60 protein-coding genes (1 of these 60 running past the window's edge) are annotated in these 54,593 nt (G+C 70.2%); 26 read left to right on the top strand and 34 right to left on the bottom strand.

All coding sequences use genetic code 11. From position 1 onward, the window contains the following. Nucleotides 1-714, bottom strand: partial view of a sigma-70 family RNA polymerase sigma factor gene (locus tag K8U61_RS10220; protein ID WP_224122909.1) — the 5' portion only. 132 nt of this gene lie to the left of the window's left edge; only the first 714 of its 846 coding nucleotides appear in the window; its start codon is at nt 712-714; its stop codon lies off the left edge, out of view. Between the two features lie 164 nt (nt 715-878). On the opposite strand from K8U61_RS10220, the gene K8U61_RS10215 reads away from it, so the two are divergent. Next, nucleotides 879-1,766 carry a DICT sensory domain-containing protein gene (locus tag K8U61_RS10215; RefSeq protein ID WP_224122908.1) on the top strand — a complete coding sequence of 296 codons (888 nt, stop codon included), beginning with the start codon at nt 879-881 and terminating at the stop codon, nt 1,764-1,766. 17 nt (nt 1,767-1,783) lie between these two features. Here K8U61_RS10215 and K8U61_RS10210 read toward each other — a convergent pair whose 3' ends face one another. Genes K8U61_RS10210 through K8U61_RS10195 form a run of 4 tightly spaced genes read right to left on the bottom strand, consistent with a single transcriptional unit; the run spans nt 1,784 to nt 4,525 of the window. Further along, nucleotides 1,784-2,368 carry a dihydrofolate reductase family protein gene (locus K8U61_RS10210; protein ID WP_224122907.1) on the bottom strand — a complete coding sequence of 195 codons (585 nt, stop codon included), beginning with the start codon at nt 2,366-2,368 and terminating at the stop codon, nt 1,784-1,786. Further along, nucleotides 2,365-2,838, bottom strand: coding sequence for a class III extradiol ring-cleavage dioxygenase family protein (locus K8U61_RS10205; protein WP_224122906.1), 474 nt, complete (start codon nt 2,836-2,838; stop codon nt 2,365-2,367). Before K8U61_RS10205 ends, K8U61_RS10210 begins: the two co-directional genes overlap by 4 nt. Then, the gene (folP, locus tag K8U61_RS10200; RefSeq protein WP_224122905.1) at nt 2,835-3,698 is read right to left on the bottom strand and encodes a dihydropteroate synthase; all 864 of its coding nucleotides are present in this window, start codon (nt 3,696-3,698) and stop codon (nt 2,835-2,837) included. Before folP ends, K8U61_RS10205 begins: the two co-directional genes overlap by 4 nt. Further along, the gene (locus K8U61_RS10195) at nt 3,695-4,525 is read right to left on the bottom strand and encodes a glucosyl-3-phosphoglycerate synthase (RefSeq protein WP_224122904.1); all 831 of its coding nucleotides are present in this window, start codon (nt 4,523-4,525) and stop codon (nt 3,695-3,697) included. Before K8U61_RS10195 ends, folP begins: the two co-directional genes overlap by 4 nt. 130 nt (nt 4,526-4,655) lie before the next feature. Between K8U61_RS10195 and K8U61_RS10190 the strand changes: the two genes are divergently transcribed. After that, nucleotides 4,656-5,216: a TetR/AcrR family transcriptional regulator gene (locus tag K8U61_RS10190; protein WP_224122903.1), complete on the top strand. Its 561-nt coding sequence runs from the start codon at nt 4,656-4,658 to the stop codon at nt 5,214-5,216. A 126-nt stretch (nt 5,217-5,342) separates the two neighbouring features. Here the strand turns inward: K8U61_RS10190 and K8U61_RS10185 are convergent, their stop codons facing one another. Both K8U61_RS10185 and K8U61_RS10180 read right to left on the bottom strand, forming a co-directional pair. After that, on the bottom strand, nt 5,343-5,786 hold the full coding sequence (locus K8U61_RS10185; RefSeq protein WP_224122902.1) for a hypothetical protein: 444 nt from the start codon (nt 5,784-5,786) through the stop codon (nt 5,343-5,345). 204 nt (nt 5,787-5,990) lie between these two features. After that, nucleotides 5,991-6,767 (bottom strand): N-acetylmuramoyl-L-alanine amidase family protein, encoded by a 777-nt coding sequence (locus tag K8U61_RS10180; RefSeq protein ID WP_224122901.1) that lies wholly within the window; start codon nt 6,765-6,767, stop codon nt 5,991-5,993. A gap of 84 nt (nt 6,768-6,851) precedes the next feature. On the opposite strand from K8U61_RS10180, the gene galE reads away from it, so the two are divergent. Further along, nucleotides 6,852-7,817, top strand: a complete 966-nt coding sequence (gene galE / locus K8U61_RS10175) for a UDP-glucose 4-epimerase GalE (protein WP_224122900.1) — start codon at nt 6,852-6,854, stop codon at nt 7,815-7,817. Between the two features lie 53 nt (nt 7,818-7,870). Continuing rightward, nucleotides 7,871-8,008 carry a hypothetical protein gene (locus tag K8U61_RS10170; RefSeq protein ID WP_224122899.1) on the top strand — a complete coding sequence of 46 codons (138 nt, stop codon included), beginning with the start codon at nt 7,871-7,873 and terminating at the stop codon, nt 8,006-8,008. 12 nt (nt 8,009-8,020) lie between these two features. Here the strand turns inward: K8U61_RS10170 and K8U61_RS10165 are convergent, their stop codons facing one another. Genes K8U61_RS10165 through K8U61_RS10155 form a run of 3 tightly spaced genes read right to left on the bottom strand, consistent with a single transcriptional unit; the run spans nt 8,021 to nt 9,410 of the window. Further along, on the bottom strand, nt 8,021-8,581 hold the full coding sequence (locus K8U61_RS10165; protein WP_224122898.1) for a maleylpyruvate isomerase N-terminal domain-containing protein: 561 nt from the start codon (nt 8,579-8,581) through the stop codon (nt 8,021-8,023). After that, nucleotides 8,578-9,066 carry an SRPBCC family protein gene (locus tag K8U61_RS10160; RefSeq protein WP_224122897.1) on the bottom strand — a complete coding sequence of 163 codons (489 nt, stop codon included), beginning with the start codon at nt 9,064-9,066 and terminating at the stop codon, nt 8,578-8,580. Before K8U61_RS10160 ends, K8U61_RS10165 begins: the two co-directional genes overlap by 4 nt. Beyond that, on the bottom strand, nt 9,063-9,410 hold the full coding sequence (locus K8U61_RS10155) for an ArsR/SmtB family transcription factor (RefSeq protein ID WP_224122896.1): 348 nt from the start codon (nt 9,408-9,410) through the stop codon (nt 9,063-9,065). Before K8U61_RS10155 ends, K8U61_RS10160 begins: the two co-directional genes overlap by 4 nt. A 160-nt stretch (nt 9,411-9,570) precedes the next feature. Here K8U61_RS10155 and K8U61_RS10150 point away from each other — a divergent pair, with 160 nt between their 5' ends. Further along, on the top strand, nt 9,571-9,711 hold the full coding sequence (locus tag K8U61_RS10150; protein WP_224122895.1) for a hypothetical protein: 141 nt from the start codon (nt 9,571-9,573) through the stop codon (nt 9,709-9,711). On the opposite strand, the gene K8U61_RS10145 is transcribed toward K8U61_RS10150, so the two are convergent. Further along, nucleotides 9,675-9,827: a hypothetical protein gene (locus K8U61_RS10145; protein ID WP_224122894.1), complete on the bottom strand. Its 153-nt coding sequence runs from the start codon at nt 9,825-9,827 to the stop codon at nt 9,675-9,677. The two genes, K8U61_RS10150 and K8U61_RS10145, sit on opposite strands and share 37 nt — an antisense overlap. Nucleotides 9,828-10,091: 264 nt before the next feature. Here K8U61_RS10145 and K8U61_RS10140 point away from each other — a divergent pair, with 264 nt between their 5' ends. The 3 genes from K8U61_RS10140 to K8U61_RS10130 are packed head-to-tail and all read left to right on the top strand — an operon-like array spanning nt 10,092 to nt 13,462. Next, a complete protein-coding gene (locus tag K8U61_RS10140) occupies nt 10,092-11,492 on the top strand; it encodes a sugar transferase (RefSeq protein ID WP_224122893.1) in 1,401 nt (466 codons plus the stop codon). Nucleotides 11,493-11,516: 24 nt separating this feature from the next. Beyond that, entirely contained in the window at nt 11,517-12,497 is a 981-nt protein-coding gene (gmd, locus tag K8U61_RS10135) for a GDP-mannose 4,6-dehydratase (protein WP_224122892.1), read from the top strand. After that, nucleotides 12,494-13,462 carry a GDP-mannose 4,6-dehydratase gene (locus K8U61_RS10130; protein ID WP_224122891.1) on the top strand — a complete coding sequence of 323 codons (969 nt, stop codon included), beginning with the start codon at nt 12,494-12,496 and terminating at the stop codon, nt 13,460-13,462. Before gmd (K8U61_RS10135) ends, K8U61_RS10130 begins: the two co-directional genes overlap by 4 nt. Here K8U61_RS10130 and K8U61_RS10125 read toward each other — a convergent pair. The 3 genes from K8U61_RS10125 to K8U61_RS10115 form a co-directional block, all read right to left on the bottom strand. Continuing rightward, a complete protein-coding gene (locus K8U61_RS10125; protein ID WP_224122890.1) occupies nt 13,446-13,736 on the bottom strand; it encodes a DUF2516 family protein in 291 nt (96 codons plus the stop codon). The genes K8U61_RS10130 and K8U61_RS10125 overlap by 17 nt on opposite strands. A gap of 104 nt (nt 13,737-13,840) precedes the next feature. Further along, on the bottom strand, nt 13,841-14,497 hold the full coding sequence (locus tag K8U61_RS10120; RefSeq protein ID WP_224122889.1) for a hypothetical protein: 657 nt from the start codon (nt 14,495-14,497) through the stop codon (nt 13,841-13,843). An 8-nt stretch (nt 14,498-14,505) separates the two neighbouring features. After that, a complete protein-coding gene (locus K8U61_RS10115; RefSeq protein ID WP_224122888.1) occupies nt 14,506-14,880 on the bottom strand; it encodes a helix-turn-helix domain-containing protein in 375 nt (124 codons plus the stop codon). Nucleotides 14,881-15,060: 180 nt separating this feature from the next. Between K8U61_RS10115 and manA the strand changes: the two genes are divergently transcribed. Beyond that, nucleotides 15,061-16,296 carry a mannose-6-phosphate isomerase, class I gene (gene manA, locus K8U61_RS10110; protein WP_224122887.1) on the top strand — a complete coding sequence of 412 codons (1,236 nt, stop codon included), beginning with the start codon at nt 15,061-15,063 and terminating at the stop codon, nt 16,294-16,296. Nucleotides 16,297-16,303: 7 nt separating this feature from the next. On the opposite strand, the gene gmd (K8U61_RS10105) is transcribed toward manA, so the two are convergent. Both gmd (K8U61_RS10105) and K8U61_RS10100 read right to left on the bottom strand, forming a co-directional pair. Further along, nucleotides 16,304-17,329, bottom strand: coding sequence for a GDP-mannose 4,6-dehydratase (gene gmd, locus K8U61_RS10105; protein ID WP_224122886.1), 1,026 nt, complete (start codon nt 17,327-17,329; stop codon nt 16,304-16,306). 13 nt (nt 17,330-17,342) lie between these two features. Further along, nucleotides 17,343-18,284 carry an asparaginase gene (locus tag K8U61_RS10100; protein ID WP_224122885.1) on the bottom strand — a complete coding sequence of 314 codons (942 nt, stop codon included), beginning with the start codon at nt 18,282-18,284 and terminating at the stop codon, nt 17,343-17,345. Nucleotides 18,285-18,323: 39 nt separating this feature from the next. On the opposite strand from K8U61_RS10100, the gene cysC reads away from it, so the two are divergent. The 4 genes from cysC (at nt 18,324) to K8U61_RS10080 (ending at nt 24,330) form a co-directional block, all read left to right on the top strand. After that, a complete protein-coding gene (gene cysC, locus K8U61_RS10095; protein ID WP_224122884.1) occupies nt 18,324-20,315 on the top strand; it encodes an adenylyl-sulfate kinase in 1,992 nt (663 codons plus the stop codon). Beyond that, complete coding sequence (locus tag K8U61_RS10090) at nt 20,312-21,313, top strand: sulfite exporter TauE/SafE family protein (RefSeq protein WP_224122883.1); 1,002 nt, start codon at nt 20,312-20,314, stop codon at nt 21,311-21,313. The genes cysC and K8U61_RS10090 overlap by 4 nt, the downstream gene beginning before the upstream one ends. Before the next feature lie 118 nt (nt 21,314-21,431). Continuing rightward, on the top strand, nt 21,432-23,018 hold the full coding sequence (locus tag K8U61_RS10085; protein WP_224122882.1) for a DUF1800 domain-containing protein: 1,587 nt from the start codon (nt 21,432-21,434) through the stop codon (nt 23,016-23,018). Between the two features lie 127 nt (nt 23,019-23,145). Next, entirely contained in the window at nt 23,146-24,330 is a 1,185-nt protein-coding gene (locus K8U61_RS10080) for a DUF1501 domain-containing protein (protein WP_224122881.1), read from the top strand. 7 nt (nt 24,331-24,337) lie between these two features. On the opposite strand, the gene K8U61_RS10075 is transcribed toward K8U61_RS10080, so the two are convergent. After that, nucleotides 24,338-25,504, bottom strand: a complete 1,167-nt coding sequence (locus tag K8U61_RS10075) for a nucleotide sugar dehydrogenase (protein WP_224122880.1) — start codon at nt 25,502-25,504, stop codon at nt 24,338-24,340. Between the two features lie 179 nt (nt 25,505-25,683). Here K8U61_RS10075 and cysD point away from each other — a divergent pair, with 179 nt between their 5' ends. Then, the gene (gene cysD, locus K8U61_RS10070) at nt 25,684-26,598 is read left to right on the top strand and encodes a sulfate adenylyltransferase subunit CysD (RefSeq protein ID WP_224122879.1); all 915 of its coding nucleotides are present in this window, start codon (nt 25,684-25,686) and stop codon (nt 26,596-26,598) included. After that, the gene (gene cysN, locus K8U61_RS10065; protein WP_224122878.1) at nt 26,598-27,887 is read left to right on the top strand and encodes a sulfate adenylyltransferase subunit CysN; all 1,290 of its coding nucleotides are present in this window, start codon (nt 26,598-26,600) and stop codon (nt 27,885-27,887) included. Before cysD ends, cysN begins: the two co-directional genes overlap by 1 nt. Before the next feature lie 240 nt (nt 27,888-28,127). Here the strand turns inward: cysN and K8U61_RS10060 are convergent, their stop codons facing one another. The 9 genes from K8U61_RS10060 to K8U61_RS10020 all read right to left on the bottom strand — a co-directional run bounded on the left by K8U61_RS10060 (nt 28,128) and on the right by K8U61_RS10020 (nt 36,805). Further along, a complete protein-coding gene (locus K8U61_RS10060) occupies nt 28,128-29,210 on the bottom strand; it encodes a polysaccharide pyruvyl transferase family protein (RefSeq protein ID WP_224122877.1) in 1,083 nt (360 codons plus the stop codon). After that, a complete protein-coding gene (locus tag K8U61_RS10055) occupies nt 29,207-30,211 on the bottom strand; it encodes an MATE family efflux transporter (RefSeq protein WP_224122876.1) in 1,005 nt (334 codons plus the stop codon). Before K8U61_RS10055 ends, K8U61_RS10060 begins: the two co-directional genes overlap by 4 nt. Before the next feature lie 199 nt (nt 30,212-30,410). Then, nucleotides 30,411-31,307 carry a sulfotransferase family protein gene (locus K8U61_RS10050; RefSeq protein WP_224122875.1) on the bottom strand — a complete coding sequence of 299 codons (897 nt, stop codon included), beginning with the start codon at nt 31,305-31,307 and terminating at the stop codon, nt 30,411-30,413. Further along, nucleotides 31,304-32,485 (bottom strand): O-antigen ligase family protein, encoded by a 1,182-nt coding sequence (locus K8U61_RS10045; protein WP_224122874.1) that lies wholly within the window; start codon nt 32,483-32,485, stop codon nt 31,304-31,306. Before K8U61_RS10045 ends, K8U61_RS10050 begins: the two co-directional genes overlap by 4 nt. After that, entirely contained in the window at nt 32,482-33,567 is a 1,086-nt protein-coding gene (locus K8U61_RS10040) for a glycosyltransferase (protein WP_224122873.1), read from the bottom strand. The genes K8U61_RS10045 and K8U61_RS10040 overlap by 4 nt, the downstream gene beginning before the upstream one ends. Before the next feature lie 524 nt (nt 33,568-34,091). Next, entirely contained in the window at nt 34,092-34,388 is a 297-nt protein-coding gene (locus tag K8U61_RS10035; RefSeq protein WP_224122872.1) for a DUF1416 domain-containing protein, read from the bottom strand. A gap of 310 nt (nt 34,389-34,698) precedes the next feature. Then, a complete protein-coding gene (locus K8U61_RS10030) occupies nt 34,699-35,547 on the bottom strand; it encodes a sulfurtransferase (protein WP_224122871.1) in 849 nt (282 codons plus the stop codon). 48 nt (nt 35,548-35,595) lie between these two features. Continuing rightward, the gene (locus tag K8U61_RS10025; protein ID WP_224122870.1) at nt 35,596-36,057 is read right to left on the bottom strand and encodes a DUF4395 domain-containing protein; all 462 of its coding nucleotides are present in this window, start codon (nt 36,055-36,057) and stop codon (nt 35,596-35,598) included. Between the two features lie 274 nt (nt 36,058-36,331). Next, nucleotides 36,332-36,805 (bottom strand): thioredoxin family protein, encoded by a 474-nt coding sequence (locus K8U61_RS10020; RefSeq protein WP_224122869.1) that lies wholly within the window; start codon nt 36,803-36,805, stop codon nt 36,332-36,334. Nucleotides 36,806-36,866: 61 nt separating this feature from the next. Here K8U61_RS10020 and K8U61_RS25625 point away from each other — a divergent pair, with 61 nt between their 5' ends. Further along, nucleotides 36,867-37,292, top strand: a complete 426-nt coding sequence (locus K8U61_RS25625; protein ID WP_372454228.1) for a VanZ family protein — start codon at nt 36,867-36,869, stop codon at nt 37,290-37,292. On the opposite strand, the gene K8U61_RS10010 is transcribed toward K8U61_RS25625, so the two are convergent. The 4 genes from K8U61_RS10010 to K8U61_RS09995 all read right to left on the bottom strand — a co-directional run bounded on the left by K8U61_RS10010 (nt 37,252) and on the right by K8U61_RS09995 (nt 39,547). Further along, complete coding sequence (locus tag K8U61_RS10010) at nt 37,252-38,028, bottom strand: hypothetical protein (protein ID WP_224122868.1); 777 nt, start codon at nt 38,026-38,028, stop codon at nt 37,252-37,254. The genes K8U61_RS25625 and K8U61_RS10010 overlap by 41 nt on opposite strands. After that, nucleotides 38,021-38,593: a signal peptidase I gene (locus tag K8U61_RS10005; protein WP_224122867.1), complete on the bottom strand. Its 573-nt coding sequence runs from the start codon at nt 38,591-38,593 to the stop codon at nt 38,021-38,023. Before K8U61_RS10005 ends, K8U61_RS10010 begins: the two co-directional genes overlap by 8 nt. A 16-nt stretch (nt 38,594-38,609) precedes the next feature. Then, a complete protein-coding gene (locus K8U61_RS10000) occupies nt 38,610-39,113 on the bottom strand; it encodes an alternate-type signal peptide domain-containing protein (protein WP_224122866.1) in 504 nt (167 codons plus the stop codon). 131 nt (nt 39,114-39,244) lie between these two features. Then, the gene (locus tag K8U61_RS09995) at nt 39,245-39,547 is read right to left on the bottom strand and encodes a MoaD/ThiS family protein (protein WP_224122865.1); all 303 of its coding nucleotides are present in this window, start codon (nt 39,545-39,547) and stop codon (nt 39,245-39,247) included. An 87-nt stretch (nt 39,548-39,634) separates the two neighbouring features. On the opposite strand from K8U61_RS09995, the gene K8U61_RS09990 reads away from it, so the two are divergent. From K8U61_RS09990 to K8U61_RS09980, 3 genes are all read left to right on the top strand, one after another. After that, on the top strand, nt 39,635-40,369 hold the full coding sequence (locus K8U61_RS09990) for a response regulator transcription factor (protein WP_224122864.1): 735 nt from the start codon (nt 39,635-39,637) through the stop codon (nt 40,367-40,369). Nucleotides 40,370-40,459: 90 nt separating this feature from the next. Further along, entirely contained in the window at nt 40,460-41,875 is a 1,416-nt protein-coding gene (locus tag K8U61_RS09985) for a tyrosine-protein kinase domain-containing protein (protein WP_224122863.1), read from the top strand. A 52-nt stretch (nt 41,876-41,927) separates the two neighbouring features. Beyond that, a complete protein-coding gene (locus tag K8U61_RS09980) occupies nt 41,928-42,155 on the top strand; it encodes a hypothetical protein (RefSeq protein WP_224122862.1) in 228 nt (75 codons plus the stop codon). Here the strand turns inward: K8U61_RS09980 and K8U61_RS09975 are convergent. Further along, on the bottom strand, nt 42,136-43,884 hold the full coding sequence (locus tag K8U61_RS09975) for a DUF4012 domain-containing protein (protein WP_224122861.1): 1,749 nt from the start codon (nt 43,882-43,884) through the stop codon (nt 42,136-42,138). The genes K8U61_RS09980 and K8U61_RS09975 overlap by 20 nt on opposite strands. A gap of 41 nt (nt 43,885-43,925) precedes the next feature. Here K8U61_RS09975 and mshD point away from each other — a divergent pair, with 41 nt between their 5' ends. Further along, nucleotides 43,926-44,735: a mycothiol synthase gene (gene mshD / locus K8U61_RS09970; RefSeq protein WP_308043132.1), complete on the top strand. Its 810-nt coding sequence runs from the start codon at nt 43,926-43,928 to the stop codon at nt 44,733-44,735. Between the two features lie 9 nt (nt 44,736-44,744). On the opposite strand, the gene ygfZ is transcribed toward mshD, so the two are convergent. From ygfZ to K8U61_RS09955, 3 genes are read right to left on the bottom strand one after another with little or no spacing between them, the layout of a single operon-like run. Beyond that, complete coding sequence (ygfZ, locus tag K8U61_RS09965; RefSeq protein WP_224122859.1) at nt 44,745-45,695, bottom strand: CAF17-like 4Fe-4S cluster assembly/insertion protein YgfZ; 951 nt, start codon at nt 45,693-45,695, stop codon at nt 44,745-44,747. Between the two features lie 54 nt (nt 45,696-45,749). Next, entirely contained in the window at nt 45,750-46,172 is a 423-nt protein-coding gene (locus tag K8U61_RS09960) for a Fur family transcriptional regulator (protein WP_224122858.1), read from the bottom strand. Nucleotides 46,173-46,181: 9 nt separating this feature from the next. Then, nucleotides 46,182-46,676: a heme-binding beta-barrel domain-containing protein gene (locus tag K8U61_RS09955; RefSeq protein ID WP_224122857.1), complete on the bottom strand. Its 495-nt coding sequence runs from the start codon at nt 46,674-46,676 to the stop codon at nt 46,182-46,184. Nucleotides 46,677-46,822: 146 nt separating this feature from the next. Between K8U61_RS09955 and K8U61_RS09950 the strand changes: the two genes are divergently transcribed. The 6 genes from K8U61_RS09950 (at nt 46,823) to K8U61_RS09925 (ending at nt 54,513) form a co-directional block, all read left to right on the top strand. Then, on the top strand, nt 46,823-47,215 hold the full coding sequence (locus K8U61_RS09950; RefSeq protein WP_224122856.1) for a hypothetical protein: 393 nt from the start codon (nt 46,823-46,825) through the stop codon (nt 47,213-47,215). Between the two features lie 78 nt (nt 47,216-47,293). Next, the gene (locus K8U61_RS09945) at nt 47,294-47,653 is read left to right on the top strand and encodes a DsrE family protein (RefSeq protein ID WP_224122855.1); all 360 of its coding nucleotides are present in this window, start codon (nt 47,294-47,296) and stop codon (nt 47,651-47,653) included. Between the two features lie 45 nt (nt 47,654-47,698). After that, a complete protein-coding gene (locus K8U61_RS09940; protein WP_224122854.1) occupies nt 47,699-50,296 on the top strand; it encodes a coiled-coil domain-containing protein in 2,598 nt (865 codons plus the stop codon). Between the two features lie 320 nt (nt 50,297-50,616). After that, nucleotides 50,617-52,779, top strand: a complete 2,163-nt coding sequence (locus K8U61_RS09935) for an RNA degradosome polyphosphate kinase (protein ID WP_224122853.1) — start codon at nt 50,617-50,619, stop codon at nt 52,777-52,779. Between the two features lie 96 nt (nt 52,780-52,875). Beyond that, nucleotides 52,876-53,493, top strand: coding sequence for a DUF47 domain-containing protein (locus K8U61_RS09930; RefSeq protein WP_224122852.1), 618 nt, complete (start codon nt 52,876-52,878; stop codon nt 53,491-53,493). A gap of 6 nt (nt 53,494-53,499) precedes the next feature. Then, nucleotides 53,500-54,513 carry an inorganic phosphate transporter gene (locus K8U61_RS09925; RefSeq protein ID WP_224122851.1) on the top strand — a complete coding sequence of 338 codons (1,014 nt, stop codon included), beginning with the start codon at nt 53,500-53,502 and terminating at the stop codon, nt 54,511-54,513. Nucleotides 54,514-54,593 lie beyond the last annotated feature (80 nt).

Below are 54,593 nucleotides of genomic sequence, written 5' to 3'. Positions count from 1 at the left end.
GTCGTGGAGCCGGTTGAGCACGGTGCGCAGCAGCACCAGGGCCTCGGCCCGGAGCTGGGAGACGCGTGACTCGGTCACGCCGAGCTCGGCCGCGAGCGCCGACATCGGCTGCTCCTCGAGGAAGTAGCCGCGTACGACGATCCGGAGCCGCGGCGGGAGCATCTCGATGGCGTCGGCCACCAGCTCGACCTGCTCGTGCCGGACCTGGGCCCCCTCCGGGCCGTCACCGCGGCTGATGATCTGCCCGGCTGCCGCGCCGTGCTCCTCGTCGAGCGAGGCGACGGCCGCCCGGGCGAGGTCGCGGTCCGACTGGTGGACGACGTCGACGTCCACGCCCAGCGCCTGGGCGACCTCACCGGCCGAGGGCAGCCCACCGAGCACGGCAGCCATCCGGTTGCGCACGCTCTCGATGTCCCGGGCGGTACGGCGCACGCTCCGCGTGGCCCAGTCGTAGGAGCGCAGCTCGTCGAGCAGCGCGCCGCGGATGCGCGTGCGCGCATAGGCCGCGAACGGCACTCCCCGGTCCGGGTCGAACGAGCGCGCGGCGGCCACCAGGGCCTCGAGACCGGCCGAGGTGAGATCGGCTCGATCGACGCTGGCCGGCACCCGCGCGGCGACGTCGCGCACCGCGGCGTGGACGAGCACGACGTGCTCCAGCACCAGACCCTCCCGAGTGTGGTCGACGAGCGACTCGTCGGCGCGTGCCTGGTCCATGGGTGCGGCTCCTCGGTGGGTGTCGTGTCGGCGATGCGGCGGGACGGCCGGCTCGTGCACACCGCCCAGACCAGGATGAACGAGATCTGAACACGATGTCTAGATTTTGAGTACTGCTCTAGACCTTCTGTTCAGATATGCGCGTGATCGGGTAGAACGGCCCCATGTCCGGACCCCTGCTCTCGATCGGCGACCTGGCCCATGAGACAGGTGTGTCGGTGGCGTCGCTGCGCGCGTGGGAGTCGCGGCACGGGTTCCCCACCGCCATCCGCCTCCCGAGCGGCCACCGGCGCTACGACCGGGGTGACGTCGCGCGGGTGGCGGAGGTCCTGAGACTCCGCGACGCCGGGCTCAGCCTGACGGCCGCGATCCGCGGCGCGAGCTCCTCGGAGACGGGGCCGCTCGACGCCTCCGGGCCGACCTCGGTGGCCGGCACGGGCTCGGTCTTCGCGACGCTGCGCGAGCGGCATCCACACCTGGCGGTCGAGGTGCTCCGGAAGTCGACGCTGACGGCGCTGTCGTGGGCCATCGAGGACGAGTTCTGCGCGAGGGCGGACCGGGCGCGCATCTTCGGTGCGTTCCAGCACGCTCGGCACTTCCAGCCGTCCCTGCGTCGGTGGACCGAGCTCTCCCGGGTCGCGGCGTCGGCCTTCGTCTTCGCCGACTTCGGTGCGCCCCCGGCCGACCGGGAGGCCGCACCGCTGGTCCGCGTGACGCTGCCGGGTGACTCTCCGCTGCTGCGCGAGTGGGCCGTCGTCTGCGACAGCGACGAGCTGCCGGTCGTCCTCACGGCGTGGGAGGTGCCCGGCCAGGAGCTCGTGGACGACGCCGACCGGTCGTTCGAGGCGATGTGGTCGGTCGACCCGCTCGCCGTCCGCGACGCGGCCCGGGTGCTGGCCGCCTGTGCCGCGCGGGTCGACCCCGCCGCGGCTGCCCCGACCATGTTCCACCTCGCCGACCGACCGGTGAGCTCCACCCCCGATCTCACGGCCCTCAGCACGATGTTCACCCGCGTGCTCCGCTACGTCGACCGCCACCGGCCGCACGCCTGACGGCGTCCTCGGTCGCGTCAGCCGACCAGCCAGCGGGCGAGCAGGGTCCCGTCCGACTCCAGCAGCGTGTGCAGCCGCAGGGGTACGTCGAGCGCGGGTCCGCCCACGATCCGCGGAGCGTCGCCGCCGACGAGGCGGGGGACGGTGGTCGTGCACAGCTCGTCGACCACGCCGGCGGCGAGCAGGTCGCCCAGGAGCGACGGCCCGCCCTCGCAGAGGATCCGGCTCCAGCCCCGGTCGACGAGCCACTGCTTGAAGTCCGCCGGGTCGTCGAGCGGCCGCACCAGCACGCTGCCCTCCGGGCCGCCACGCAGCCGCTCCGGGACCTCGTCGCTGCGGCTGACCACGACGATCGGGCGGTCGGCCGGCCGGTAGCCCTCGATCCGGGCGGTGCCGGCGCCGACCACGATCACGTCCGTGGTTGCGCGGAGGTGGTCGAAGACGACCTTGTCCGCGGCGTTGTTGATCGAGCCGCTCGTCCCGGACGAGCCGGACGCACCGCCGTCGGCGGTGGTCACCATGTTGGCGCGCAGCCACGGCGTCCCGAGCGGGGCGTAGAGCTCCGTCAGGTTGTCGGTCTCGGGGCCGAGGAGGATCTTCACGCCTGCCACCGCATCACCCAGTACTGCACGCCGAAGGGCGCGTCGTCGTAGTCGACCGTGGCCGGCCCCAGCTCCCCTGAACGGCGCAGCTGCGCGATCCCGTCGACGCTGGCCCACAGCTCCCGGGCCAGCTCGGCGTCGACCTCGGGCCGCCCGGCCCGCAGCGAGGCGCCGAGGGCCTCGTCGAACGCCGACGACCGCTCGTCGAGGTGGCCGGGGGCCCTCTCGGTGCGCATCGCCGAGCCGTTGCCGACGACCAGGTACGACGCCTCCGCTCCCCCGCGCTCGGTCGCCGCCAGCAGGTACGCCGCGACCCGCTCCCCTTGGCGGTCGGCCAGCACCGTCACGTCGGTGCCCAGCCAGCCGACCGCGCCCAGGCAGGCCGCGCGGAGCTCGGCGACCGGGTCCTCGAGGCCGGCGTACTCCCGGAGCAGCGCGAGCGCGCCCGGCACCAGCACGACGCGGGTCACTGGAGCCCCCGAATGGCGCGGCGGGGCGGGCGGCGGCCCGCGATCGACCAGACCATGTCGACGGTCTGGCGGGTCTCGACGACCTCGTGGACGCGGTAGATCCGGGCCCCGGCGAGGGCGCAGACCGAGGTCGCCGCGAGGGTGCCGACCAGCCGCTCCCCGACCGGGCGGTCGAGGGTCTCGCCGACGAAGTCCTTGTTGGAGAGCGAGACGAGCACCGGGTAGCCGGTCGCGACCATCTCGCCGAGCCGCCGGGTGACCTCGAGGGAGTGGAAGGTGTTCTTGCCGAAGTCGTGGGCGGGGTCGATGACCACGGACTCGCGGGGCACGCCGGCGGCGATCGCGCGCTCGGCGTAGGCGACGGTGTCGGCGATCGCGGCGGCGACCACGTCGTCGTACTCGATCCGGTAGGGGCGGGTGCGGGGCGTGACGCCGCCGGTGTGGGTGCAGACGATCGCGGCGCCGCCCGCGGCGGCGGCGTCCACCAGCTCGGGGTCGGCGCCGCCCCAGGCGTCGTTGAGGACGTCGGCGCCGGCGGCGCAGGCGGCGGCGCCGACGGACGCGCGCCAGGTGTCGACGGAGATCACCAGGTCGGGGAAGGACTCGCGGACGCGGGCGACGAAGTCGATCACCCGGGCCTTCTCCTCGGCCTCGGAGATCTCGACGCCGGGGGCGGCCTTGATGCCGCCGATGTCGACCATCTCGGCGCCCTGCGCGGCGACCAGCGCCACCCGCTCGAAGGCCTTGTCCTCGGCCCAGGTCGCGCCTCGGTCGTAGAAGGAGTCGGGCGTGCGGTTGACGATCGCCATCATCAGCGTGGCGTCGTCGGCGAACTCGTGACGGCCGAGCCTCAGCGTCATCGCACCTCCTCCACCGGTGGGCGCTCGTCGACGGCCGGGCCGGCGCCGGTGCGGGCGAGGGCGACCGCCATGATCTCGGTCGCCATGCCGGTCAGGTCGCGCAGCGACTGGTGCCGGTGCGCGCGTACGCCGAGGTCGACCTGCGCGATCGCGTCGATCCCGCGGCTGCGCTCGGTGTCGACCAGCGCGGCCAGCTCCACGGCGTACCCGTGCGGCACCCGCAGCCCCTCGAAGAGGGTGCGGCGTACCGCCCACTCCCCCGCGAGCGGCTGGTGCAGCTCGTTCAGATGGGGGAAAAGCAGGTGGATGAGCGGGCGTGCGACGAGCTCGGTCACCCGCCCGCCCTCGAAGGGGACGGCGCCGTCGCCGGAGCCCATCGGCCGCTCGTAGAAGCCCTTGACCAGCTCGACCTCCGGACGGGTCAGCAGCGGCCCGAGGAGCCCCGGGACGAAGTGGGTGTCCCAGTCGAGCAGGTCGGCGTCCATGAAGACGACGAGCTCCCCGGAGGTCACGAACATCGACTTCCACATCGCCTCGCCCTTGCCCGGGCGGGTGCCGAGGTCGGGGCGGATCTCCGCGGAGCGGTGGACGATCGCGCCGGCGTCGGCGGCGACGGCGTACGTGTCGTCGGTGGAGTCGGAGTCGATCACCACGATCTCGTCGACCAGCGCGACGGTGTCCACGAGGGCCGCGCGGACCTTCGCCACGACGTCGCCGACCGTGGCCGCCTCGTTGCGGGCCGGGACCACCAGGCTGACCCGGTGGGCGCCCTTGGCCGCGACGAGGTCCGTCAGCGACCAGTCGCTCCAGTGGAAGGTCGCCGGCACGAGACCCGAGGCTACCTCCCCTGTTCGGGCTATTCCGACGGCGTGTGTCTGCTGTTCTAATGCGAGCATGACGGGGGACGGGGAAGTAGAGCCGGTACGCCGCGCGCGGGGACGCCCGCGATCACCGGGGGTGGAGGACAAGATCCTGCACGCGGCGCTGGAGGAGTACACCGAGCACGGCTGGGCCGGCTTCACCATGGACGCCGTGGCGCGCCGCGCGGGCGTGGGGAAGTCGACGGTCTACCTTCGCTGGCACGACAAGGACTCGCTGCTGACCGACGCCGTACGCCTGCGCAGCCAGCAGGTCGCGGTCGTCGACACCGGCACCCTGGTCGGGGACCTGACGGCGCTCGCGTCGAACATCTTCCACAACCTGACCAGCTCCGAGGGCTGGGCCAACTTCCGGGTCGTGATGGACTCCGCGAGCACCACCGAGAAGCTCGGGCAGTTCACCCAGGAGGTCGGCACCGTCCACCGCCACGTGATCACCACGATCTTCGACCGGGCGGCCGCCCGCGGCGAGCGGACCAAGGAGCTCACCCCGACCGCGGTCACCGACCTGATCTACGGCGCCGGCCTCTTCTTCGCCCTCGGCCGCCGCCTGGAGCAGCACGAGCCCACGGAGGAGGAGATCGAGGACCGCGTCCGGGACGTCATCGGCGTGATCCTCGAGGGGATCCTCGTCGACTGACGCTCCCGGTGGTTGAGGTGCGAGGAGCGCCAGCGACGAGCCTCGAAAACCCCGCACAGCCGGCGGTTGAGGTGCGAAGGCGCTCTGGCGCCTGAGCCTCGAAACCCCGTACGCCGAGAGTCGGCCTCAGGGCAGCTTGATCGTGTACGAGAGCGACGTCTGGTCTTCCTTGGCGGAGTTGGTGATGATGGCCAACCCCTTGCCGTCGCGCAGCACCTGGGCGGCCTCTGCCGGGTCAGATGTACCCGTCTGCACGGTCCACCCGGCCCCGGTCAGCAGATCGACGGCCTTCGGCACGACCTCGGCCGGGGCGCCGTCCACGAGCATCGTCACGTCGTAGCTCTTGGCGCCGTGCGCCTCCACGCTCGTGACCTCGCCACCGGTCACCAACGGCGCCTGGTCGCGCGGGTAGTCCGCCGGCAGACCATCCGCGTTCATGGTCGCAACCGGCGCCCCTGGATCGCCGCTCGCCGTGCCCCCGTCGCTCGACTCGTCGCTCCCGGTGCACGCCGTCACGGCCCCGAGCCCGAGCACCACGCCGGCCACCGCCGCCACGAACCGCCGCTTCATGTGTCCATTCAACCGCACAGGGGTGAAGTGTCAGCAAGCCGACAGTGCGAGGGTCCAGTCACACGTAGCGTCCTGGCCGTGGACTCAGCCGAGACTTCTTCCCGCATGTCCGACACGAGCATCTGGGTCCTGGTCGGCACCGGCCTGGCCGTCTGGGCCGCCGGCGCAGTCGGCGTCGTGCTGCTCCTCACCCGCTGAGGACCATCACTCCAGAAAGCGGCGTACGCCGCCGACCAGCCCGCGGGCGTAGCGCGCCCGGCCGTCGCGGGACGTCATCCGGCGCGCGTCGGTCGGGTTGCGCATGTTGCCGAGCTCGACCATCACGGTCGGGATGTTCGAGAGGTTGAGGGTGCCGAGGTCGGAGCGGAAGTCGAGGCCGTCGCCGCCGGCGATGTAGTTGGCGACCCGCAGTCCGCGGTGGCGCAGGGCGGCCCGGGTGTCCACGGCGAGCCGCTTCGACGAGCGGTAGATGTCGTGGGTCCAGGGGCGCCGGTCGGTCGGCGCGATCACGTGGAAGCCCCGGGCGCCGGCGGTGTACGACCCGTCGCCGTGGATGCTGATCTTGAGGTCGGCCTTCCGCTTGTTGCCGTCGCGGCCGCGGACGTCGACGCAGGGACCCCACCGGTCCTGGCGATTGCTGTGCCGGGTCATCATCACCTTCGCGCCGAGCGCGACCAGCCGGGCACGGACCAGTCGGGCCACCTGCCAGGTGAGCGTCGCCTCCGGGTAGCCGCCGTTGGTCGCCGTACCCGTGGTGTTGCAGGGCTTCGTAAAGCCGCCGGCGGGTACCTGGCGGTTGATCTGCCGCGGGTAGTTGTGATTGCCGAGCTGGTGGCCCGGGTCGAGCACGACGAGCCGGCCCGCGAGCGGCTTCGCCTGCCGGGCGGCCACGCCGTCCGGGTGCTCGGCGTACGCCGCCGCCGGAGCGAGCGTGAGGCCGATCAGGACGGCGAGCAGGCAGCCGAGGGTCCGAGCAGGCATACGAGCCACCCTAGGCGCCCCCAGCACCGGGGCCACCTCTGACTATCCTCGACGGCACCGACAGGCGGACAGAGAGGGACAGGCATGAGCTGGCTGGTCACCGGAGGAGCGGGCTACATCGGGTCACACGTCGTCAAGGCGCTGCACGAGGCCGACATGAAGCCTGTCGTGCTGGACAGCCTGGCCTCAGGTCACGCCGACTACGTCCCCGACGACGTCCCCTTCGTCCGCGCCACCACGACCGACGGCGAGGCCGTGCTGGCCGCGCTGCGCGAGCACGCCGTCGAGGGCGTCATCCACCTCGCGGGCTTCAAGTACGCCGGCGTCTCGGTGTCCAAGCCGATCACGACCTACCAGCAGAACCTCACCGGCACCATCGAGCTGCTGTGGGCGATGAACGAGGCGGGCGTGAAGCCGCTCGTCTTCTCCTCGAGCGCCGCCACGTTCGGCACGCCCGACGTCGACGTGGTCACCGAGGCCACGCCGACCAACCCGGAGTCGCCGTACGGCGTGAGCAAGCTCGTCGACGAGTGGATCATCCGCGACACCGGTCGGGCTCACGGGCTGCGGCACACCTCGCTGCGCTACTTCAACGTCGTCGGCTCGGGCACCCCGGAGCTGGCCGACACCAGCCCGCACAACCTCTTCCCGCTCGTCTTCGACGCGCTCGCGGACGGCCGGACGCCGAGCATCAACGGCACCGACTACCCGACGCCGGACGGCACCTGCGTCCGTGACTACGTCCACGTCTCCGACCTCGCGCTCGCGCACGTGGTCGCGGCCCGCCGGCTGCTCGCGGGCGACACCCTCGAGCCGGTCTACAACCTCGGCAGCGGCGAGGGTGTGTCGGTGCGGCAGATCATGGACACCGTCCGCGAGGTCACCGGCATCGACTTCGAGCCGGAGCTCAAGGACCGCCGCCCCGGCGACCCCGCCCGCATCGTCGCCAGCGGCGAGCTCGCCGCCCGGGACCTCGAGTGGCAGATGCGCCACGACCTCCGCTCGATGGTTGCGAGCGCCTGGGAGGCCCGACAGGCGCGATCTTCTTGACTTTGTCTATCTAATTGCTAGTCTTTTCGCATCGCCCGCGAAAGGACTCCGCCGTGCACCTCTCGGACTACGACGACACCCCGCTCGCCACCCCGTTCGAGCTCTGGTGCGAGCGCGTGCACCTCAGCCCGGAGGACCCGGACGCCTGGCCACTCTTCGAGCTCGCGCAGTCGCTCCGCGGCGCCGCCTGAGCGCCCGGCAGGTCAGCGAGGCGGTCGCCATTCCGGGTCGCGCCCGATGAACGCGATCATCCGGGTCTGCGCGTCGGCGCCGGCCGAGACCTCGACCCGCGCGCCGAACTGGCCGCTCGCCCGGATCGCGTCCTCCATCTGCTCCATCCCGGCGAGCAGTGCCGCGCAGGTCTCGTCGTCCAGCGTAGCGTCCTGACCGGTGGCCCGGGCCAGGTCCCAGGTGTGCATGAAGACGTCGGCGGTGTAGATCTGGTCGACCATCTCGCCCAGCGTCCGGCCGCCGAGGTGGGGATCGACGACGTCGACGGCCGCGTCGGGGCTCTCCAGCAGCGCCTGCACGGCCGCCGCGTGGGCCTGCCATACCGCGACCGGATCTCCGTCAGGCACCGGAGCCGACGCCAGTCGAGGCAGCGACCGGGACACGAGCAGCTCCGGCAGCCAGGTGACGAGGTGGTCGACGACGTCGCGCGCCACCCAGCCGTCGACCGGCGTCGGGGCGTCCCAGTCCGTCGTGCCGAGCACCCGATCCGTGAAGTCGGCGGCGACGCTGCGGTGGTGCACGGCCGGGGTCATCGTCCCTCCAGCAGCCCGTCGAGCTTCTCGAAGCCCTCCTTGACGCCGACATCCATCCCGCTCGCCAGGATGGCGTCGCGTCCCTCGATCGTCTCCACGACGGAGGTGGCGACGATCCGGCACCGGCCGCCCGGGAGCTCGGCGAAGGTCACCGTCTCGAGGCTCACGCCGTCGGGAGCACCCTCCCACGTGAACGTCTGCACGATCCGCTCCGGCTCACGGACCTCGTGGAAGGAGCCGTAGAAGCCGGTGTCGAGGCCATCGGTGGGGCGCGTGTTGCGGTAGGCGTAGCGGCCACCGGTCCGGGCGTCCCAGTCGGTGACCGTGGTGCCGACGCTGCGCGGGCCGATCCACTGGATGAACAGCTCCCGGTCGACATGAGCGAGGAAGACGCGCTCGCGTGGCGCGTCGAACTCGCGGGTGATGCGGATGACCGGAAGGTCCGGCACCGCCTCGATCTGCGTCATGTTCCTCGTGGTGCTCATGATGCTCCCCTCCCCAGGGTCTCCTCCTCGGTGGCGGCGAGCAGGGCGTCGAGGCGGGCGTACCGCTCCTCGGCCTGCTGCCGGTAGCGCTCGATCCAGCCCGTCATCAGGTCGAGGACCCCGGCCTCCAGGTGCACCGGCCGCCGCTGCGCGTCGCGGCTGCGGGTGACCAGCCCGGCGTCCTCGAGCACCTTGAGGTGCTTCGAGACCGCCTGCAGGCTCACGTCGTACGGCGCCGCGATCTCGCCGACCGTGGCATCGCCGCTCACGGCGAGCCGGGCGACGATGTCGCGCCGGGTCGGGTCGGCCATCGCCTGGAACGCGCGGGACAGCTGATCGGACATCCGCCCTCCTCAACCAATTGGTTGACAACGCTAGGCCGCTCGCGCCTCAAGGTCAACCGACCGGCGGCCGATGCATGAGGTGGAGAAAGTTCGGGAAAACACCTCAGGTCGGCGGTCGACCCACCGATCGGGGGCCTACATCCACGGAGGGAGACACGTCGTGATCATCGACTTCACCGCTGAGCCGGAGCGCCTGACCACCCCGTTCGAGAGCTGGTGCGCAGCGATGGGCATCCACCCCGAGGCGCTCGGTGCGTGGGACCTCTACGAGAGCAGCGCCCCGACCGCCGCCGCCTCCTGATCCGGCCCCGCTTCGCGGGAGCCGTCCCGGAACGCCCGGCCGACCGCAACCGCGAGCGGCAGCGTGACGGCGCACCACGCGAGCGCCACCCCGAGCGCCACCGGCAGGATCGTCATGCCTGCAGTGTGACCTGGGCCACCCCAGTCGAAACGCCGAGCGGCTGAAATCTGCCCGATGCCGCCCGATTCGCTTCCCGTAACAATCTCTTGCGATTCTCTTTACCAATAGCCCGGACGGGCTCTCGACGGACAAGGGATGATCAGGGACGGTTGTTGACGGGGAGCGAGGCGCCAGCCTCGCGACGACGGCTGTTGGGTAGGCGGATGACACTTCTCTCGGTACGGCAGACGGGGACCACGATCGGCCCCCCCAGCAGGGCGTTGCGCTACCTGCCTGCCTCCGCACTGATCCTGGACGCAGCCGTCGTGGCGGGTGCCGAGCTGGTCGGCATCTCGGGGCGGCAGCACCTCGGCATCTTCGACGACCCCGCCGACGTGTCCTCGTCGGTCATGGTCGCAGGTCCCCTGATCGGCATCGGCTGGCTGCTCCTCATCGCCGCGTTCGGCGGCTACCGGGAGGACGCCTTCGGCGCGGGCACTGACGAGTACAAGCGGGTCTTCAACGCCAGCCTCGTGACCGCTGGACTCGTCGGAGTCGCGTGCTACCTCGCCAAGTTCTCGATGTCCCGCGGCTTCTTCGTGCTGCTCTTCGTCTTCGGCATTCCGGTTCTGCTGCTGGGCCGCTTCCTGCTGCGCCGAGCGATCCACCAGGCTCGTCGCCAGGGCTACCTCCAGCACCAGGTCCTGATCGCCGGGTCTCGGCGCCACGTCGACGAGGTGGCCGCCGTACTGTCCCGTGAGACCTGGCTCGGCTACCACGTGGTCGGCGCGGCCATCCCGGCAGACACCCCTGGCAGTGAGACCCATGCGGGTGTTCCGGTCCTCGGCACAGCCGAGAACGTGACCGACGTCGTGCGCCGGACCGGTGTCGACGTCGTGTTCTTCGCCGGCGGCGCGCTCTCGTCGGCCGGTCAGCTCCGACGGATCGTCTGGGACCTGGAGAAGGCCGATGTCAAGGTCGTCGTCGCCCCCAGCGTCACGGACGTCTCTGGTGAGCGCATCCAGGTCCGACCTGTCGGCGGACTTCCACTCATGCACATCGACCCACCGCGCTCGACGGACGCCGTCCGGTGGGGCAAGCGGCTCTTCGACATCGTCGGCTCGATCGCCCTGATCATGGCGTTCAGCCCGCTGCTGGTCTTCGCGGCCCTGCGCATCAAGATGTTCGACCGAGGCTCCGTGTTCTTCAGCCACACGCGGATCGGGCGCGACGGCGCCGAGTTCCAGTGCCTGAAGTTCCGCAGCATGGTTCTCAACGCGGAGGCTCTCGTGGCCAAGCTGCAGGAGGACACCGGTCAGACGGCGCTGCTCTTCAAGATGAAGGAAGACCCGCGGATCACCAAGCCCGGCAGGTGGCTGCGCCGCTACTCCGTGGACGAGCTGCCGCAGCTCTTCAACGTGCTGCGGGGTGACATGAGCCTGGTCGGCCCGCGTCCCCAGGTCGCTCGAGAGGTCGCCCTCTACGAAGGTCCGATGATCCGGCGGCTCCGGGTCCGCCCCGGCATGACCGGTCTGTGGCAGGTCTCCGGGCGCAGTGAGCTGAGCCTCGAGGAGGCCATCCGCCTCGACCTCTACTACGTCGACAACTGGTCGATGCTCCAGGACCTCTCGATCCTCGGCCGCACGGTCGGCGCCGTCTTCGGCTCTCGCGGCGCGTACTGACCCTCCTTCTGCGAGGATCGGCCCATGCCGACCGCGCTCATCACCGGGATCACCGGCCAGGACGGGCTCTACCTGGCCGAGCTCCTGCTCACGAAGGGGTACGACGTCCACGGGCTGATCCGCGGGCAGAACAACCCCAAGCGCGACCTGGTCGAGCACCTGCTCCCCGACGTACGCCTCCACCACGGCGACCTGACGGACATGTCCAGCCTCATCCGCGCCCTGCGTGACTCGGACCCGGACGAGGTCTACAACTTGGGCGCCGTCTCGTTCGTCGCCTACTCCTGGGAGAACGCCGCCCTCACCACCGACGTCACCGCCAAAGGCGTGCTCAACATGCTTGAAGCGGTCCGCTTGCACGCGGGCGGCCACCCGGAGGACGTGCGGTTCTACCAGGCGTCGAGCTCGGAGATGTTCGGCAAGGTCCAGGAGGTGCCGCAGCACGAGCGCACCCTGCTCTGGCCGCGCTCGCCGTACGGCGTGAGCAAGGTCTTCGGCCACTACATGACGATCAACTACCGCGAGTCCTACGGCATGCACGCCTCGTCCGGGATCCTCTTCAACCACGAGTCGCCGCGCCGCGGCCCCGAGTTCGTGACCCGCAAGATCAGCGAGGCCGTCGCCCGGATCAAGCTGGGACTCCAGGACCACGTGGTGCTCGGCAACCTCGATGCCGAGCGCGACTGGGGCTTCGCGGGCGACTACGTCGAGGCGATGTGGCTGATGCTCCAGCAGCCCCGGGGCGACGACTACGTCGTGGCGACCGGCGAGACGCACTCGATCCGCGACTTCCTCGACGCCGCCTTCGCCCACGTCGGCATCGACGACTGGACGCCGTACGTCCGCCAGGACGAGCGCTTCATGCGCCCCGCCGAGGTCGACCACCTCATCGGTGACGCGAGCAAGGCGCGCGAGGTCCTCGGCTGGAAGCCCAAGGTCTCCTTCCGCGAGCTGGTCGCGATGATGGTCGACGCCGACCTCGCCGCGACGCGTCAGGGCTGGTGAGCTCGGTGACCACGGGGGCGCGCGCGTTCATCACCGGGATCAGTGGCCAGGACGGCTCCTACCTCGGCGAGCGCCTCGTGGCCGAGGGGGTCGAGGTCCACGCGCTCGCCCACGACCTCGAGCCGCTGCCGTCGGCGCCGGGGGTCGAGCTCCACCGAGGCGACCTGACCTCGGTCGAGGACGTCCGTTCACTGCTGCTCGACCTGGCCCCGGACGAGGTCTACAACCTGGCGGCCCTGAGCTCGGTGGCCCGTTCGTGGGACGAGCCCGACCTGACCGCTCGCGTCAACGGCCTGGCCGCGGCGGCGCTGCTCGAGTCGGCATTGCTGGTGCAGGAGAAGCAGGGCAAGCCGGTGCGCTTCGTCCAAGCCTCCAGCGCGGAGATCTTCGGCCAGCCCGAACGCTCCCCACAGGACGAGACCACGCCCGTGCGCCCCCTGAACCCGTACGGCGCGGCGAAGGCCTACGCCCACCTGATGGTCGACGTCTACCGGCACCGCGACCTGCACGCGGTCAGTGCGATCCTCTACAACCACGAGTCCCCTCGCCGCCCGGAGCAGTTCGTGACCCGCAAGATCACCGCGACGGTCGCCGCCATCGCGGCTGGGCGGGCAACTCACCTCTCGCTGGGGAACCTCGACGCCCGGCGCGACTGGGGCTGGGCCCCGGACTACGTCGACGCGATGGTCCGGGCCGCCCGGGCCGACGTGGCCCGCGACTACGTCGTGGCCACCGGGGTCGGCCACTCGGTGCGGGAGTTCGTCGCGGCGGCGTTCCGTCACGCCGGCATCGACGACTGGGAGCCGCTGGTCGTCATCGACCCGGCCTTCGTCCGGCCGACCGATCCCACCGAGCTGATCGGCGACGCGACGCGCGCACGCGAGCTGCTGGGCTGGTCACCGACGGTCGACTTCGCCGACGTGGTCGGCCGGATGGTCGACGCCGACCTCAGCGCCGTCGGGTGAGGGAGCGCAGGGCGGGTCGCACGTCCGCGAGGTAGACCAGCGCCGCGATGGTGAACGCCAGGCTGATGATGCCGCCCAGGCCGCCGAGCACGAGCTGGGCGGCGACGCCGATGCCCAGGATGATCGTCCAGGCGGGCTTGTTGAGCTTGTTCGCGGCGTCGTAGGCCTCGTTGGAGTAGGTCAGGCTGCTGATGAAGGCGAAGACCTTCACCGCGAGCATCAGCAGGGCCAGGAGCGACATCAGGCCCCACTCGAGCGCGAACACGTTGGACACATCACCAGCCTACGAGACGAGCACGAGGCCCCGGGAAGATTCCCGGGGCCTCGTGGAGCGATCGGAGACGATCAGAACAGCGTGAGCTGCTCCTCGTCTGCTCTTCAGTCGCCGACCTTCTCGGCGGCCTCGGTGGCCGCGGTGGTGGCGCTCGCCGCGGTCTTCTTGGCCGCGGTGGCGGTCGCCTTGGCGCTGCTCGCCGGGGTGGCGGCCGACTTCTTGGCGGTGGCCGTGGTCTTCTTGGCGGTCTTCTTCGCCGTCTTCTTGGCGGTCGACGCGGTCGACTTCGTGGCCTTGGTGGCCTGGGTCTTCGTGGTCTTCGCCTTGGCCGTGGTGGTCTTCGCGGCCGTGGCCGTCGTCTTGGTCGACTCCTGGTTGCGGATCCGGCCCACGAGGACCTCGCCGCGGCTGGCCAGGTCGGCGTACGCCGCGGTCACGCTGGCGGGGATGCCGGCGGCGTCCGACTGGAGCTCGGCGACGCGCTTCTCGATGGCCTCGCGGCGGACCTTGGCCTCCTTGGAGAGGGCGTCGATCTGGGTGGTCACGACGACGAGGGCCTGGTCGCGCAGAGCCTTGGGCTCGAGCTCGATGGCGGAGATGCGGGTCTGGACGTCCTTCTGGACACCGGTGACGCGCTTCTGCAGGTCCGCGACGGCGTCGCGCACGTAGCCGACGACGACGTCGGTGGCGCCGACACCGGCGTACAGCGGACGCGTGGCCTCGGTCGGGAGCTCGATCGTGGGGATCTCGAACTTGGGCATGGTGGTGGTCACTCCTTGGGTGTGGTGGTCCCGTTGAGGGCGAGGAACGAGGCGTAGACGTCCAGCAGGGACTGCTTCTGCCGCTCGGTGAGCTGCGGGTCGCCGAGGATCGCCAGCTCGACCGACCCACCTGAGCCCGGGTCGGGGCTGACGATGCCCGCGCGCACGTAGAGCTGCTCGGCCGAGATGCGCAGCGCCTTCGCGATCTGCTGGAGCACCTGCGCCGACGGACGTCGCAGGCCGCGCTCGATCTGGCTCAGGTACGGGTTGGAGACGCCGGTCTGCTCGGCCAGCTGCCGCAGGGAGAGGTGGGCCGCGACCCGCTGCTCCTTGAGGTAGTCACCGAGGGACTCGACGGTCTTGCCGACCTTGCCCTTCGCCATGCCCCCACTGTGCTAGCAAGAGCAAGCAACTTGCAAGCACGGACTCTGTGAGACTGTCCACACGACCCACGACAGCCGGGAGTTACGCGCGATCAACAGCAAGCACACGCGCCTCCACAGGTCGGCAACAGGAGATCAACAACGGTCCCGGACGATGCGGCACCGACCTACCATCGAACGGTGGAGCAGCTGACGTGCGTGACGCGGGACTACGCATGGGGGTCGACGACCCTCATCCCGCGCTTCCTCGGCACGCCCAGCGACGGCCGACCACAGGCCGAGCTGTGGGTCGGCGCCCACCCTGCCGACCCGGCGGTCCTGACTGACGGCACCCGCCTCGACGACCACATCCGCGAGCACGCGGACAAAGCCCTCGGCGCCCATGCGCTCGAGACGTTCGGGCCCCGCCTGCCCTACCTGGTGAAGGCACTCGCCGCCGCGGAGCCCCTGTCGCTCCAGGTGCACCCCACGAGCCAGCGCGCTCGCATCGGCTACGAGCTGGAGGACCAGGCCGGCATCCCTGTCGGCGCCCCGGACCGCAGCTACCAGGACCACTTCCACAAGCCCGAGATGATCGTCGCGATCACGCGCTTCGAGGGCATGGCGGGCTTCCGCGACGTCGAGAAGACGGTGCGGATCCTGCGGCTGCTCGAGCACCCGTGGGCGGATCGCACCGCCAAGGAGCTCGAGGCCGCACCGCCGTTCCAGGCCCTGCACTCGGTGGTGAGCCAGATCCTCGCCGAGTCCGGTGCCGGGTTGCGCGACCTGATCGGCGAGATCGCGGTCGCGGCGACGGCCGCCGAGGCCCGCGGACACCGCTCGAGCCGCACCGCCGGCCGCCACTACCTCGACCGCGCCAGCGTGGAGCGGGAGAGCACCCGCCTCTTCGCCCAGACCGCGTCGCTGGCAGAGAAGTACCCGACGGACCCGGGTGTGCTCGTCACCCTCCTGCTCAACCACGTGGTGCTCTCTCCCGGTGAGGCGATGTTCCTCGACGCCGGCGTCGTGCACGCCTACACGTCCGGCTTCGGGGTCGAGATCATGGCCTCCTCCGACAACGTCGTGCGCGCCGGCCTGACGCCCAAGCACGTCGACGTCCCCGAGCTGCTCAACATCGCCAACTTCACGCCGATCCCGGCGCCGCTCTGGGAGCCCGCCACGGTCAGCCCGAACACGCTGTCCTACCGCCCGCCGGTGGCGGAGTTCGCGCTCACCATCGCTCGGGAGCCCGGCGACCAGCTCCCGGCCGAGGGACCCCGCACCCTGCTGTGCCTCGACGGACGGGTCGACGTGGTGAGCGCGCTCCAGCGCCAGACCCTGGGCCGCGGCGAGTCGCTCTTCGTCGCGCACGCCGAGGGCGCGATCGCCCTCGAGGGCGACGGAACGGTCGCGATCGCCAGCGTGCCCGGCGCCTAGCAGCCGCTCAGGCGCTCGGCCAGCTCCGCGGCAGGTCCACCCACGGCTCGCCCTCGTGGCGGACCGCCTCGACGTCCGCGTCGACCATGATCCGCACGAGTTCCTCCGTGTGCACCGTGGGGCGCCAGCCGAGCTCCTGCTCGGCGCGGCTCGCATCGCCGATCAGGGCGCCGGACTCCGTCGGCCGCAGGTAGCGCTCGTCGACCCGCACGTGCTTCTCCCAGTCGAGGCCAGCATGCTCGAAGGCCGCGACCACGAAGTCCCGCACGGTGAAGCTCCGGCCGGTGGCGAGCACGTAGTCGGACGGCTCGTCGGCCTGGAGCATCCGCCACATGCCCTCGACGTACTCCGGCGCGTAGCCCCAGTCGCGCACCGCGTCGAGGTTGCCCATGTAGAGGTAGTCGGCCAGCCCCGCCTGGATGCGCGCGACCGCCCGGCTCACCTTGCGGGTCACGAACGTCTCGCCCCGGCGCGGCGACTCGTGGTTGAAGAGGATCCCGCTGACCGCGAACATGCCGTAGCCCTCGCGATACGTCGCGGTCGTCCAGTGCGCGTAGAGCTTGGCGGCGGCGTACGGCGAGGCCGGCCGGAAGGGCGTCCCCTCGTGCTGCGGCGCGGGCGCGGTGCCGAACATCGCCGAGCTCGACGCCTGGTAGAAGCGGCAGTCGAGGTCGGCTGTCCGGATCGCCTCGAGGAGGCGGACCGCGCCGAGGCCGACGGTGTCGCCGGTGTACTCGGGCTCGTCGAAGCTGACGCCGACGTGGGACTGGCCGGCGAGGTTGTAGACCTCGTCGGGCTGGATGCGGCGCAACAGCCGGATCAGCCGGGACTCGTCGGTGAGGTCGGCGTAGTGCAGGAAGAGCCGGGCGTCCGGGTCGCGCGGGTCCTGGTAGAGGTGCTCGATGCGGAGGCTGTTGAACGTCGACGACCGACGCCGCAGCCCGTGGACCTCGTAGCCCTTCGCCAGCAGCAGCTCAGCGAGGTAGGAGCCGTCCTGGCCGGTGATCCCGGTGATCAGCGCCCGCCTGGTCATGGGGGAAATCCTGTCACAGCGTGGCGCGGATCTCCCCCACTTCGACGGCTCCGCCCAGGAGCGGCGACCTGCCCACCCCGGCGACGGCCGGGTCGGAGATCCCCGCCCGCTGCAGCGCAGCGACGAGCACGACGGGCCAGGCCCGCATCGCGCCGTCGTCGACCTTGAGGGCGAAGGCCCGCCCGTCCGCGAGCGCCAGGGCGAAGCAGGACTCCGCGCCCATCTTGCCGACGGAGCCTGGGAGCGCGGTCAGCAGCGTGCGCTCGTCGCGCCGGGTGCCGGACACCCACTCCGGATGCCTCCGGATCGCGTCGGCGACCCGACGCTCCGCGCCCGCGGACGCCCGCGCCAGGGAGCGGAAGCCGGTGGCCAACCCGACGAGGGAGGCCGACAGGAGCGGCGCCCCGCAGCCGTCGACCGCTGTGACCGCCACCGGGTCCCCGGTCAGGCGCGCGAACGTGGCGGCGATCGCGACCTGGAGCGGATGACCCGGTGCCAGGTAGTCGGCGGTGTCCCACCCGTTCACCACGCAGGTGGCGAGCATCGCTGCGTGCTTGCCCGAGCAGTTCATCAAGATGCGGGACTTCTCCCCGCCCGCCCTCAGCACGGCGTCCCGCTCGGCATCCTCGAGCGGGAAGTCCTCCGGGGTCTGCAGGGCGTCCTCGGCCAGCCCGACCGACGCCAGGATCCGGCGTACCCCCTCGACGTGGAAGGCCTCCCCCGAGTGAGACGCACACGCGAGCGCGAGCAGCTCGGGCGGCAGGTCGAGCCCGGCCTCGACCATCGCCACCGCCTGCAAGGGCTTGTTGCACGAGCGAGGCAGTACGGGGCCGGTGACGTCGCCGAGGGACCAGTCGACCGCGCCGTGGACGTCCAGGGCGACCACGGAGCCGTGGTGGTGGCCCTCCACGAAACCGGACCGGACCACCTCGGCGACGACAACGGGCTTCGGCATAGCGGCAGAGTAACTACAGCGACATGGCACGATTACGCCGTGCCCCTGCCCGCGCTCCCGCAGTACTGCCCCACTCCCCGCGAGCTCGACGACCTCGAGCTCCTGGTCAGCGGCGCCCTCGCCCCCACCGTCGCCTTCAACGAGCCGGACGGCCCGATCACGCTGCACCTCCCCGACGACGTCGCCGCCCGTGCGGCCGGCGCCGGGGCCGTGGAGCTGGTCGACCCCGAGGGGCTGCCGCTCGCCCAGGTCTCGCTCCCGGACGGCACGATCGAGCCGCTGACGCACGCCCAGTACGGCCCGTTCCGACGGCTCTACCTCACCCCGGCGGAGACCCGTCGGCGGTACGCCGGGCGCACCTTCGTCCCCCTGACCGACGCGCTGACCGGGCCGCAGCTGGCCGCGCTCGCGACGGTCGGTCCGGTCGTCCTCATGCCCCTCGTCGGCCACGGCACGCCCGATCTGTCCGCCGTCGCGCTGATCCGGGCCACGCTCTCCGCAGCCGCCCACCTGCGGAACGCCGACGTGGTCGCCGTCCCCCTCGCCAGTCACGGCGACGCCGACGTCGATCACGAGCTCGGGATCCAGGTGGTCGGCAACTACGCGCACGACGACCCGATGGTCGGCGTCACCGAGGATCCCCGTGGCACCTACCCGCCGGAGATCGACGCGATCGTCAGGCAGGACCGGCCCGCCCGCTCCCAGCAGGGCCTCGTCCTCTTCTTCACCGGCCTGTCCGGGAGCGGGAAGTCCACGCTGGCGCGCGCCCTCATGGACCGGATGCACGAGGTCGGGACGCGGTCGCTGACGAGCCTCGACGGCGACGTCGTCCGTCGCAACCTCTCGGCCGGGCTCACGTTCTCCAAGGAGGACCGCGAGACCAACATCCGCCGGATCGGCTGGGTGGCGGCCGAGATCTCCCGGCACGGCGGCGTCGCGGTGTGCAGCCCGATCGCGCCGTTCGACGCGACCCGCCAGCAGGTGCGGCAGATGGTCCGCGACGCGGGCGGCGCCTTCTTCCTCGTGCACGTCGCGACCCCGCTCGAGGAGTGCGAGCGGCGCGACCGCAAGGGGATGTACGCCAAGGCCCGGCGCGGGGAGATCCCCGAGTTCACCGGCATCTCCTCGCCGTACGAGGAGCCGCAGGATGCCGACGTCCGGGTCGACACGACCGGACGCTCGATCGAGGACGCCCTCGACGACGTCATCAACGCCCTGCGCGAGTCCGGCTACCTCGACCTCGCCGCACCGCCGACCGTCGACCCGTTCCACCTCCCGGCCCCGAGCACCGTCTCGCTCGTCGAGGCCCTCCCGCCGGCCCCGGCGGTCGAGGTTCGAGGAGCGCCAGAACCCCCGCCGGTGGTTGAGGTGCGAGGAGCGTCAGAGCCCCCGCCGGTGGTTGAGGTGCGAGGAGCGCCAGCGACGAGCCTCGAAACCCCGGCACCCGACCAGCCGCCCGCGACCACCCAGCCCCGCCACCACGAGCAGCCCCTGCGGGTGCTCTACGTCTGCACGGCCAACATCTGCCGCTCGCCCTTCATGGAGCTCCTCTCCCGCCACCTCGTCGGGTCGGACACCTCGGTGACCTTCGCGTCAGCAGGCACCCGTGGCTTCGACGGCAAGCCCATGGACCTCGTCATGTCGGCAACACTGGCCGCACGCGGCGTCACCGGCGCGGGGGCCTTCCGCAGCCGCCCGTTCCAGACCGAGCACCTGACCTATGCCGACCTCGTGCTGACCGCCGAGTCGAGCCACCGCCAGTTCATCCTCGACGACCACGCGGGCGCGTTCCGGAAGATCTTCACGCTCGGGCAGTTCGCCGAGTCGGTCGGCCATGTCGACGAGGCGCTGGCCGGTCGCGAGCTCGTCGCGGCGGTCGCCCAGCAGCGCGCTGCCACGGAGACCGCGCTGGAGGTCCCCGACCCCTACGGTCAGGGCCCAGATGCGGCCGAAGCGTGTGCCGCCACCGTCGAGCAGCTGCTCCACGTCGTACTCCCCGCACTCACCGGACAGAGGACTGCGCGCGCATGAACGACCTGATCACCACGACGTTCTTCTCGATCCTGGCGGCGGGCTTCTTCGTCGGTGTGATCGTCGGTCTCACCGGCATGGGCGGCGGGGCGCTGATGACGCCGGCCCTGATCTTCCTCGGCGTCGGCGACGCGGCCACCGTGGTCACTGCCGACCTGACCGCCGCGGCGATCTACAAGTCCGGCGGTGCCGTGGTCCACGCGCGGGAGGGCTCGCCCAACTTCACCCTCGCGAAGTGGCTGATCATCGGCTCGGTGCCGATGGCGCTCCTCGGCCCGTGGATCATCCACCGGATCGCCGGGCAGGAGCCCGACTCCCTCGACACACTGCTCAAGGAGTGCATCGGCTTCGCGCTGCTGTTCGCGGCCGCGACGTACGCGCTGCGCCTCTACATCAACCTGCACCGCGTGCGCGGCGGCGCACCCGACGCCGACCCCAACCCGCACATCCGGCCGATCGCCACGCTGCTCGTCGGCGCTCTCGGTGGACTGCTCGTGGGTGTCACCAGTGTCGGCTCCGGCTCGGTCATCATGATCGCGCTGCTGATGCTCTACCCCGGGCTCTCGGCCGTGAAGCTGGTCGGCACCGACCTGGTCCAGGCGGTCCCGCTCGTGCTCGCCGCGGCGATCTCCAACATCGCCATCAACGGCCTCGACTGGACGATCCTGATCCCGCTCGTCATCGGCTCGACGCCGGGCACGATCCTCGGCAGCCGGATCGCACCGCGGGTCCCGCAGTCGGTGATCCGACGCGGGATCGTGATCGTGCTGACCATGTCGGGCGTCGCCCTGCTCGACAAGGCCGGCTGGGCGCCGCTCGGTAAGGAGGAGACCCACCCGGGACTCATCGCCGGGATCGGCATCGCGATGGTCGTGCTCGTCCCGCTGGTGTGGGGTCTGATCCGCAAGGCCCACGGCCTGCCGATGTTCGGCGCACCGACCGTCGCCGAGCTCGAGAAGATCGACGACGCACGCGAACGCACCCCTCGTTCGCCATAGTCGGCACAGGCAGCGCCCGTCACTGAATGCCTCAAGGGGGCAGTGACGCGGTCGATGGGACAGGTGCTCGAGATGGATCTCGAGCTCAGTCGACCATCGATCGATCCCGAGGACACGGATGTCCACCACTGCTCCCTTGCCTTCTCGTCGCACCCTGCTGCGCGGTGCGGGCGGCGCGTCGATCGCCGCAGCCTCCGGTGCCGTCCTCGCTGATCCCGCCGACGCGTCCGAGAAGCGGAGGAAGAAAAAGAAGTACTACCGGCCGGGACGCTTTGCGGCCACGCCCCTGCTTTCGGTCCAGGAACGACACCTGGCCAACCGCTTCAGCTACGGGATCACGGCCGAGCTCGCGGACGAGATCCGCTCCGCCGGTGGCCATCTCGCGTGGTTCGAGCAGCAGCTCGCGACCGCGTACGACGGCAGCGCGGACAACCTGTGCGACTGGTGGCCCGACCTCCATCGGGACGCTCTCGACCTCTACCAGCGCAACGCGTCCAGGACGCGAGCCGGATGGGAGGTCATGGCCGACTACGGCCGACGATCGCTGATTCGTCGAGTCACCTCACCTCGACAGGTCCTCGAGGTGATGACCGAGTTCTGGGAGAACCACTTTCACGTTCCGGCCAACGCCGACAATGTGTACACCTTTCGCGCGGAGTACGGCGAGCTCATCCGGCAGCACGCACTCGGACGGGTCGAAGACCTCCTGCGAGCGGCGGTCCTGCACCCGGCCATGACCTTCTACCTGGGCGCCTACGCCTCGACGAAGCTCCACCCCAATGAGAACCTCGGTCGCGAGCTCCTCGAGCTGCACACTGTCGGCCTCGGCAACTACACCGAGGACGACGTCAAGAACTCGGCGCGGATCCTGACCGGATACCGGATCGACGCCTACAAGACCTGGGCCGTCTCCTACCAGCCGAGCGTGCACTGGACCGGGCCCGTGCAGGTGATGGGATTCAGCGACCCGAACACCGACGCCGACGGCCAGGCAGTGACGGGTCGTTACCTCTCATACCTCGCGCACCACCCCGCGATGGCTCGCCGGATCGCGACCAAGCTGGGACGCTACTTCGTGAGCGACGACCCGCCCGAGTCGCTGATCACCCGTTTGGCAGCGATCTATCTCGACCACGACACCGCCATCGTCCCCGTGCTGCAGGCGCTGGTCCGGTCCGCGGAGTTCGGCGCCGCTGTCGACCTCAAAGTCCGAGATGCCGACGAGGACATCATCGCGGCGTACCGGCTGCTCGGCGTCGAGATCGCGGAACCGATCTCTGCGAGCTCAGCCGCCAACCTGATCAACTGGCAGGTATCTGCGCTGGGCCTGGCGCCGTTCAGCTGGCCGCGGCCGGACGGTCAGCCGGTCGACAACGCGTCCTGGGCAACACCGAGTCGCGCCTTGGCCTCGATGGCACAGCATTGGGGACTCGTCGGGGGCTGGTGGCCCAAGGAGGCGGTGTCCTACCCGACTCCGTCGTCGTGGATGCCACGGCGCGGAAACTTGCTCTTTCGAGACCTTGTCGACCACTTGTCCCGCCTGCTCCTGCACCGAGAGTCGACGGAGGACCTTCTGCGCGCCTGCTGCCTGGCGGTCGAGCTCGAGCCCACGACGCTGGTGAGCCCTTCGAGCGACCTGTTCAGGTGGAGATGGCCGCGCCTTGCCGCCGCCATCGTCGACAGTCCCGACTTCTACGTGCGTTGAACCTGCGGATCTGGAGAAGACCATGAAAATCGTTCCTCGTCCCCAGACACCCGCGTGCGGGTGCGCTGAGGCTAGATCAGCCCCGGGCGCACCGACTCGACGTGGACTCCTTCGGGGTGCCGCGCTCGTGGGTGCGACCACGATGTTCGGGTCCGCCGTGGTGACCATGGATGGACTCACCAACCCGGCCCTCGCTGCGACGACCTCGCGCACGAAGCCCGCCACCTCGGTCATCGTGCTGATCTCGTTGCGCGGTGCGGCCGACGGTCTCTCCCTCGTCGTGCCGCATGCAGAGGCCGCCTACTACGCCGGGCGGCCCGGGATCGCGGTACCCGCGACCTCGCTGCTCGCCGCCGATGCGACCTTCGGCCTGCACCCGGGCCTGGCGCCGCTCCTGCCACTCTGGACCGCCGGCAAGCTGGCCGCGGTCCACGCGACGGGACTGCCTGTGGCTAACCGTTCCCACTTCTCGGCGATGGAGGAGATCGAGGATGCCGATCCGGGCTCGAGCGCCAGGGTCGGGTGGCTGAACCGGATGATCGGCGCCGTCGGGTCCAGCTCCAACCTCAAGGGACTCGCGGTGGGCAGCGGCATGCCGTCCTCGTTTCTGGGCCCCGAGCCGGTGATGAGCTTCCGGACGCTCGAGACTGCCAACGTCGCGGGCGACGACGCGAGCCACGAGCGGATACGGGCGCTCCGCGCGGTGTGGACGGGCTCGAAGTCCCCCGTCGCCGACGCGTTCAGGACCGCGCTGGACTCAGTCGTCGACCTCACACCGGCGACGGAGCAGCCCAACCACGCCGCGGCGTACCCGACCAGCGACCTGGGCAAGGCGCTCTCCGCCGTGGCACGCACCCTCCGCGCAGACCTCGGGGTCTCGGCGGTGACCGTCGACAGCGGCAACTGGGACATGCACGTCGGGCTCGGCAAGCCTGACGCCGGCTGGATGCTGCGCAACGCGACCGACTTGGCCTCCTCGATCGCCGCCTTCTTCGACGACCTCGGCCCGGTCGCCGACAAGGTCACGCTGGTGACGCTCAGCGAGTTCGGTCGCCGCGTGCAGCAGAACGGCACCAGCGGGCTCGACCACGGCTGGGGCAACGTCATGTTCCTGGCCGGCGCCGGTGTGAAGGGCGGGAAGTACTACGGCACCTGGCCCGGCCTGCAGAACACCCTCGACGCGGACGTCCAGGTCACCACCGACTACCGCAGCGTCCTGGCCGAGGTCGTGGCCGCCCGCACCACCGCCAGCACCGCGACTGTCTTCCCGGGCTTCTCCCCGGAGACCGTGGGTGTCATGACCTCCCTGTGACGGCCGGTCAGTCGCGGCCGTAGAGGTCGCGCGTGTAGATCTTGTGGTCGACGTCGGCCAGCACGTCGGTGCGCCGGTTGGCGACGATCACGTCGGCGACCTGCTTGAACTCCTCGAGGTCCTTGACCACCCGTGAGTGGAAGAACGTGTCGCCCTCGAGCGACGGCTCGTAGACCACGACATCGACGCCACGGGCCTTGATCCGCTTCATCACGCCCTGCACCGACGACATCCGGAAGTTGTCGGAGCCGTGCTTCATGATCAGTCGGTAGATACCGACGGTCTTCGGCCGGCGACGCAGGATGTCGTTGGCGATGAAGTCCTTGCGCGTGGTGTTGGCCTCGACGATCGCGCTGATCAGGTTCTGCGGGACGTAGCGGTAGTTCGCCTGCAGCTGCTTGGTGTCCTTCGGCAGGCAGTAGCCGCCGTACCCGAAGCTCGGGTTGTTGTAGTGCGTGCCGATCCGCGGGTCCAGGCCGACGCCCTCGATGATCTGCGCCGGGTCGAGGCCGTACGTCGCGGCGTAGGTGTCGAGCTCGTTGAAGTAGGCCACCCGCAGCGCGAGGTAGGTGTTGGCGAAGAGCTTGATCGCCTCCGCCTCCGTCGAGTCGGTGAGGAGGACCGGCACGTCCTTCGCCTCCGCGCCCTCGACCAGCAGGTCGGCGAACATCTTGCCCACGGCGCTCCGGTCGCCGACCACGATCCGCGACGGGTGGAGGTTGTCGTAGAGCGCGCGGCCCTCGCGGAGGAACTCAGGGCTGAAGAAGATGACGGCATCCGGGTGGGCTGCACGCATACGAGCAGTGAACCCGACCGGCACGGTCGACTTGATGACCATCGTCGCGGCCGGCGACGCGGCCAGCACGTCGCGGATGACCGCTTCCACCGAGGACGTGTCGAAGTTGTTGGTCTGCGGGTCGTAGTCGGTCGGGGTAGCGATTACCACCAGATCGACCCCGGCGTACGCGTCCGCCTTGTCGAGCGTCGCGGTGAGGCTCAGCTCGCGCGTCGCGAGGTAGTCCTCGAGCTCGGCGTCCTCGATGGGGCATCGACGCTCGTTGACGGCGGCGACTCGAGATGGATCCAGGTCGATGGCTCGGACCTCGTGATGCTGCGCGAGGATGACGGCGTTGGACAGTCCGACGTAACCGATGCCGGCGACTGCGATCTTCACGACTGGAGCCTAGAGCTCGAGCCGGTACTGAGCAGTGCTCGTCACGCGTGTTTCACGCAGCCGTCATCTGCGCGCACTAAAGTGAACCCGATCACTGCAGTTCTGGCACGCTTCGCCCGTTCGGACTCCCGACGGCTACGATGACGGCTGCTGTCCCGACGAGAGGCCCCCTGTCAGTCATGACCGAAACCCACGCCGACTACCGGCTGAGTCAGCTCGACCAGCTGGAGGCGGAGTCGATCCACATCTTCCGCGAGGTCGCTGCCGAGTTCGAGAAGCCCGTCCTGATGTTCTCGGGCGGCAAGGACTCGATCGTGATGATGCGCCTCGCCGAGAAGGCGTTCTACCCCGCGAAGATCCCGTTCCCGGTGCTCCAGGTCGACACCGGCTACGACTTCCCCGAGGTCCTCGCCTGCCGTGACAACTGGGTCAACCGTCTCGGTGCCCGGCTGATCGTCGCGAGCGTCGAGGAGGCGATCAAGGACGGAATCGTCGTCGACGATGGCAAGACCAGCCGCAACCGCCTCCAGATCGGCACCCTGCTCAACGCCCTCGAGGAAGGCGCGTTCACCGCCGCCTTCGGCGGTGGCCGCCGCGACGAGGAGAAGGCCCGCGCCAAGGAGCGCGTCTACTCCCACCGCGACGAGTTCGGCCAGTGGGACCCGAAGAACCAGCGTCCCGAGCTGTGGAGCCTCTACAACGGCCGCCTCCACGAGGGCGAGCACATGCGGATCTTCCCTATCTCCAACTGGACCGAGCTGGACATCTGGCACTACATCGGTCGCGAGGGCATCGAGATCCCCTCCATCTACTTCTCCCACCAGCGCCGCGTCTTCGAGCGCGACGGCATGCTGCTGTCGGAGTCCGAGCACAACCCGGTCCGCTCGGGTGAGACCGTCGAGGAGCGGACCGTCCGATTCCGCACCGTCGGCGACCTCACCCTCACGGGCTGTGTCGAGTCCGAGGCCGACACCATCGACAAGATCATCGACGAGATCGCCATCGCCCGCGTGACCGAGCGCGGCGCGACCCGTGGCGACGACCGCTTCTCCGAGGCTGCCATGGAGGACCGGAAGAAGGAAGGCTACTTCTGATGAGCGAGGACCTCACCAAGGCCGAGGTGGCCGAGCAGACCCGCGACATGGACCTGCTGCGCTTCGCGACCGCAGGCTCCGTGGACGACGGCAAGTCGACGCTGATCGGGCGTCTGCTGCTCGACTCGAAGTCGATCTTCGAGGACCAGCTCGAGGCCGTCGAGGCGACGTCGCAGTCCAAGGGCTACGACTACACCGACCTCGCGCTGCTGACCGACGGTCTCCGCTCCGAGCGCGAGCAGGGCATCACCATCGACGTGGCCTACCGCTATTTCGCGACACCCAACCGCAAGTTCATCATCGCGGACACCCCGGGCCACGTGCAGTACACCCGCAACATGGTCACCGGCGCCTCGACCGCCGACCTCGGCCTGGTGCTCGTCGACGCCCGCCAGGGCCTCACCGAGCAGTCCCGCCGCCACGCGGTGCTGCTCTCGCTGCTCCGCGTCCCGCACCTCGTGCTCGCGGTCAACAAGATGGACCTCGTCGACTTCTCCCAGGAGGTCTACGAGAAGATCCACGCGGAGTTCACGCAGTTCGCGACCAAGCTGAACATCCCCGACCTCGAGGTCATCCCGATCTCTGCCCTGGCCGGCGACAACGTGGTCAACCGCTCGGAGAACATGCCGTGGTACTCCGGTCCCACGCTCATGCACCACCTCGAGCACGTCCACGTGGCCTCCGACCGCGACCTGATGGACGTCCGCTTCCCGGTGCAGTACGTCGTCCGCCCCAAGTCCGACGAGCACCACGACTACCGCGGCTACGGCGGCATGGTGGCCGGCGGCGTCCTCAAGCCCGGCGACGAGGTCATCGTGCTGCCCTCGGGCATGACGTCGAAGATCGCGGGTATCGACCTCTTCGACCGCGAGGTGAGCGAGGCCTACCCGCCGATGTCGGTGACGGTCCGTCTCGAGGACGACGTCGATGTCTCCCGCGGCGACATGATCGCGCGGATCAACAACGCGCCGAAGCCGTCCCAGGACATCGACGCGATGATCTGCTGGATGACCAATGAGCCGCTGCGCCCGCGCCAGAAGCTCGCCATCAAGCACACCACCCGCAGCGCGCGCGCCCTCGTCAAGGACATCCAGTACCGCCTGGACGTCAACACCTTGCACCGCGACCAGGACACGAAGGAGCTCGGCCTCAACGAGATCGGGCGCGTCCAGCTGCGCACCACGGTGCCGCTGCTGTGCGACTCCTACTCGAAGAACCGGACCACCGGTTCCTTCATCCTGATCGACGAGGCGAGTGGCGTCACGGTCGGCGCGGGCATGATCCTGTAGCCGCTTCACTCGCCTGAGTACGCGTCGCCTCCGCCCGGATCGGTCGGAGGCGACGCGTTCTGCTTTCTGAGGCACCCGCGCTCGATCGGCGGCCTCACACCATCCCGCGAACTCCCCGCAGGGTCAGGCCACGTGCGTCGGAAGAGGCTATGCCACCTCAGTCGACGCACTGGTCGGGGTCCTGGCCCGCGTCGGACCAGGACCCCCTCGACATCCCCAGCGCTCGAGCCAGCGCTCGGCTCAAACCTTGGGCGTCTCGCTGCCGACGATCACGCCTCGCAGGAACTCCTCCTGCTGGCTTCGCAGCCCATCGAGCTTGCCGGGCGGCAGCTGGACCAGGTCCGACCGAATCTCTGGGCCCGCCACCCGCTCCAGGAGACTCCCTCGAGGAGAAGAGTTGAAGAGCATCGCGGGCCTGCCGAACGCGAGAGCAGCGACGCAGGCATGGACCCGGTCGGAGAGGGTCGCCGCCGCGGAACGATAGAGCGCGAGGTAGCTCCACGGCTCATCGGACATGTAGCCGTTCGGGCTGTTGAAGACCTTCCAGTGCATCGGCGGATTGCTCCGATGCTCCGGCCGGACAACTGAATAGCCAGCCAGTTGCGGCTCGCCCTTGTGGAAACGATCGATTGCCGCCGACACATAGGCGACCGCCTTTCCGCGCGACGCGATCGAATTCAGCCGATCGTTGACGTTCCACGTGATGTGCTCACCATTCGGCAGCGTCACGAAAGCGTCCCGCGTTGGATCGGCGATGCGCCATCGAGGTTCGACGTAGCGATCGAAGGTCACGCACAGATACGGCTCGGCGTCGATGTCTGGGACCGTCTCGAACGGCGTCCAGAACCCAGAGTCGATGCCATCGAAGATGATGCTGTTGTCCAACCCCATCGAGCAGAGCAACTCATAGGACCGCGAGTCACGGGTCGAGATGCACACGGGATCGGCATCCGAGAGGAACCGCCTCGCTGCGGCCACCTCGTCGTCGTCGAAGCGGTAGAAGGCGACGCCCGTCAGGAGAACGCGAGTGCCACGCTTGCGGAGGGACCGAAGGGTCTCGCGCCAGAACTCGTCGACATGCCAACTGAGGGACGGGCCCTGGATGACCAGGTAGTCCAAGCCTGCAACGCGACCGGTCACGTCGAACGACATCTTCGGGTTTCCGGTCGCCTTGTTCCTCAGGGTCCAGTTGCCCAGCGCGTCGGGCACCGTGATGATCTCGACGTCCCCGAGCGCCCTACGCAGCATGTGCGCACCACCCAGTTGAAAGAATGCGTTCCCAATGTTCTGGCTCCAGTACCCACTGGCAATGCCAATCTTCATACTCTCATCAAACCCTTCGAAGTGACCATATTCCAGGTGAATACGACGAACTGCAGTGAACCGAGAAAAGCGATAGCCGAAACGACCACCACGAGAGCGACCCCCGGGCTGGCCAGGAAAAATACCGCCAAGCTCGGGAAGAATCCCAAACCTGCGGCAATGAGGCGACTTACGCGGACCTCGCGTGCGAGCCCGGCACCCCGCGCAACACTGGAGGCAGCCTGGACGTACAACATGGCGGCGTAGGACAGACTCACGGGGAGCACGAACTCCTTTGCGGAGTCCCAGGTCGGGCCGGCCACCGCGACCATGACATCCCGCGGAGCCAGCTGGATCCCCAGGCAGACCAGCGCCACCCCGCCAGAGATGACCACGACGTTTTGCACGATCAGACGTCCTCGAGCAGCGGCCTCTGCGTCCCGGCTCGCCGGAAACGCCAAGTTGAAGACCGCGATGGCGATGGGGTTCAGCGGCGCCAGTAGATTGCGGGCAGCGGTGAAGCCGGCCGACATGGTTGCCGGCAGCCCCGTCGCCAGGATCAGCGTCGCAACCTGGCTTCCCCCGCGGTCGGCCATCGCCTCCATGGCGAGCCCCAGGCGCTGCCGGACGGAGGGTCCGGACGGCGGCGGGCGATGACCGAGCGCACGACTGAAGACCAGCAGCGCGACGATCGAGCTTCCCGCCCAGATGAGGAGCACACCCTCAGGCGAGTGCGGACGGAGGCCGATCATCAAGCCCACCATCGCAACGGTCCAGATGACGTCGTACCAAAGTGCCGGAACCATGCGTCGGCAGAGGATCGAAGTCGCGCGCGCCGCTTCTCCCACGCTCATCGCGATACCGCCGATCACGACGAACAGGCCAGTCCCCCAGGAGAGTGCTCCGGACGCAGCGAGGACCGCAAGCGAGGCGAGAGCCAGGACCAGGGAGCCGACGGCGGCGGTTCGGGCGGAGCGGCCCACCTCAGCGGGAACGTTCGAGAGGTCGACCGAGTAGGTCACGGAGGCCTCGCATGACCAGCTGCGAGAGACGCCGATCGTCAGGCGGACGAGGATAAGTGCGATTCCCGCATTCGCGAACTCAGCACCGTCTGCTGCGCGGACGGCGAGAACGCTCGCCGCGAAGTTGGACCCGCTGGAGATTCCCTGATCCAGCAGCAGTAGAGGCGTGTTCCACCTGTTCCTGACGCCAGGCACCCTCTCAACGGGCATGTCGCCACCGTCGAAGACGCCGCCGAGGCGCCTTGACCCCCAACTGGACGACACCGTCGATCATCGGATCGACGACCCGGGACACCTGGCCCGGCGACTCTTGGGGTGGGTGCACCAGCTCGTACCCGAAAGCATCGAGCATCGGCCCGGCGACCCGCTCGAATCGCCTGACCCAGGCGTCCGAGACCTCCGACTGCCAACCGGAGCCCCGCTCCGGGCGAATCTCGCCGTCGACGAGACTGTGGTGGCGCCTCGTGTACGAACCGACTGGCGAGACCGGGTTAGCCACCGTGTGCGAAGAAGTGTCCAGCCCGAACGCGTCCGCAAGGCCGCCAACGACGCCCTCGGAATCGGCCAGAAAGTCCTCAAACCGCACGAGGCGGACGCGATCCGGGAAAAGTCGCTCGGCCGCAAGACCCATGGCGACCGACTCGATCCACCAACGGGCAACCGCCGTCGAGACGTGCGGGCCGAAGTCGGTGCGCCGCAGCGATGCTCCGACGGCACGTCCATCTCGAACCAGGTGGACGAAGTGCGCATCCGGGAATGCCCGAAGGAGGGTGGCGCAATACCGCATGTTGTGGGGGCTGTGCTCGATCCATGAGCCAAGGGGGTCGACGCCCTTGGCGCGGAGCGCCCTCGACCAGGCCTCCACGACATCGGGCGCCGCTTGGACCGAGTTGAAGTCGGCGTCGCTCAGCTCCCATGTGCGGAGCCTCCACGCCGGGTCGAATCCTGCGAAGGGAGCGCCCGTGGCGACCGAGAGCAGGGTGGGGCCGAGGAAGTATGCCTCTGGAAGCACCGAGCTCGCGAGGTACCCGCCTAGTCGGGTGGCGAAGACGGTCGTCCCAGATCTGGCGGCCCCGCCGACGAAGATCTGGCTCATTCTCGCCCTCGTTTCGACTGGTCCAACACGGCTAGGCCGAAGCCCAACAGGATCCACCAATGACGCTGATACATCGACTCGCAGCTGAACGAGGCAACCAGTTCGGCGATGAGCGCCCCTGCGATGCCCAGTTGCAGACGACTGATCGTCAGCCTCATCGCGGTCATGATGTTGACCACCGCGAAACCCGCGAACCCTAAGGCCCCGACAATGCCGACGTCGCCCAGAAGCCAGAAGAACGAGAAATGCACCACGGCGCCATTGCGGTGAGTGGCTGATCCCAGACCGGTTCCGAAGAACGGGTCGTGATAGAAGGCACGGAGCGCGTCCTCGACGTAGAAGAACCTGTTGTCGAGCGAGCTGGACGGTCGCTCCGACAGGTTCTGGCTGACAGTGGCGATGACACCGGCAGCATCGAAGAGCGCGAAGACCGCAACACCCAGGAATGCAGCACCCAGGATGATGCTCGGACGGCGCCTGAGGGAGATCAACGCGATGAAGAGGACCGCCGCACCGACGTCCACCAGAGCGCCGCGGGAAAAGGTCTCGAGCAGGCAATACGCGAGCACGATGGACAGGACTCCGCGGACGAGAACGCGTCGGGAGACCAGCGATCCGCCGAAGACGACCAGCAGGAAGCAGCATGCCAGTGCCGCCCCGTTGGCGTTCGGGTCGTAGAGCCCACCGGAGAGTCGCGACTGAAACTTCACCGGCAGAAAAGATGCCATCAGCGCATGGGTCGGCAGGCTCTCGAGAAGCAACACGTTGACGACAGTCGTCGTGTATACGAAGGCGCGGAGCGAAGTTCTGACGAATTCGCGATCGTTACCGTAGAAGTAGGCGAAGAACAGATATGCGGCCAGGATGAAGAATCCGCCGAGTCGCGTCGTCGCCCACGTGAGTGTCGAGAATTCGCCGAAGGCTGCGGTGTGAAACCAGCCCACGATGAGAGCCCCAGCCATCAAGGCCATCGGCACCCGCATGGCCCTCGGGCAGCGTGGCAGACCGCGGACGTTGGCGAGGATCGCGACCGCGAGGAACACGTCCGACAGCGCCAGGACCGCGCCCTTGCCGGTCGGCGACGAGGGCTGGACCGCAACCAGGGCCGTGGCGAGGAAGAACCAGGTCTGGCCGGGCCGGGTGCGAGTCTGAGGAGGCTCCACTGCGACCAGCGTCATGAGGCAGCACCCCAGACAAGGACGTTGGTGAGCCGAACGTGGCCCTGAAGTGCAGCTCGTTGGTCCATCTCAGCTCGCGCCGAGAGTGCACGCCCCCGGAGCTCCTTGCGCGCGATCGGATCACGGATCAGTTCGCCCAACACCGTACTGATGTCCGAGGCCGTCGGCTGGCAGGTCCGCACGAAAGGACGCAAGCCTGGATCTGAGGCGGGCTCGGTCAGCAGCACGGCAGCTCCGCAGGAGATCGCCTCCATCGCGACGAGAGGGACGCCCTCCCATCGACTGGGCAGCACGATGATGTCGGCTCGGCGGTAGTCCTCCACCAGGTTGGTCCGGTGCCCGAGGAAGCCCACGTTGATGTCGAACTCGCTGGCCAGGGCACGCAGCTCCTGCTCGTCCGGGCCCGCGCCGATCAGGGTCAACCGAATCCGGTGCTGCAGGACCGGCCCGAGTTCGGCGATGGCTCGAATCAGGAGATCTTGGCCCTTCTGCCGACAAAGACGGCCGACGCACAGGATCTCCAAGCCGTCGTCCCCTCCTGCACGCTTCCCTTCGCCCGGTGAGAATGCGTCGGTGTCAACTCCGTTCCCGATCACGGTGTATTCGGTTGCTTTGAGGCCGATGTTGCGACGGGCTTCCTCCACCTCGTTGTGCCCGAGCAGGTGGAAGTGATCGGTGACCCTCTTCAGCAGGCGCTCCACGCGCTTGTACGGCCACCGCACCAGGCGAGGCGCCGCCAGCCACCCCCAGCCATGCGGGGAGAACTCCACGACGGCTTTCCTCCGGCCGAGGAAAAGAGCCGCGCGAAATAGGCCCGCGCGTGAGCTGTGGAAGTGCATCAGGTCGGCGTTCCGCGAACGGTCGCGTATCAGCCGAGCGTGTTTGCCAGCGAGTCGCAGGTCGGTGAAGGGCAGGTCGACGTAGTCGACCCCGGACTCGATGACGCGGGCCCGCTGGTCCGAGCTCGGATGACCGACAACCGTGACCTGCATGCCCGCCTGATGCTGGGCAATGGCGATCGCGGCCATCACGGCCGGAACGCCCCCGTTGCTCGGCTCAGCGAGGTGGACGACGCTGGTCATGGACGGGCCGCTCGCCGATCGCGGACGGACGTGAGCGTCATGCCCGACCTTCGCATGGCGACCACTCGAGCGAGCGCCACGCCGCTGTCCCTGCTGGCGACGGCGCCGAACGCCTGCTCGTGGAACGCTCGGCGCAGGCCGGCTCTCGGAGCGCGCGGCGATTCCTTCGACCGATGGCCTCGCGCGCGGTGTCGCGCCCACACACCGAGACCTCCATCACGTTCCGTAACCCCCGCCATCGATTGTTGCGGCCAAGCCGCATGGGAACGGCCGCGGGCAACCCGCCCTCTCGCGGCCGAATGGAAACCCTAGTTGCCAGCACGAATCGGCCGAGGACGAATGGGTCACGGAGAGGTTAACTCTTGCGAGGTCGACCCAGCAGATCGGAGGACGATCCCACCGGCCACGCCGACGCACTCTGGGCACGAACGGACGGCCTCAGGTCACCCAGGGCGAGCATCGCCCGCGCACTCGAACCCCGACAATGCCCTACGCGTCGTCCGCGTCTGGACGTGGTCGCGCTGTCAGAGAGCGACGACGACCTCGGCAACCGATCCGACGGACGCGTGGACCTTCTTGTCAACCGGATCTGCCTTGGGCGCGAGGGTGCGCAGCGTCCACTCACCGTCGCCGGCGAAGAACCGGAAGTGCCCGGTCGCGGACGTGGGAACCTCGGCGGTGAACTCACCAGTCCGGTCGAGCAGCCGGACGTAGGCGTTGCCGACCGGCTGGCCGTCACGGACGACCTGACCCTGGACGATGGCCTCCTTGGCGACGTCGATCCCGTCGAGGGAGAGGCCGCCCTCAGTTGCTCCGCACATGTTCTCTGTTCCTTCGTTCGAGCTGTGGAGGTGGCTTCGAGGCTCGGCGTCAGCACGCCTCACACCTCGACCACCGGGTCTTGCGGGCGGCGGCGCGGGTTGCGCCGCCGCCCGAGTTGTCTTCCGTTGTGAGCAGTGGGGGTCTTGGGCGGGTTGCCGGGTTTCGAGGCTCGGCGCTAGCGCGCCTCACACCTCAACCACCGGATTCCATCGGCGCTGGCGCGCCTGGCACCTCAACCACCGGGTTCGTTCTGTGGGTGGTGGTTTCGAGACGGTTGCTGCGCAACCTCCTCAACCACCGGGACGTTGGTCAGGCCTCGCCGCGCTCGTCGCCCAGCGCGACCGGAACTCCGACGAGGGAGCCGTACTCGGTCCACGATCCGTCGTAGTTCTTCACGTTCGCCTGGCCGAGCAGCTCCTTGAGCACGAACCAGGTGTGCGAGGAGCGCTCGCCGATGCGGCAGTAGGCGATGGTGTCCTTGCCCCAGTCGACGCCGGCCTCGGTGTAGATCTCCTTGAGCTCGTCGTCGGACTTGAAGGTGCCGTCGTCGTTGGCGGCCTTGCTCCACGGGACGCTCGCCGCGGTCGGGATGTGCCCCGCGCGCTGCGCCTGCTCCTGCGGGAGGTGGGCCGGGGCGAGGAGGCGGCCGGCGTACTCGTCGGGGCTGCGAACGTCGACGAGGTTCTGGGTGCCGATCGCGGCGACGACCTCGTCGCGGAAGGCGCGGATCGAGGCGTCCTGCTCCTGCGCGGTGTACGACGTAGCGGCGCGGCCCGGGGCCTCGTCGGTCAGCTCACGGGAGTCGAGCTCCCACTTCTTGCGGCCACCGTCGAGGAGCTTGACGTCCTGGTGGCCGTAGAGCTTGAAGTACCAGTAGGCGTAGGCGGCGAACCAGTTGTTGTTGCCGCCGTAGAGGACGACGGTGTCGTCGTTGGCGACGCCGCGCTCGGAGAGCAGGGCCTCGAACTGCGCCTTGTTGACGAAGTCGCGGCGGACCTGGTCCTGCAGGTCGGTCGTCCAGTCGAGCTTGATGGCGCCCTTGATGTGGCCCTTGTCGTAGGCCGTGGTGTCCTCGTCGACCTCGATCAGCACCACCTTCGGGTCGTCCAGGTGGTCCTCCACCCACTGGGCGGTGACGAGGGAGTTCTCGCGGGTCATGTGCTTCTACCTTTCTTGTGCGCCGAGGAAGGGGCGCGGGGTCTGTGGTCAGCGCGCGGTCGCGCGCTTGAGGAGCAGGTACATCTCGCAGCCGAGGCAGAACCGGAAGACCGCATTGAGGAGGGCCGCGACGAGCGCGAAGGCCGTCGCCACCTGGCCGAGCAGGTCGACGCCCGACCCGAACCCGACCAGGCCGATCACCGCGAAGACGAGGCCGACCGTCTGGGCGAACCGCGGCGGAGCCGGGTCCTCGAGCTCTGCGGGCGGCGCGAGCCGCGGCCGGATCAGGCGGCGGAACAGCCAGGAGTAGGGCGTGTGCTGCACGCCGCGGGTCGAGCCGACCGCGAAGACGACCGCCTGGGCTGCGAGCAGCGCGACGCCGAGCGCGGACGGGGCGAGCAGCAGCACGACGACGAGGACCACCGCGGTGATCGCGGCAGCGGCCTGCGGACCGCGCGGGTCGATGCCGGCGCCGGCGATGGGCGCGTGGTGCGTGGTGGTCGTGGACATGTCTCTCCTGCGGACGGATGCGAGTGGGGGCGACACGAGGTCGCGCACCGCCCGGATGGCGGCTCCCGTCCTGAGATTAGTCGACTAATTCAGTAGAGATAAGAGGCGCGACCGCGTCAGCGCATTCGACAGAGCGACGAGCGCACGCGGCAGTGGTCCACTGCGCGGCGGCGGGTCAGCAGGGTCGAGGACATGTCGCCCAGCGTAGGGACCCCGACCGGGTGCCCGACAATCGGCGTCTCACGATTCGGAACGCTCATCCACGATGTGGACATCACGCACGGCCCAGGGCAGCGAGCACCTGCTCCTTGCGGGGCGCCCCGGTCGCCCGCGTCACCTCGTTGCCGGCTCCGTCGAGCACGAGGGTCGTCGGCGTCCGCAGGACGCCGAGTCGTCGGACCAGCTCCAGGTGGTGCTCGGCGTCGACCTCCACGTGGGTGACTCCAGGGACGAGATCGGCGACCTCGGTCAGCACCCGGCGGGTGGCGCGACACGGCGCGCAGAAGGCGGAGGAGAACTGGACGAGTGTGGCCTGCTCGCCCGCGACGGCGTCCGGCATGGCAGCCTGGACGTCGGTCCATACGCTCTGATCGTCCGGCGAGGTGGTTTCGAGGCTCGTCGCTGACGCTCCTCGCACCTCAACCACCGAACGCGTGCCGCGGAAGCGGCCGTCGGTGAGCAGTCGGTAGGTGCCGACCGCGAGCGCGACCGCCACGGCGGCGACGGCGATCCAGGCTCCGGTGCTCATGCCATCCACCAACCGGAGCGGCGGCCGTCACATTCCGTGACCTGTGACAACCTTCCCCGTCATGGGAGCGAGACGGGTGGTCGCCGGCGCGCTCGTCATCTACTCCGCGGCCCTGGCCGTCGCTCTGCTGGCACCGACGTCGGGCACCCAGTCGTCCATGGCATCCTGGTTGCGCGACCTCGGTCGCGACATCGGCTTCTCGCCAGCGACGGCAACTCAGGTCCGAGCGGAGTTTCTGTCCAACGTCCTCATCCTGGTACCGGTCTCGCTGCTCGGATCGCTCGTCTGGCCGCGGACGACGTGGCGGGACTGGACAGCGTTTGGCTTCCTGCTCGCCGGCGCCGTCGAACTCACTCAGGGCCTGCTGCTCCCTCACCGGATGGCGTCGTACTCAGATGTCGTCGCCAACACACTCGGTTGCCTTGTGGGCTCGGGAGGCGTCTGGGTCACCCGCAGGCTGCGGAGGGCGCGGACGCCCAGCCGCTAGTCCCGAAGACGGCCTGCACCTCGACGGACCCGAACACGCCACCCAGCAGCTGGGTCAGCGTGCCGGTCGAGAGGGTGCTGAGGACGGCCCCACTGTGGGCGTCGAGGATCCGGTACGCCGTCGCGCCGGGGACCGTGGCCCACGAGACCGACAGCGGGGTGCAGGTGATGGCGGGGGTCGTCAGCACCATGGTCGTCAAGGTGCCGGTCTCCACCGGCGCCTCGTCCGTCCAGCCGCCGACGGCGGAGTCCACCTCGAAGGTGAGCCGGGTGGTGCTGCCGGCGACCGATGCCGACGCGTCGTCCGGCAGCGCGATCCGCAGGCAGACGGACTCGCTGGCCCCGGGCGCGAGCGATCGAGGTCCGGCGGGCAGTGCCGATCCACAGGCACCGCCGGTGACCGACCGCCAGCTGCGGTCGAGCGCGGCGGCCAGGTGGCGCCCGTCCGGGTCGGTGCCCGAGCTCGCCCACGTGTAGGTGAGGGGCACCGAGCCGGCGTTGGAGATGGTCACGATCCTGGTCAGGACTGCACCCGGCAGCAGGTCGGTGCCGGACAGCGCCGGCAGGGCGAGCGCGTCCTGGCCGTCGACGCGCAGGTCAAGGGCGCCGGTGCGCACCGCCGTTCCTGTCAACGCCTCGGACTCGGACCATCGCGCCTGCGTCCCACGCACCGGGCCGAGCAGGACCAGCAGCGCCGCGACGACACCGAGGACGACCACCCATGCGCGCTCACGCATGCCGGATCCCGGTCGGCAGGTCGGGCGGTCGTCGCATCCGGTCCCACAGGGCCCCGAGCAGCATGATCGCGGAGTAGAGCAGCAGCCCACCCGCCACGACGAAGACCGCGACCTGGCGCTGCTGGCTGCTGAGCAGCATGGTCACGTAGCCGAGGTAGGGCACCGAGTACCAGCGCTCCCCGAGCACCTGGCCACCGCGGATCGACCAGGGGTCCGGTGCGTCGTTGGCGTCGCCCTGGGTCCGGAAGACCGGGCGGCCGTCGACGTCGACGCCCTGTCCGATGATCCGGTGGGTCACCACCGTCGGGTCGTCCTGCCGCGGCTGGAAGGTCACGACCGCGCCGATCCTGAGGTCGTCGGGATCGACGGGGCGCACCACGACGAGCGTCCCCGGCGGCATGTCGGGTCGCATGGAGCCGGTCCGGACGGCGTACGGCGTCGCGCCGGCCACGCGTGGGACCACCACGGTGACCAGCGCGCCGCCGACGACCACGGCGATCAGCGTCCACTCGAGGGCGCGCTTCACGCCGTCCAGGACCGTCTCCGCGCGTCGCTTCCCAGGCATCGCGCCGGAGCCGGGGTCAGACCTGGGTGGCGCTGACGACGATGTCGTCGAGGGTCGCCGACAGGTCCTGCCCGTCGGTGACCGTCGACAGGAGCTTCACCGTCACGTCGACGTTGATGACGTCCCCGTCGGACACGACCGTCTGGTCCGGGATGTCGTCGCCGTCAGCGTCGGTGAAGCTCGCCGTCGCCTGCAGGATCGACCCGAGGCCCCCGCTGTCGTTGGAGAACGACGGCGTGGACGTCGACAGCGCGACGGTCATCACGCCCGCCACGTCGACGGTGAAGGTGCAGTGCCGGTCGAGGATGCTCCCCGGCACCAGCAGGTCGTTGACGGCGTCGAAGGGGTCGCCCCCGAAGAGCCAGCCGTCGCAGTCGGGCACGAGCTTGATGTAGCCGGTCGCGACGTCGGTCCCCTCCGTCGTTCCCTGGCCGCTCCAGCTCGCCTGTGTTCCCCATGCTCCGATCAGGAGCACCGCCGCGGCTGCCGCCGCGACTGCCCCCTTCGTCGATTTCCTCATCAGGCCCCTCCCCGGTCCCGTTCGAGAAGCACCGTCCGTCGGTGCGCCGAGGCTCCTACCCAGAGGAACGTGACGGGACTCACACGCCCCGAACTGGTCCAGTCCACGGCGTGTTGTCGGCCGGGGGGCGCTCAGCCCCCGGCGAACGGCGGCAGGAACTCCACCGAGGACCCGGGCTCGACGATGATCGAGCCCGGGTCCTCGGCGTTCGCGGGTCGATCACCGACCAGCGTGGAGCAGGCCTGGAGCACCTCGGGCAGCCGGGTGCCCGGGTGCAGCTCGAGGACGCGGCGTACCACCTCGGCGAGCGAGATCGGGCCATCGACGAGGAGCTCGTCGCCCGCCACCCCGGCGGCGGCCCTGGCGGAGGCCCAGTAGTGCACGCGGATGGTGTCCGTCTCATTTCGCTTGGATCCATCCAATGCGACGCTCATGTAACGGTATTGTCCACGAGCAAGACAGATCGGCCGAAGCCCAGCGTTGCGTTTCGGTCCCCGCCCGTCAGGGAGGAGACCCCCGTCATGAGCACGCTCCTGCTTCTCACCAGCGCTCTTCAGCCCTCCGCCGAGGTGCTGCCGGCGCTCGCGCTCCTGGGTCACCAGGTCCGCATCCTCCCCGCCGAGGGCAGCGCCCTCCTCGAGGCGCCCGACTCCGACCTGCTGCTGGTCGACGGTCGCCAGGACCTCGCCCACGCCCGCGACCTGTGCCGGCTGATCCGCACCACCGGCACCGACGTCCCGGTGCTGCTCGTCTGCACCGAGGGCGGCCTCGCGGTCGTCCTGCACGACTGGGGCATGGACGACGTCGTGCTCCACACCTGCGGGCCGGCCGAGCTCGAGGCCCGGATCAAGCTCGCGATCGGCCGGCTCACCGCCCGCCGCGAGGCTGACGACCCCGAGTCGCACGTGATCCGCTCCGGCGAGGTCGTCGTCGATGACGCGACGTACACCGCGAAGGTGAGCGGCCGCTCGCTCGACCTCACCTTCAAGGAGTTCGAGCTCCTCAAGTTCCTGGCCCAGCACCCGGGCCGCGTCTTCAGCCGCCAGCAGCTGCTCCAGGAGGTGTGGGGCTACGACTACTTCGGCGGCACCCGCACCGTCGACGTCCACGTCCGTCGCCTGCGCGCCAAGCTCGGCCCCGAGAACGAGACGCTGATCGGCACGGTCCGCAACGTCGGCTACCGCTTCGTGCTCCCCACCAAGGAGCAGAAGTCGATCGCCGCCGACGCCCGCGAGCCGGAGCGCGTCGACTCCTGACTCCGCGCGGAAATCTCTGCGTGACCCGCCTCATCTAGACTTTTCGCCGACCGATCGTCCAAGTGGACGCAAACAGAACGAGGGGGCGGCGTGGAGCTGCGTGACTACCTACGAGTGATCCGCCGACGGTGGCGGATCATCGTGGCTACCGCATTGGTCGTGGTTGCTGCCGCGCTTGCCTACACGTTCGCCGTGACGCCGCAGTACCAGTCGACCGCGCGATTGTTCGTCACGACCCAGACCGACGACACCGCCTCGGACCTCAACCAAGGTGGTCTCTTCTCTGCTCAGCGCGTGACGTCGTATGCCGACCTGATCAAGAGTCGTGAGCTCGCCTCGACGGTCATCAAGGACCAGAACCTCGATCTGACTCCGAGCGAGCTCTCCTCGAAGGTCAGCGCCAGCGTCGTGCCGGAGACGGTGAACCTCGAGATCTCGGTGAAGGACCCGAGCCCGCGGCAGGCTCAGGCCCTAGCTCAGGGCTACTCCGAGGCACTCGTTGATCTGGTACGCCGCCTCGAGACTCCGAGCGGGCAGACCACGACGCCCATCAAGGCGACCATTGTCGACCCAGCCAGCCTGCCGACGTCTCCAGTCTCACCGCAGCCCCTCCGCAACCTCGCCCTCGGGATCGTGCTCGGCCTGCTCCTCGGCGTGGGTATCGCCATTGTGCGGGACCTCCTCGACACAACCGTGAAGTCCACTGACGACATCGCCTCCGGCACGGATGCGCCGATCCTCGGCGGCATCCCGTTCGACGGGAGCGCGCGCCAGCGACCGTTGGTCACGGCTCTCGACTCCCACGCTCCGCGTGTGGAAGCCTTCCGGGTCCTGCGCACTAACCTCCAGTTCGTCGATGTCGACAGCGCGGCGAAGGTCTTCGTGGTCACGTCGGCATTGCCGGAGGAGGGAAAGACCTCCACCGCCGTGAACCTCGCCATCACCCTCGCCCAAGCGGGTCATCGGACTGTGCTGATCGAGGGTGATCTCCGTCGGCCGAAGGCGGCAGCAAATCTGGGGCTCGACAACGCGGTCGGCGTGACGACGGTCCTGCTGGGACGGGTCACTGTTGAGGACGCGATTCAGAAGCACGCGGAGAGCGACCTTCACGTGCTCGCCAGCGGCGCGATCCCCCCGAACCCGGCGGAGCTGCTGCAGAGCAACGCCATGAGTGACCTGGTCAAGCGCGTACGAGACGACTACGACGTCGTCGTCGTCGACGCTCCGCCGCTGTTGCCCGTCACCGACGCCGCCTTGCTTGCCACTCACGGCGATGGCGCGCTTCTCGTCGTGCGCTACGGAAGCACGACGCGCGACCAACTTGCGCAGGCGGCCGACCGGCTTGCGCAGGTTGGATCCGCGCCCGTGGGCGTAGTCCTGAACATGGTGCCGAACCAGCGCCGCTCGCACGGGTACGGCTACGGGTACGGCTACGGGTACGGATACGCACCGACGCCTGAGGCCAACGGCGCGGACGGCAAGCAGGTCAGGAAGCGCAAGCGCTAGGCGCGTTCGACGACGTGTCCCGGGGGCGAGACCCGGCGTCACCGACGCCGCCTTGCTTGCCACCCACGGCGATGGCGCGCTTCTCGTCGTGCGCTACGGAAGCACGACGCGCGACCAACTTGCGCAGGCGGCCGACCGGCTTGCGCAGGTTGGATCCGCGCCTGTGGGCGTGGTCCTGAACATGGTGCCGAACCAGCGCCGCTCGCACGGGTACGGATACGCACCGACGCCTGAGGCCAACGGCGCGGACGGCAAGCAGGTCAGGAAGCGCAAGCGCTAGGCGCGGTCGACGACGTGTCCCGGGGGGCGATACCCGGTGTCACCGACACTCGCACCGCACCCGTCTGCTCGGCACCCGAACGCATCTGCCAGGTCAGGTCCACGGTCTCGCCCGGCGCCAGCTCGACGGGGACCGTGACCACCAGGCGATCGTCCTGGGGAATGGCGGTGACGTCGTCGACCGGACGCCGGTTGATCTCGACGGCGGAGACGGAGCCACCTACAGGCGCGTAGAGGCGCACGAAGAGCTGTTGGTGGCCGGGCTCGGTGCCGAACCTGCCGCCACCCGTGATGTAGTGAGGCAGCGACGCCGCGTCCTTCGGGGCGGTGGAGGTCAAGCGGGCGGAGCCCATCAGTCCTTGCACACCGCCCGAGCAGTAGGTCGCGTCCACCCCGACCTGGTAGCGCAGGTAGTAGGACATCTTCGAGCCGGTGCCGTCGTTGAGGTAGACGCCGACCTGAGGGCCCGTGGCGTCGGGGTCGGTCAACTGGCCGGCAACGGCAGTGTCGGCGAGCGACGACTGCACCGACTTCTGGAACGAGTGCACATAGATGCGGTGCTCGCGCGTTGCATGTCCCAACGCCTCGGCGAGGTCGATCGGCGACTCGGCACCCTGCGACACCTTGTCGAAGACGGCTCGGGCGACCTGACGGAAGAACGCGTCCTGGGCGAGCGGGTTCGGGTGGTCGAGATAAACCTGGTGGAGCAGCTGGTCGACCACGTTGTCCTGCGTGAGCTCGGTCGTACCCGCTTGGACCGGCCCGGTCGCCCCGAGTATGTAGGAGAGCGCAACGGGATCGATCGAGATCACCCCGTCGAGGCGGCCTCCCTCGACCTCCTCCCAGCGTGCCCGCATCAGGTCTGCCGTCCGCGAGAAGTCAGGGGTGAAGTTCGCATCCAGGAAGTAGGTGCCCACCTGGTCGCCGTAGATCTGCCTCTCCGCGTCCGTCAGATCGAGCACCGGAGTCGCCCGCTCCCCGAAGGAGTTGCCGGCCACCTGCTTCGTCATCTCGACCTTGCCGTCACTTGCGGTCACCAGGGAGACCGCTCCCGGCAGCCCGCCGGTCGAGCGGATCTCAGCGTTGTTCTGGAAGACGAGGAGGAAGTGCTGCGTCCCGCCGGCGCCGAGCATGGACGGCATCACTTGGACCGCGGTGTCCGCGGCACTCAGGATCCGGTGCGCGTCCTCGACTCGGACTGCGAAATCACGGTACTTGTCCCGCAGGCGTCCGACGTACGCCGAAGGATCACGTTCAGCAAGCTCGGCGTCGGCGCGAGCGAAGGCATCTGCTCCCTCCGCCAAAGGACCCTGGAGCTCCTCCATGGCGGCCACGTCGATCCGGCCGTCCTTCGGGAGCAGCTTGTCGAGCGAGCCGGTGGTGTCGAGCAACGGCTCGATGCCGTGGTCGGCCAGGTCCGCTGCGACGCTGCTCACCGTGCGGACGCCGTCGGCATCGTCGCCCACCACGGGAAGCACGCTGAGAACGCTCCAGGTCGGGCCACCCGTCAACTCGTCCGCGCGGGCGCTGTCGTCCTGCAGGTCGGCGAGCGCTGCGTCCTGGCCGGACTGGTCGTCGTTGAGGACGGCCCGCTGGAGCCGGGAGGCGTCGTCGATGGCGGCGTTGAGGCTCTGGTTGACCTGGTAGGCGCGCCACCCGGCCCAGGCCGCGAAGAGCACACCGAGCCCGATGATGGCGCCAACGATGACCGTGATCCGCCGCCGCCGCATGCGTAGACCCTAGCGACGCCTCGCGCCCTAGGGTGGATTACGTGGACCTCATCACGCAGGTCGCCGACGATGCAGCGGCGGCCGACGGCACCGACCCGCTCGACGAGGCGACCCGGCTGACGCTCCGCCATCGGCCGGAGACGGTGCGGTCCTGGACCCGCGCCGACGGCTTCGCGCTCGTGGTCGGCACCGAGCTGAGCCTGGTGGTCGCACCCAGTGGGCGCGGGCAGGGCACCGGCGGTGATCTGTTGACCGAGGCGCTCGCCGCGACGCCTCTCCCCCTCAGTGCGTGGTCGCACGGCGACCACCCGGCCGCGGCAGCGCTCGCGCGGCGCACCGGCTTCGACCGGGTCCGCGAGCTGTGGGTGATGCGCAGGGCGACGGGCCTCCCACTGCCGGAGGTCGTGGTGCCGCACGGCATCGAGCTCCGGTCCTACGAGCAGGCCGATGCCGCGGAGCTGCTCCGCGTCAACGCAGCGGCCTTCACCCATCACCCCGAGCAGGGCGCCATGGACGCCGCGAACCTGCGCGAGCGGATGGCCGAGCCGTGGTTCGACCCCGCCGGGCTGCTGGTGGCGACCGACGGCACCCGGATGCTCGGCTTCCACTGGACCAAGCAGCACTCCCCCGAGCTCGGCGAGGTGTACGTCGTCGGGATCGACCCGGCCGCGCAGGGCCGCGGGCTGGGCAAGCTGCTGACGCTGGCCGGGCTGCACCACCTGGCCGATGCCGGGGTCGACGAGATCCTGCTCTACGTCGAGTCCGACAACGCGCCCGCGACCGCGACGTACTCCGGCCTCGGCTTCACCCACGCGGACGCCGACACCCACGTGATGTACCGCAAGGACTGAGAACTGGGGTCAGCGGAGCGGGCGTACGTGCAGCCCGACCTCCGGGTCGACCACGACCTCCTGGGCCGCGGGCATCCCGTCGACCGTGAGGGTCGCGTCGAGGGACACGTTGCGCTTGACCATCGCCAGCGCGATCGGGCCGAGCTCGAAGTGGCGGGCCGAGGTGCCCACGAAGCCCACGACCTTCTCGCCGTCGCGGAGCTCGGCACCGACGGCCGGCAGCCGGTTCTCGGAGCCGTCGAGGTGGAGGAGGGTCAGCCGCCTCGGCGGCCGGCCGAGCGTGTGGACCCGTGCGACGGTCTCCTGGCCGCGGTAGCAGCCCTTGTCGAGGTGGACCGCCGGGCCGATCCAGCCGGCCTCGTTGGGGATCGTGCGGTGGTCGGTGTCCAGACCGAGCCGGGGCTCGCCACGGGCGATCCGGAGCGCCTCGAACGCCCATAGGCCGCAGGCCGGTCCGGCCGCTTCGGCGTACGTCGTCAGCTGGTCGCGCGGCACGAGCTCGTATCCGGCATAGGGTCCCGAGGCGGTCGACCCGGGGCGCCAGGTCACGGCGAGCTCGTCGGTCACGTCGGCGACCTCGACCCGCATCATGAAGCGCATCCGGTCCAGGAAGTCGACCAGCGCCGCCCCGGCACCGGGCTCGGTGTGCGCGGTGAAGGCCTCGCCGTCGTCGTACCCGAAGAAGGCGTGCTCGACGTGGCCCTGCGGGCTGAGGATCAGCACCCCGGTCCAGGTCTTCGGCGCCAGCGACTCCAGGTGCTGGGTCGTGAGCGAGTGCAGCCACGTGAGGCGGTCCGGTCCACTGACGCGGATGACGTCGCGGTGGGAGAGGTCGACGAAGCCGTCACCGCCCACGAGCGTGCGCTGCTCACCGTTGAAGGAGCCGTAGTGGGCGGCCACGTCGCGGTCGATCCCGTCTGCGGCGACGGCACCGGACAGGTCCAGCAGGGGGCTACGCATCTTCACTCCTCACGACGGGGGTTTCGAGGCTCAGGCGCGGGGCGCCTTCGCACTTCAACCACCGTCGACATCACAGTCGACGCACCGTCCGAAGACGGCCAGGTGACCGACGTCGAGCACGAAGCCGCGCTCCCCGCGGAGCCGGTCCGCGAGCGGGGCCACCACCTCAGGGTCAACGGAGACGACCTTCTGGCAATTCCGGCAGACCAGGTGGAAGTGCTCGTGCTCGGTCACCGAGTGGTAGGTCGGCGCGCGGTCCGACAGGTGGGCGTGCCGCACCAGGCCGAGCTCCTCCAGGACCTCCAGCGTGCGGTACACGGTCGAGACGTTGACCGCGCTGGACCGCTGCTGGACCTCGGCGAGGATCTCGTCCGGGGTCGCGTGGCCCAGACGCTCCACCGCCTCGAGGACGAACTGCCGCTGGGGCGTCAGCCGGTAGCCCAGGCTGTGCAGCCGCGCGGCGAGCTCCTCGGTCACGGTCCGACCCTACTGACGGACCAGCCGGGCCCAGAGGTGCGGCTGGAGCTCCTGGCCCACGGCCTCCATGTCGTAGGCGTAGAGCAGGTCGCCCTCCACGTTGCCGTAGAGCCGCTTGCCGCCGGTGACCTCCTTGGCCGACTCGGTGAACGAGACCCCGGCCGTGTGCAGCTCGACCTTGCCGTCGTCCGCCCGGCCGTACCAGATCTCGGAGATCCCGGAGGAGTGTGAGAGCAGCAGCTCGAGCTCGCCCCCGGGGCGGCAGCGCAGGAAGCCCGCCTCCTGGGCCGCCTGACGCACGGTCTCGCCCTCGTCGTCGACGATCCACGAGCGGGCGAAGTAGTGGAAGAACGGCCGGCCGTCGTGGGTGAAGACGAGCTCCTGGCCGTACTGGAAGGCGTCGATGGTCGGGTAGTCGCCGTGTCCGCGGCCGCCCCAGCGCCCCAGCAGCCAGGCGACCGGCCCGCAGTCGGGGTGGAGGTTAGCGGGAAGTTCGAAGGGCATGAACGCCATGGTAGGCGTGTGAACTCGCCGTAAATTCTGCCCCGTGGCCACGCTCGTAGCCCTATTGGGCAATGCCGACGGCCCGATGGTCTGTGGTTTGATAGGCCCTCCTGGATCGCACGAAAGCCCAATACGGGGGAAATACCATGAAGAAGCTGCTGATCGGCCTCATTGCCGCACTGCTCATGTCGGGCGGCCTCGTGGCGACCGCGACGACCGCCGACGCCGCGCCCTACCCCGGCTCGGTCAAGACCAAGACCTCGGCCAAGGCCCTGGGCGCGCGCCCCGGCCACGCCAGGATCAAGGTCAAGATCAGCTCTAGCAAGGGCAGCAAGGACCCCCAGGGGACTGTCGTCTTCGTCTTCGTCAACAAGCGCACCGGCGCGACGAAGCGTTTCTTCTACAGCGCCTCCGACGGTCCCGTGTACAGCTTCAGCGGCCTGCGCGCCGGGCGCTACGTCGTGAGCATCAAGTTCAAGGCCAAGGAAGGCTCGAAGTGGAAGGACAGCTCCGACTCGGTCAGCCTCCGGGTCAAGTGAGCCGCACCTGACGCGTCTTCCCACGAAGGGCACCTCCGATGCGGAGGTGCCCTTCGTCGTTGTTCTAGGTTGAGGTCCATGGCCCGCCCCCTCGTCGTGAAGGTGACCTGCGGCAGCGACGACCCGGAGCGCAGCAACCAGGGGCTCACCGTGGCCGCCGCCGCCGTCGCGGCCGGCGCCGAGGTGAGCCTGTGGCTGACCGGCGAGGCCGCCTGGCTCGGCACCGCAGCCGGGCTGTCCTTCGAGCTGCCCCATGCCGCGGCCCCCACCGACCTGGTCGGCGCGGTCCTCGCCGCCGGGCAGGTGACGGTCTGCACCCAGTGCGCCGCCCGGCGCGGGATCACGGATGCGGACCTCCGGCCCGGCGCACGGATCGCGGGCGCCGCGGCGTACGTCGAGGAGGTCCTGGCGCCGGACGCGCAGGCGCTCGTCTACTGAGGTTCCCCTCCACGGCCGCCGCGACAGCCAATAGGCTCCAGGGTGATGGACGCCAACGACCCGACTCCCACCCGGTGGTGGCAGCGCAAGCCGGACCAGCCCACCGAGAGCCCCGAAGAGGTGGCTCCTCCGGTCGAGCAGCCGGCCCCGTCCCTCACCCCGCCGGCCGTACGGACCCCGTCCGACCTCCAGGCCGCGATCGAGCGGGCCGCCGAGCTGCGTCGCCGCGCCGAGCAGGCCGCCGCCGAGCAGGCCGCCGAGCGGCTGGTCGCCGAGGAGGCCGCCCAGGTCGCCGCCCGCGCCCGCATCGAGGCCGACCAGGTCGCCGCCGAGCACGCGGCCCGGGCCCAGGAGGCCTTCGAGGCCCGTCGCGCCGCCGAGGAGGCCGGCGAGGCGCACGCCGCCGAGCGCACCCGTCTCGAGGAGGCCGCGACCGAGGCCGCCCGAGCCCGGGCGGAGGCCGAGGAGGCCGCCCGGAAGCTCGTCGACTCGGCGAAGGTCGCGACCGCGCTGCGGCTGGCCGCCGAGCAGGCCGCGGCCCAGCAGACCGTGGACCGCACAGCCGCCGAGGACCAGGCCCGCGAGGCCGAGGCCCGCGCCGAGGCCGCTGCCGCCGCCCGCACCGAGGCCGAGGAGGCCGCACGATTCCGGGCGACGGAGGCCGAGGAGGCCGCGTCCCGGCGCGTCGAGGCAGAGCGCGCCGCGGAGGCGGCGGCCGGCGAGGTCAGCCGGGCACGGGCCGACCTCGAGGCCGAGACCGCCCGGTCCCGCGAGCTCGCCGAGCAGCTCACCGCCGCCGCCGAGGAGCGCGCCGCCGCGGAGCAGGAGGCGGTGCGCGCCCGGGAAGCCGCGGAGCAGGCCGCCGCCGAGCGCGCCGGCGCCCAGGCCCGGTCGTACGCCGACCAGCTGGCGGCGCTCGCCGACGAGCACGGCCAGGCCCTCGCCGAGGCCGCGAGCGCCCGGGAAGCCGCGGAGCAGGCCGCCGCCGCCCGTGCCGGCGCCCAGGCCCAGTCCTACAGCGACCACCTCGCGGCCCTCGCCGACGAGCACGGCCAGGCGCTGGCCGCGGCCACGAACGCGCGTCAGGCGGCCGAGGAGCGCGCCGCCGCCCAGGCCGAGGCCCGGACTGCGGCCGAGCGGGCCGCGGCCGACCAGGCCGAGGCGCGAGCCGCCGCGGAGCAGGCGGCTGCCGAGCGCGCCGCTGCCGCCACCGAGGCCCACGCCGCCCACGAGGCCGCCGCGCAGGCCGCCCGCGAGCAGGCCACGCTCGCCGAGCAGGCGACGACCGCCCGCACCGCCGCCGACGCCGCCGCGCTGGCCGCGGCCGAGGCCGCGCGCCAGGCCCACCAGGACCGCGAGACCGCCGAGGCCCGTGCGCAGGAGCTGGCCGCCGACCTGGCGCGCGCCACCCAGGCGCACGAGGACTTCGTGCGGACCAGCCAGGACGCCCGCGCCGAGGCCGAGCAGGCGGCCGCCGACCAGGCCACCGCCCGCGCCGAGGCCGAGCAGCGCGCCGCCGAGCAGGCCGAGGCCCGCGCCGCGGCGGACGAGGCTGCCGCCGAGCACGCCCGCCGCGCCGACGCCGCACACAGCGCCCGACTGGCCGCGGAGCAGGCAGCGACCGAGCAGGGCGAGGCCGCGGGGGCCGCCGAGACCGCGCGGGCCCGCGCCGAGGAGTCCGCCCGCGCCCACGCCGAGGCCGCCGCCCAGGCCGCCGCCGCGGAGGAGGCCGCCCACCGCACAGCCTCCGAGATGGCCGAGGCGCTGCAGGCCGCGCACGATGCCCGCATCGCCGCGGACGACCGGGCGCGTGAGCACGCCGAGAACGCCCGCGCCGAGTCCGAGGCCAGGGCCGCCGCCGAGCTCGCGGCGGCCGAGGCGCTCGCCGCCCGGGAGGACGCGGAGGCCCACGCTCGCGTGCAGGTCGAGGCCGCGGTCGCCGCCCACGAGGCGCGGAGCGCGGCCGAGGAGGCCGCCCGCGCCGCCGGGGTCCGGGTCGAGGAGGCGCAGGCCGCGCGCGAGGAGGCCGAGCGCCGGGCGGCGGACCAGGCCGAGGCCGCGTCCCGTGCGACCCACGACCAGACCAGCGCCCACCTGCGGGCCGAGCAGCAGGCCGAGTCGGCCCGCGCCGCTCACGAGGCCCGCGCCGCCGCGGACGCGGCGGCCGAGGAGCACGCCGCGGCCCGGGACCTGGCCGAGCGGGCCGCCGAGCAGGCCGCGACCGCCCGACGGGCTGCCGAGGACGATGCGCGCGGGCACGCCGAGCTCGCCGCCCAGGCCGCGGCCGACCGCCAGGTCGCCGAGCAGCAGCTCCGCGACGTCCTCGAGGCCAGCGCAGCGGCGACCAGCCGTCAGGCCGAGGAGCTGCGGGTCGCCGTCGAGGCCCGCGAGGCCGCCGAGCGCGCCGCCGCCGAGCAGGCCCGGCTGCGTGCCGAGGCCGAGGAGTCCGCCGCCCAGCGGGCCGGGGACCGGTCCGCGGTCGAGGCCGCCGTACGCCACCAGGCCGAGATCGCCGAGGAGGCGATGCGCGAGCGCACCGAGGCCGAGGCGCGCGCCCGCGACCTCGCCGTCCAGCTCGAGCAGGTCCGGGCGGAGCTGCTCGAGCTCCAGAGCCAGAAACGCGGATTCTTCCGCGGTCGGTAACCGAGGCTTCACCCAGTGGTCTGCACCACCCGGCCGGGTGATGTGGTACCTGCCTCAATCTCACCCGATTTCTTTACCTTGCGGAGCAAGATGAGAGCGTGTCGGAAGTCTCCAGGAATGGGTGCCCGCGGTGCGGGCACGACGTGAAGCGAGAGGGGTCCTCGGCTGCCCGGAAGGCAGCGCGAGCACTCACGGGCCGCAAGCCCAAGCGAGTCATGTGCGGCGCCGACACCGACCTCGGCTGGTCCTGCCCCTGCCGGAGCCGCTACCACCTCGCCTGAGGACACCCTGCGTTCACGGGCCGGTGCCACACTGACCCCATGACGCTCGAGAGCCTGCCGCCCGAGGCCGTCGCCAGCCACGGTGAGGGGATCCCGGAGGAGCCCTTCGACGTCGAGCCGCCGTACCTGCCCGACGACGCCGCGCTCGCGGCGGTCGAGAAGTACGACGACCGCTTCCTCGACCGTGAGCTGTCCTGGCTCCGCTTCAACCAGCGGGTGCTGGAGCTGGCGGAGGACCACACGCTGCCGCTGCTCGAGCGGACCCGCTTCCTGGCGATCTTCACCAGCAACCTCGACGAGTTCTTCATGGTCCGGGTGGCGGGCCTCAAGCGCCGCATCGCGGCCGGTCTCGCCGTACCCGCGGCGTCGGGCCTGATGCCGACCGAGGTCCTGGAGCTCATCTGGAGCACCGCCCAGGAGCTCGCGGAGCGGCAGGCCCGGGTCTTCCGCGAGGACGTCGTGCCCGCGCTGGCAGAGGCCAACATCGAGCTGGTCCGCTGGGACGACCTGGACCGGGAGGAGCAGAAGGCCTGCAAGCGGCTCTTCCGCGACCGGATCTTCCCCGTGCTCACCCCGCTCGCCGTCGACCCGGCACACCCCTTCCCCTACATCTCGGGGCTCTCGCTCAACCTGGCGGTGCTGATCCGCAACCCGAAGACCGGCAAGGAGCACTTCGCGCGGGTGAAGGTGCCGCCGATCTTCTCCCGCTTCGTCCCGGTCGGGAACCAGCGCTTCGTGCCGCTCGAGGACGTCATCGGCGAGCACCTCAAGCGCCTCTTCCCGGGCATGGACGTCCTCGAGGTGCACACCTTCCGGGTCACCCGCAACGAGGACCTGGAGGTCGAGGAGGACGACGCCGAGAACCTCCTCGCCGCCCTCGAGAAGGAGCTGCTCCGGCGCCGGTTCGGTCCGCCGGTGCGCCTGGAGGTCGAGGAGTCGATCGCGCCGCAGGTGCTCGAGCTGCTGGTCAGCGAGCTCGGCATCTCCGAGCAGGAGGTCTTCCGGCTCCCCGGCCCGCTCGACCTGCGCGGCCTCCACGACATCGCCGACCTGCCCCGCCAGGAGCTGAAGTACCGCGCGTTCGTGCCGACCACCCACCCCCAGCTCGCTCCGGTCGAGTCGGCCGCGCCGGTCGACGTCTTCAAGGCCGCGCGCCGCCAGGACGTGCTCCTGCACCACCCCTACGACTCGTTCGCGACCTCCGTGCAGCGCTTCATCGAGCAGGCCGCCGCCGACCCGCACGTCCTCGCGATCAAGCAGACGCTCTACCGCACCTCCGGCGACAGCCCCATCATCGACGCCCTCATCGACGCCGCCGAGGCCGGCAAGCAGGTGCTGGTCATCGTCGAGATCAAGGCCCGCTTCGACGAGCAGGCCAACATCCGCTGGGCCCGCAAGCTCGAGCAGGCCGGCTGCCACGTCGTCTACGGCCTGATCGGCCTCAAGACCCACTGCAAGCTCGCCATGGTGGTCCGCGACGAGGGCCAGTACGGCATCCGCCGCTACACCCACATCGGCACCGGCAACTACAACCCGAAGACCTCCCGCACCTACGAGGACCTCGGCCTGATCACGACCAACGAGGCCATCGGCGAGGACGTCGCGCACCTCTTCAACAACCTCTCCGGCTGGTCGCGCAACGCGTCGTACGGCGAGCTCCTGGTCGCGCCCGACTCGGTCCGGTCCGGGCTCGTCGACCAGATCCACCGCGAGATCGCACACCAGCAGGCGGGCCGGCCGGCCGGGATCCGGTTCAAGGCCAACTCGATCGTCGACGAGGCCGTGATCGACGCGCTCTACCTCGCCTCGCAGGCCGGCGTCCGGGTCGAGCTGCTCGTGCGTGGCATCTGCGCGCTGCGTCCCGGCGTACCCGGCCTCTCCGAGTCGATCGCCGTCCGGTCGGTCCTCGGTCGCTTCCTCGAGCACAGCCGGGTCTACTGGTTCGACAACGGCGGCGAGCCGACCGCGTGGATCGGCTCGGCGGACATGATGCACCGCAACCTCGACCGCCGCGTCGAGGTGCTGGTGCGGCTGCCCGGCGACGACAACGTCGGCACGGTCCGCAACCTGCTCGACCTCGCCTTCGCGCCCGACACCTTCGCGTGGGAGCTCGACAGCACGGGCACCTGGCACCGCAACGAGGGCACCGTGCACCTCCAGGAGGCGCTCATCGAGGCGCAGCGCAGGCGGCGCTCCTCGTAGCCCCGCCGAAAGCACATCGAGGCCCTCACTTGCGCGTTCAGCGAGGTCACCCCCTAGTCTGTTGCGCGTTCTTTTCCTCCTCAACAGGAGTTATCCGTGGGTTTGCGTATCCGCCCCGTCGACACCGCCTTCTACGACCTCCTCACCGAGTCGGCCCAGCACCTCATCCGGGGCGCTGACCTGCTCGCGGAGATGCTCGCCGACGGTGCCGACCACGACGACGTCGCCCGCCGGATGCGCGAGGCGGAGCACGACGCCGACGAGACGACGCACGCGATCGTGAAGAAGGTGAACTCCACCTTCGTGACGCCGTTCGACCGCGAGGACATCTACGCGCTGGCCTCCGGGCTCGACGACGTGATGGACATGATGGACGAGGTCGTCGACATGATCCTGCTCTACGAGGTGAAGCTGCTCCCGCCGGAGCTCTCGGCCCAGGTCGAGGTGCTCCAGCGGTGCGCCGAGCTGACCGCCGGCGCGATGCCGAACCTGCAGTCGATGCAGTCGCTCGACGACTACTGGATCGAGGTCAACCGGCTCGAGAACACCGGCGACAAGAACCACCGCCGAATCATCGCCAAGCTCTTCAGCGGCGAGTTCAAGACCATCGAGGTGCTCAAGCTCAAGGACATCACGGAGGCGCTCGAGGAGGCGATCGACGCCTTCGAGAAGGTCGCCAACACGGTCGAGCAGATCGCGGTCAAGGAGTCCTGACCTCTCATGGACATCGCGATCGTCATCGCGGTCGTCGTCGTTGCCCTGTGCTTCGACTACACCAACGGCTTCCACGACGCGGCCAACGCCATCGCCACCTCGGTGTCGACGCGTGCGCTGACGCCACGGATCGCCCTCGTGCTCGCCGCCGTCATGAACTTCGTCGGCGCCCTGCTCGGCCAGGAGGTCGCGCACACCGTCAGTGACGTGATCAACCCGCCCGGCGGCAACCACGGGTTGGTGATCGTGCTCGCCGGGCTGCTCGGCGCGATCGCCTGGAACCTCATCACCTGGTACTTCGGCCTGCCCTCGTCGTCCTCGCACGCCCTCATCGGCGGCCTGGTCGGCGCGGCCCTGGCCGCCGGCGCCCTCGTGCACTGGTCGACGATCGTCGACAAGGTGCTGATCCCGATGGTGCTCTCGCCGATCTTCGGCTTCGCGGCCGCGTTCGTGGTGATGCTGGCGATCCTCTGGATCTTCCGCCGGCGCAACCCGCACCGCGTCTTCCGCGGCTTCCGGATGGCCCAGACCTTCTCGGCCGCGGCCCTCGCGCTCGGCCACGGCCTGCAGGACGCCCAGAAGACGATGGGCGTGATCTTCCTGGCGCTCACCACCGCCGGCTACTACGTCGACTCCAACGGCCAGCCGCAGGAGAACCTCCCCCTCTGGGTCGTCGTCTGCGCGGCCGGCGCCATCTCCCTCGGCACCTACTCCGGCGGCTGGCGGATCATGCGCACCCTGGGCCGCCGCATCATCCACCTCGACCCGGCCCGCGGCTTCGCCGCCGAGTCGGTCGGTGCCAGCGTGCTCTACACGACGGCGTTCGTCTTCCACGCCCCGATCTCGACCACCCACACGATCACCTCGGCGATCATGGGCGCCGGCGCCACCAAGCGCTTCTCCGCCGTCCGCTGGGGCGTCGCCCGCTCGATCGTCGCCGCCTGGGTCCTCACCTTCCCGATGGCCGGCATCGTCGCCGCCGGCTGCTACTACGTCCTGCACGCCGTCATCGGCCAGTAGGGTCTCAGGGTCGTGGTGCCCCCCCGTTTGTGGGGGGTGGGGCCGCCACAACCCCCAATCGTGGGGGGGGGCGACCCCCC

Source organism: Nocardioides mangrovi (genome assembly GCF_020073815.1).
GTDB classification, from domain to species: domain Bacteria; phylum Actinomycetota; class Actinomycetes; order Propionibacteriales; family Nocardioidaceae; genus Nocardioides; species Nocardioides mangrovi.
The sequence above is the reverse complement of the archived record's forward strand: the minus strand, read 5'-3'. Positions and strand labels throughout refer to the sequence as shown.

What these genes read in the sequence shown, in the direction of transcription:
- K8U61_RS10180 (WP_224122901.1), bottom strand. Translation starts at nt 6,767, where the DNA reads ATGCCTGCTCGGACCCTCGGCTGCCTGCTCGCCGTCCTGATCGGCCTC.
- K8U61_RS10010 (WP_224122868.1), bottom strand. Translation starts at nt 38,028, where the DNA reads ATGCGTGAGCGCGCATGGGTGGTCGTCCTCGGTGTCGTCGCGGCGCTG.
- K8U61_RS10185 (WP_224122902.1), bottom strand. Translation starts at nt 5,786, where the DNA reads ATGAAGCGGCGGTTCGTGGCGGCGGTGGCCGGCGTGGTGCTCGGGCTC.
- K8U61_RS10035 (WP_224122872.1), bottom strand. Translation starts at nt 34,388, where the DNA reads ATGTGCGGAGCAACTGAGGGCGGCCTCTCCCTCGACGGGATCGACGTC.
- K8U61_RS10025 (WP_224122870.1), bottom strand. Translation starts at nt 36,057, where the DNA reads ATGTCCACGACCACCACGCACCACGCGCCCATCGCCGGCGCCGGCATC.
- K8U61_RS10120 (WP_224122889.1), bottom strand. Translation starts at nt 14,497, where the DNA reads ATGCCCAAGTTCGAGATCCCCACGATCGAGCTCCCGACCGAGGCCACG.
- K8U61_RS25625 (WP_372454228.1), top strand. Translation starts at nt 36,867, where the DNA reads ATGGGAGCGAGACGGGTGGTCGCCGGCGCGCTCGTCATCTACTCCGCG.
- K8U61_RS10165 (WP_224122898.1), bottom strand. Translation starts at nt 8,581, where the DNA reads ATGACCCCGGCCGTGCACCACCGCAGCGTCGCCGCCGACTTCACGGAT.
- K8U61_RS10030 (WP_224122871.1), bottom strand. Translation starts at nt 35,547, where the DNA reads ATGACCCGCGAGAACTCCCTCGTCACCGCCCAGTGGGTGGAGGACCAC.
- K8U61_RS10005 (WP_224122867.1), bottom strand. Translation starts at nt 38,593, where the DNA reads ATGCCTGGGAAGCGACGCGCGGAGACGGTCCTGGACGGCGTGAAGCGC.
- K8U61_RS10215 (WP_224122908.1), top strand. Translation starts at nt 879, where the DNA reads ATGTCCGGACCCCTGCTCTCGATCGGCGACCTGGCCCATGAGACAGGT.
- cysD (WP_224122879.1), top strand. Translation starts at nt 25,684, where the DNA reads ATGACCGAAACCCACGCCGACTACCGGCTGAGTCAGCTCGACCAGCTG.
- K8U61_RS09935 (WP_224122853.1), top strand. Translation starts at nt 50,617, where the DNA reads ATGACGCTCGAGAGCCTGCCGCCCGAGGCCGTCGCCAGCCACGGTGAG.
- K8U61_RS10000 (WP_224122866.1), bottom strand. Translation starts at nt 39,113, where the DNA reads ATGAGGAAATCGACGAAGGGGGCAGTCGCGGCGGCAGCCGCGGCGGTG.
- K8U61_RS10090 (WP_224122883.1), top strand. Translation starts at nt 20,312, where the DNA reads ATGAACGACCTGATCACCACGACGTTCTTCTCGATCCTGGCGGCGGGC.
- K8U61_RS09925 (WP_224122851.1), top strand. Translation starts at nt 53,500, where the DNA reads ATGGACATCGCGATCGTCATCGCGGTCGTCGTCGTTGCCCTGTGCTTC.
- K8U61_RS10115 (WP_224122888.1), bottom strand. Translation starts at nt 14,880, where the DNA reads ATGGCGAAGGGCAAGGTCGGCAAGACCGTCGAGTCCCTCGGTGACTAC.
- K8U61_RS09950 (WP_224122856.1), top strand. Translation starts at nt 46,823, where the DNA reads ATGAAGAAGCTGCTGATCGGCCTCATTGCCGCACTGCTCATGTCGGGC.
- K8U61_RS09955 (WP_224122857.1), bottom strand. Translation starts at nt 46,676, where the DNA reads ATGCCCTTCGAACTTCCCGCTAACCTCCACCCCGACTGCGGGCCGGTC.
- K8U61_RS10085 (WP_224122882.1), top strand. Translation starts at nt 21,432, where the DNA reads ATGTCCACCACTGCTCCCTTGCCTTCTCGTCGCACCCTGCTGCGCGGT.
- ygfZ (WP_224122859.1), bottom strand. Translation starts at nt 45,695, where the DNA reads ATGCGTAGCCCCCTGCTGGACCTGTCCGGTGCCGTCGCCGCAGACGGG.
- K8U61_RS10145 (WP_224122894.1), bottom strand. Translation starts at nt 9,827, where the DNA reads ATGACGATCCTGCCGGTGGCGCTCGGGGTGGCGCTCGCGTGGTGCGCC.
- gmd (WP_224122886.1), bottom strand. Translation starts at nt 17,329, where the DNA reads ATGACCAGGCGGGCGCTGATCACCGGGATCACCGGCCAGGACGGCTCC.
- K8U61_RS09990 (WP_224122864.1), top strand. Translation starts at nt 39,635, where the DNA reads ATGAGCACGCTCCTGCTTCTCACCAGCGCTCTTCAGCCCTCCGCCGAG.
- K8U61_RS09940 (WP_224122854.1), top strand. Translation starts at nt 47,699, where the DNA reads ATGGACGCCAACGACCCGACTCCCACCCGGTGGTGGCAGCGCAAGCCG.
- gmd (WP_224122892.1), top strand. Translation starts at nt 11,517, where the DNA reads ATGCCGACCGCGCTCATCACCGGGATCACCGGCCAGGACGGGCTCTAC.
- K8U61_RS10050 (WP_224122875.1), bottom strand. Translation starts at nt 31,307, where the DNA reads ATGAGCCAGATCTTCGTCGGCGGGGCCGCCAGATCTGGGACGACCGTC.
- K8U61_RS09945 (WP_224122855.1), top strand. Translation starts at nt 47,294, where the DNA reads ATGGCCCGCCCCCTCGTCGTGAAGGTGACCTGCGGCAGCGACGACCCG.
- K8U61_RS10160 (WP_224122897.1), bottom strand. Translation starts at nt 9,066, where the DNA reads ATGAGCACCACGAGGAACATGACGCAGATCGAGGCGGTGCCGGACCTT.
- K8U61_RS09975 (WP_224122861.1), bottom strand. Translation starts at nt 43,884, where the DNA reads ATGCGGCGGCGGCGGATCACGGTCATCGTTGGCGCCATCATCGGGCTC.
- folP (WP_224122905.1), bottom strand. Translation starts at nt 3,698, where the DNA reads ATGACGCTGAGGCTCGGCCGTCACGAGTTCGCCGACGACGCCACGCTG.
- K8U61_RS10060 (WP_224122877.1), bottom strand. Translation starts at nt 29,210, where the DNA reads ATGAAGATTGGCATTGCCAGTGGGTACTGGAGCCAGAACATTGGGAAC.
- K8U61_RS10100 (WP_224122885.1), bottom strand. Translation starts at nt 18,284, where the DNA reads ATGCCGAAGCCCGTTGTCGTCGCCGAGGTGGTCCGGTCCGGTTTCGTG.
- K8U61_RS10020 (WP_224122869.1), bottom strand. Translation starts at nt 36,805, where the DNA reads ATGAGCACCGGAGCCTGGATCGCCGTCGCCGCCGTGGCGGTCGCGCTC.
- galE (WP_224122900.1), top strand. Translation starts at nt 6,852, where the DNA reads ATGAGCTGGCTGGTCACCGGAGGAGCGGGCTACATCGGGTCACACGTC.
- K8U61_RS10155 (WP_224122896.1), bottom strand. Translation starts at nt 9,410, where the DNA reads ATGTCCGATCAGCTGTCCCGCGCGTTCCAGGCGATGGCCGACCCGACC.
- cysN (WP_224122878.1), top strand. Translation starts at nt 26,598, where the DNA reads ATGAGCGAGGACCTCACCAAGGCCGAGGTGGCCGAGCAGACCCGCGAC.
- K8U61_RS09995 (WP_224122865.1), bottom strand. Translation starts at nt 39,547, where the DNA reads ATGAGCGTCGCATTGGATGGATCCAAGCGAAATGAGACGGACACCATC.
- K8U61_RS10040 (WP_224122873.1), bottom strand. Translation starts at nt 33,567, where the DNA reads ATGACCAGCGTCGTCCACCTCGCTGAGCCGAGCAACGGGGGCGTTCCG.
- K8U61_RS10045 (WP_224122874.1), bottom strand. Translation starts at nt 32,485, where the DNA reads ATGACGCTGGTCGCAGTGGAGCCTCCTCAGACTCGCACCCGGCCCGGC.